Below are 57,671 nucleotides of genomic sequence, written 5' to 3' on the forward strand. Positions count from 1 at the left end.
TCGCCGACCCCACGTACTACGAGACCCCGGCCCGGCTCCCGGACGAGAAGACCCGCTATCCGCTGGACTCCGCCCCGCCCCCCGAGGGCTGGCGCCGGGTCCGGGGCGGACTGTGGACCTCGCTGCTGCCCGAGGGCCGTGAACTCGCCGAGCAGGGCTGGAAGATCCACGTCTCCACCGTCCCGGAGGAGGCCGAGGCGACCCTGCGCGACACCGCCCGGATCTGCCTCGCCCACGGGGTGCCGTTCAAGTTCCTCCGCAGCGAGCGGGCGCTCCTGCTGATGTCCGACAAGTACATGGCCCGCTCCGGCGCGGGGAAGTTCCTCACGCTCTACCCGCCGGACGAGACCGTCTTCCTGCGGGTGCTGGACGAGCTGACCCACGCCCTCGCCGGGCGCCGCGGCCCGTACATCCTCAGCGATCTGCGGATCGGCGACGCCCCCGTCTACGTACGGTACGGAGCGTTCACCGCCCGCTGGTGCCTGGACGCGGAGGGGGAGCGGGTGCACGCGCTGCGCCACCCCTCGGGCGAGCTGGTGCCCGACGAGCGGGGCGTCGTCTTCCGGGTGCCACGGTGGGTCACCGTCCCCGAGGTGCTGCGCCCGCACCTCGCGGTCCGCGCCGCCTCCGGGGACGCCACCTTCCCGTACACCATCACGGAGTCCCTCCAGTTCTCCAACGCGGGCGGGATCTACCTGGCCCGGCACCGCGAGACCGGCCGGCGGGTGGTGCTCCGCGAGGCCCGGCCGCACTGCGGTCTCGACGCGGTGGGCGACGACGCGGTGACCCGGCTGCACCGCGAGCACCGGGCGCTGACCGCTCTGGCCGGTCTCGACTGCGTGCCCGAGGTGTACGGCGTACGACGCGTGTGGGAGCACCACTTCCTGATCGAGGAGCACATCGAGGGCGCCACCCTCCTGGAGGAGATCGTCGGCCGCTTCGCCCTCCTCCATGGCTCGGGCACGGCCGCCGAACTCGCCACGTACACCGCCTGGGTGGACTCCGTGACCGAGCGGCTCACGCAGGCGCTGGCAGCGATCCACGCGCGGGGGCTGCGCTTCGGCGACCTCCACCCGTCCAACGTCATCATCCGCCCCGACGGCCGGGTGGTCCTCATCGACTTCGAGTACGCCACCGCCCTCGACGACCAGGCCACCCCGGTGGCGGGCGCGCCGGGCCTCCAGGCGCCCACGGGGACCCCCGGCGCCGAGGCCGACGCCTACGCGCTCTGGGCGACCTGGCTCTCCATGCTGATGCCGCTGATGGAGATGGCCGGGCACGACCGGGCCAAGGCCCTCACCCTGGAGCGGTGGGCCCGGCAGCGGTACGGCCTGGCGTCCGACGCGGGACCCCTGCGCCCCGCCGCGCTGGTGGCTGCGGAGAGCCGCTTCGGCGGCGAGAGCGAGATCGCCGCGCTGCTGGAGGGGCCCGCCCCCGACTGGGCGGAGCTGCGGGCCCGGCTGATCGCGGGCATCCACGCCGGGGCGGCCCCCGAGCGCACCGACCGCCTCTTCCCCGGCGACCCGGCCGCCTTCGCGACCGGCGGGATCGATGTCGCCCACGGTGCGGCCGGGGTGCTGTACGCCCTGCACCGCGTCGGGGCCCCCGTCGAGCCCGCCTGGACCGACTGGCTCGCCGAAGCCGCCCTGCGCCGCGACCCCGCCGCCCCCGGCGGCCTTTACGACGGGCTGCCGGGCACGGCGGTCGTGCTGTCCCTGCTGGGCCGGCGGGAGGAGGGCCGGGAACTCTTCGAACGGGCCGCCGCCACGCCCCCGTCCGCCTCGGCCGACCTGAGATCCGGCCGCGCGGGCATCGCGCTCGCCGCCCTGCGCCTGGCCCGGCCGGCCGGTGAGGGGGGCGCGGCGCCGGACCCCGACGCCAAGGTCGACCAGGACCTGGTGGAGATAGCCGTACGGACCGCCGACGACCTGGACCGCCTGGTGCGAGGCGATTCCGTACCGGGCCTGGCCGCCCCCGCGTCGGCGGGGCTGCTGCGCGGGCTGAGCGGTGCGGCCCTGCTCCACCTCGAACTGCACGCCCTTACCGGCGAGGGCCGGTTCCTGCGGGCGGCCGGCCGGGCCCTGGAGCGGGAGGCCGGGCACTGTGTGACGATGCCGGGCGGCACCGTCCAGGTGAAGGACGGGCGGCGCCACTTCCTCTACCTGGACCAGGGGAGCGGCGGCGTCGCGCTGGTGGCCCAGGCGTATCTGGCCCGCCGCCCCGCACCGGCGCTCTCCGCCCTGCTGCCCGGGGTGCGGCAGGGCTGCGTCCTCGAATTCGTCCGCGAGCCGGGCCTGTTCACCGGCCGCGCGGGACTCATGGCCACGGCGGGCCAGCTGTCGCCGAAGAGCCGTACGGAACCCGACGTCCTGGCCTCCGCCCGCAACTTGTCCTGGCACCTGATCGCCCAGGAGGACCGGCTGCTGGTCCCGGGATCACGGCTGCGCCGCTGCTCCGCCGACCTGGCGACGGGCGCGGCGGGACTGCTGCTGGCCCTGCACTTCCTGTCAGAGACCTCCGGCCCCGGCCTGCTGGAGCTGCTCACCCTGGGCTGAACCGGCCCTCCTCGCGCTCGCGCGCGTACAGACAGAGCAGCCGCGGCACTTCGTACAGCGCGGCGTGGGCGGTGACCTCCCCGGCCGGCGAGGTCACAGCCCCGGCGTCGATCAGCGACTCGACGGTACGGATCGCGGCCCGCTCCCCGCACCCCAGCGCCTCCATCGCCCCGTCCAGGGTGACGCCGCCCTCCTGCGCGGGCCCGGCCAGCCGCCCCAGCGCCCGCCGGTCGTCCGCCGACAGGTCCTGCCATCCGGACGCCATGCGCAGCCGTACGGAGATGTCCCCGGCGACCAGCTCGTCCAGGGCGGCCGACGGATCGCCGAGCCGGTCCGCGTACTCCGCCAGCGGCAGATGGCGCAGGACCGCCAGCCGCATCCCGCCCACCCCCACCGCCAACGGCAGCGCGCCGCAGGCCCGGACGATCCGCAGGGCCGCCGCCGGATCGGTCCGCAGCCGCCCGGGCCCGATCAGCTTGGCCAGCAGCTCCAGCGCCTCGCCGTCCGCCAGGGCGCCCAGAGCGATCCGGTGCACGGGGGCCAGCCCCGCCAGCTGCCCGCGCGCGGTGAGCACCACCGAGGACGGGCCGGACCGGGGCAGCAGCCCCCGTACGAAGGCCTCGTCCGGTACGTCGTCGAGGACGATCAGCGCCCGGTGCAGCGACAGCCACCGCTGCCAGGCGTCGGCCGCCCCCTGTGACACGGCGACGGCGGCCGGACCGCGCTCCGGCCCGACAGGCACCGTCGCATCAGCCGGCAACGCGGAGTCAGCCGCTACGGCCGACTCCGCCGTTACGGCCGACTCCGCCGTTACGGCCGACGCAGCCGTTACGGCCGACTCCGCCGGGACCCCCGAACCCCCCGGCGCCCGCACCCCGCACAACCGCCCCAGTTCGCCCAGGACTTCGGCCGGGGTACGGGCCGAGCCGTCCTCCCGCCGGACCTGGACGTGGAACCGCCCGTCCGGGAAGCCGTCGTCGAGCAGGTGGGCCGCCCGCAGGGCCAGCGCCGACTTTCCGGAGCCCACGGGCCCGGACACGACCACCACCCGCTCGTCCGGCGAGCCCAGCAGCGCCAGCAGCTCCCGCAGCTCCTCGCGGCGGCCGGTGAAGTCCCTCGGCGCGGCGGGCAGCGCCGTACCGTGCGCGGCCTCCCGGCCGGCCGCCGCGGGCCGGGCGGTACGGCCCCGGCCCAGCATCGCCCGGTACAGGGCCGCCATCGCCGGACTCGGCTCCAGGCCCAACTCCCGCGCCAGCAGCTGCCGGTAGTCGTCGTAGACTGCCAGCGCCTCGGCCTGCCGCCCGGACTGGTGCAGCGAGTTCATCCAGGCCACCCGCAACCGCTCCCGCAGCGGGTGGCGCTCCACCAGATCCCGCAGCCCGTCCACCGCGACGGCGGCCCGGCCGAGCTCGATCTCGGTCTCGGCCCAGTCCTCGTACACGGTGAGACAGCGGGCCTCCAGCCGCTCGGCTTCCTCCGCGACCCCGGTGGAGTCCCGCAGGTCGTTCAGCGGCGGCCCCTCCCACAGGTCGAGCGCCTCCCGCAGCAGCCGGGCCGCCGTCCGCAGGTCGCCGCGCTCACCGGCGGCCCGCCCGGCGCGGGCCAGCGAGCGGAAGCGCAGGGTGTCCAGCTCGCCCTCGCCGATGGTGAGCCGGTAGCCGCCGCAGCCGTGGACCACCCGGTCCCGGCCTTCGTCGCCGGTGGAGCCGAGCAGGGCGCGGGCGGCGCTCACGTACACCTGCAGGTTCTTGCGCGCGGTGCGGGGAGGGTCGTCGGGCCACACCGCGTCCGTCAAAACGTCGACGGGGACCGGGGTGTTGGGGCGGGCGAGCAGGGTGGCCAGGACCAGGCGCTGTTTGCGCGGGCCGAGCGGGAGCGGGCGGCCGTCCCGTACGGCGGTGAGCGGGCCGAGCAGCGAGAAGTACACCGTACCGGCGGGGGCCGGGCGGGCGGGAGGTCGGATCATCAGCGGGCCTCCGGAAGCGGGGACGGGCGGCAGACTGCCGTACGTTTCCGATCCTGCCGCCGTCACGCCCCGCGCACATCGGGGGACTGCCCGTATGTTCCGCCCGCACACCCGACCGAAAGCGCCCCGTGCCCCCATGTTGTAGGGCACGCCCGGGCCCCCGTTTCCAGGGGCCCGGCCCCCCGCCCCCTCAGGCCGGCTCCACCGCGCACTCCGCCGCGAACTCGCACAGCGCCGAGCGGTCCGCCCGGCCCGTCTTGCTGAGCAGGCTGGCCATGTGCTTCTCCACCGTGCGCGGCGATATCGACAGCCGCCGCGCGATCTGCTGGTTGCCCGGCCGCTCCGGGAGCAGCACGAACACCTCGTACTCGCGCGGGGTCACCCCGCTGGTCCGCAGCGGCAGCGGGATGCGGTCCCAGCCGCCCCGGTGCTGGGTGACGCTCGCCCCCGCCTGCCGCAGCGCCGCCCGGCACGCCGAGGCGACCGCCTGCGCCCCGACCCCGTAGAAGAACTCCTCGGACCGCCGCAGCCAGGAGACCGGCTCGCCCCACCCGTCGGCGCCGGCTGCGTCCGCGACCAGGCGCAGCCCGAGGTGGCGGGCGACCGGGAAGGGCACGGCCCGGGCGTCGAAGGAGGCCACCAGGCGGTCCGCTCCGGCCGGGTCGCCCTCCCGGCCCAGCAGCACCGCCTCCGCCAGCTCCAGGAACTGCCCGTTCCAGGCCAGTTGGGCCCCGGGGGAGGCGCGTACGGCGTCGAACTCCGCCCGGTCCGCTGCCCCCGCGAGCACCCGCAGGAAGGGGCGCAGCCCGTAACTCCCGCTCAGGTAGAAGTAGCTGGGGTGGTCCCGCTCCCAGGCCAGCACCGCGTCCAGCCCCGCGAGCGCCCGCTCCCGGTCCTCCTCCAGCAGCGCGCCGATCGCCTTGCACAGCCCCAACTGGTGCGGCACGAGCAGCGACGGCTCACCGCCCGCCCGCCGGAACGCGGCCAGCGCACGGTCCATGTCCCGCCGCCGCCCCCGGTGCGCGGCCATCGTGGCGGAGGAGAGGAGCAGATAGCGGTGGGCGGAGAGGTTGCCGACCCGGGCACTGGCCTCCAGCGAACGGTCGATGATCTCCTGCGCCTCGTCCCAACGGGCGCACAGCACCGCGTTCATGGCGAGCAGCCCGTCCACCGTCTGCGTCAGCAGCAGCGCACCGAGCTCGATGGCCGCGGCCCGCGCCGAGCGCAGCCGGGAGGCGTCCCCGGTCCGCATGAAGGCATTGGCGCCCAGCCGCACCAGCGCCTCCACCCGCCAGACGGGCAGCCCGTGATCGGTGGAGAGCGCGAGCATCCGCTCCAGGCAGGCGTCCGCCTCGTCGAACCCCTTCTCGCGGAGCAGCAGCGCCAGCAACTGCCAGGCCTGGCAGGCGACGACGGGCAGCCCCTCGGCCTCGGCGATCTCCGCGGCCTCGCGGGCGGCCCGCTCGGTCTCCCCGGGGCGCCGGTGCTCCTGCCCGGGCAGCAGGGCGAGATGGGCGTCGGCGACGGTGAGCGCGGCATGGCGGCCGGGCGCCGGATCCTGGCCCAGCAGGGTGCGGGCGGCCTCGATCTGGCGGGCCGCGTCGGCCGCCCGCTCGGCCATCACGGCCACCCAGGCGATCTTGATGTGGATTTCGCCGCGCCGCTCGGCGGCCTCGGTGCGTGCCGGAACCGGCGGCAGCGACTCGGCCAGCTCCAGCGCGGCGTCCAGGTCGCCGCCCTCGGCCCGGGCGACCGCCAGCGACTCGGAGATCGCGGCCCGGTCGGCGTCGGCGGCCAGCGGACAGGCCCGCTCCAGCAGCACCACGGCCGAACCGTGGGCCCCTGAGGCGAGCATCCGCCGTCCGGCCTCCGCGAACCGCAGGGCCGCGCCCGCACGGTTGCCCGCGGCCAGGTGCAGGGAGGCGACGAGCTGCTGTCCGTCCTCGTCGAGCGGGTGGCCGGAGTGCTCGATGGCCCCGGCGGCGCGGCGGGCGAGCGAGGCGCGCTCGGCCGGGGCGAGCGAGGAGATCAGGGCCTCGGCGGTGAGGGAGTGGCGGAAGGCGTACCGGTCGGGGGCGGCGCCGTCGGGGGCGATCACGCCCGCCTCGACGGCGGACCGCAGATGGGTGAAGAGGGCCCGGTCCTCGAAACCGGTGACGGTCTGGAGGACGGAGACCGAGAACTGGCCACCCAGGGTGGCCGCTGCGAGTAACAGGTCCCGGACCGGCTCGTCCAGCCGGTCGAGTCTTCGGGTCCAGGTCCGCACGATGCCCGAGGGGACCGGCCCGCCGGGCTGCTCGGCCGCCTCCCAGCCGCTCCCCGTCCGGCGCAACTGGCCGGTGTCCAGCAGATCCGCGAGCAGCACCTCGACCAAGTACGGGTTTCCACCCGCCCGTTCGGCCAGCCGGTGGTGCACCACCTGGGGTATCTCCTCGGGCGCCGCCTCCAGACAGGCTGCGGTCAGGGTCCGCATCTGCTCGTCGGCCAGCGGCTTCAACTCCCGTACGGAGGCGGCCTGGCGGCGCTCGGCGGACCGTACGAGATCGAGCGCGGCCCCCGCCTCCGGGCGCAGCGTGCCCAGGAGCAGGATCGGCAGGTCGGCGAGGTTGTCGATGACGTACTCGACCACCGCGACGGTCTCCGTGTCGCTGTCGTGGAGGTCCTCCAGCAGGATCGCGCAGCCGGACTCGCGGCCCAGCACGGACAGCAGCCGCAGCAGCGCCTCCGCCAGCTCGACGACCGTCTCCGGGTAGCCGGGGGAGGCCTCCTGGCGCCACTCGGGGACCAGCCGGGCCAGGGCGGGATGGTACGGGGCGAGCTCGGGATCGGTCGGGGTGCCGGCGGCCCGGAAGCGGGAGGAGAGCGCCTCCACGAGTGGCCGGAAAGGGACGACGAGCCCGGTCGAGGTGGCCCGGCCGCGCAGCACGGGCATGCCGAGGCCGTAGGCCCGGTAGGCGGCTTCACCCACCAGCCGGGATTTCCCGATCCCGGCCTCGCCGAGGAAGAACAAGGCGCGCCCTGAACGCCGTTGCACGGCGTCCAGGGCGCTGCTCAGCAGGCCGATCTCCTCGTCCCGCCCGACGATGACCGGCGATGTGGCTCGCATGGGCGCAGGCTACTTGAGTCGTAACTCATGCGGGAGTGGCCCAATGCGCCACAATGCGGGCCGAGGTGCGGTTAAAGGGGGATCATCGTGGTCCACGGCAGGTCGATCGTGTTGCCGGTCTCGCCCTCCGAGGCGCTGAGGAGTCTGCTGCGCATCCCCAGCCCGCCGCCGATGCCGAGGGAGATCTGCCCGGCCGGGTGGTCGTACGCGCCCTCGTGGGCGAGGTTGCCGGAGCCCTGGATCGCGGATTCGCTGATGTGCGTCATCTCTGCCTCATTCTCTGCTGGGTGCTGAATCCTGAATGGAATGAACGCTGGACCAAAGGTTTCTGACGGTAAATCGGCTAAGGGTGAGAAGGGTGAGGGGGCCCGCAGCCGGCTGCGGGAGGGCCTCTCATGCGACCCCTGATGAGGGGTTGAGGAGCGGCGCGGACGGGTTGAGGAGCAGCGCGGAGCCGATCCGGTCGGGGAATCCCGCCCGCAGCAGTCCGTGCCCGATCCCCGAGAGGCCGGTGAGCAGCCCCGGGTGCGGTACGTGGCCGGGGGTCCCGCAGCGCGGCCCCTCCCGGTCGGCGGCGGCCAGCAGCGTCCCGGCCCGGCGCACCCACGGGGTGCGGTCGCCGGTCAGGGCCGGGTGGCCGAGCAGCTCCAGCAGCCCGAGCTCGCCGTGGCAGAGGCTGTCGTCGGCGAGCGGGGCGCAGTCCGCCAGCTCACCGGCCCGCTCCGCCAGCCAGCCGGACAGGTCGGGGTCGACGAGGGCGTCCGGGCTGTCCGCGACCGCGAGGGCCACCCCGGCGGCCCCCTCGCACCAGGCCCGGCCCGCCGTCACCTCGACGGTCGCCCGGCGCAGGGCCCGCAGTCCCGCCGTACGGTACTGCTCACCGCCCCCCGCCGCGGCGAAGCGCAGCAGCGCCCAGCCGATGCCCGCGGCCCCCTCGGCGAAGCCCCCGGCCGCCGGGTGCGGCGCCACGGAGATCCGCTCGGCGCAGCGCTCGGCGCCCCGCCAGGCCTCGGCCCGGCCGGTGGTGCGGTGCACCGCGAGCAGGGAGACCAGCCCGCCGGCCGCCCCGCCGCGCACCCCGTACCCCTCCTCGGCAGCGCTCGCCGCGCAGGCCAGCCGGGTGGCCGGGCCCGCCAGGTCGAGCACCGTACGGTCGCCGAGCAGCGAACCCACCTCGGCCAGGGCGTACGCGATGCCGCCGAGGCCCGCGAAGGCCCCCGAGCCCAGCACCGCGAGGTCGTCGGCCCGGCCGTGCAGCGCGTCCAGCAGCCCGGGCACCGGGGTCAGCGCCTCACGGGCCGCCTCGGCGTACCGGTCGGCGCCGGTGAGGGCGGCCAGCTGGGCGAGGAAGAGCGCGGGACCGGTGTAGCCGCTCGCGAGGTCGGCCGCCATCGGCGCGAGCCGCCAGTAGCGTTCGCCGAGCAGTTCCAGGCCGATCCAGTTGGTGCGGGCCTCGTGCCGGTAGGCGAGCGAGACGAGCTGGTCGCCCACCGACCGTGCGGCGGACAGGAGTTGCTCCGGCTCGGGAGCCGTCGCGGCCATCCGGGGCCGCGCGCCGCCCTCCGCCCGGTGCGGGAGTTCGGGGGAGGTGGACACCATGGCGGCCCGGATGATCCGTTCCTGGTCCTGGCGGTCCACCGTGTCCATGGCCCGCACCTTCGCCTCGACCCGGGCCAGACCGGTGGGCCCCGGCGTGGGCGGTACCTCACGCCCGGTGCCGCTCCACAGGTCCGGGGAGCCGGGCCGGGTGAGGAAGACCGGCACGTCGCCCGCCCACAGCTCCTCGATCTCCTCGTCCTCCAGGCCCGGCAGCGCGGGCACGCCCAGGGCGGGGGTGCGCAGCAGGGAGAGGACCTGGTGGCGTTCGGCGGCGTCCCGCATCAGGTCGGGGTGGGTCGACTCGTCGAGCAGGGTGGTGTAGGTCCAGGTCGGCCGGGGCACGACCCGTACCTCGTCCTGCGCGAAGTCCGTCAACAGACCGCGCTTGCCGAGCAGATCGTCGCGATGGTCGCTGATGGCGGTGTATCCGGCGCGGAACCCCTCGCACAGAACGTCGGTGTACGCGGACGGATCGGCCGGGACCCCTTCCAGCCGGGGCCGGTTGGCGGACTCGGTGAACCGCGCGGAGCGCCGTACCAGCCGCATGGTGTCCGTGCCCGCGTCCGCCCAGTCGGCGGTCTCGATGGGGGAGGGGGCGGCCCGGCCGCCGCCGATGGCGGAGACGTCGAGCGCGGCGGCGTCGCCGACCAGCAGCTGGGGCAGCAGCCCGACCCGGTGGACCGAGGCGTGCAGGGCACGGGCGGCGGGGTCGGAGGAGTGCGCCTGGGAGAGCGGCGGGTGGAACAGGGTCTCCACATCGACCAGGACCGGGTGCGGCCCGCAGGCGATCAGGTTCTCCTGGTGCAGATCGGTCCCGTCCAGCAGGTGGAGCAGGGCCAGCAGCGCGCCCTGGCGCCGGTAGAAGAGATGGGTGTCCGAGGCGGACGAGCAGGGCCGCTCCTCCACGTACTCCACCCACCCGTACTCACCCCGGTCCAGCACCCGCAGCGCCCGCAGGGACGGCGTCCCGGGCAGCGAACCGAACCATTCCACGAGGGAGTTGAAGTGCCGGTGCGCCGCCGGCGGGCGCGGCTTGTAGACCAGCCGGCTCCCGTCGGTGAACCGCAGCAGCATCACCGAGCGGCCCCCGCGGTGACTGTCCCCCGCCCCGGCCTCGACCCCGGTCAGCGCCCCCGGCCCCCGCCCGGCGGCGAGCGTCCCCGGCGAGGCGCCGTGCCCCCGGTCGCCCAGCACACCGGAGGAGGCCAGCAGCTCCCGGTCGTCGGCGAGCCGCCCGAGCATCTCGGTGAAGGCGTCGGCGGCGGCCAGACTCGCCCGGGCCAGGATGCGGGCCAGTACGGGATAGGCGGTGAGGAAGGCTGCGAGCCCGTCCCGCCCCGCCGTCCGCCGCACGAAGTCCCGGAACCGCTCCTGCGGCCCCTCCCCGGCCAGCCGCCCCGCCCGCCGCGCCTTGTGCAGCTCCAGCACGAGCGTCCGCGCCGCGAGCCGGGCCAGCCGGCCGACCAGGTGGGACCGGAAGTCCTCCAGTACGGGGGCGAGCCCGACGGCGGTCCCGGCCCGTACGGCGTTGTTCGACGGCGAGGTCAGCAGCCGCCCGGCGGCCCGCTCGGCGAACGGGGCCACGACGAGGGCGAATCCGGAGAGCCCCGGGTACTCCCGCCCGGCGACGACAGCCTCGGCCGGCGCGTCGGCGATGACGGCCCGGACGAAGACGACCCAGTCGGGCTCCCCCATGGGCGGCTCCCCGACGACTCCGGGAAGCCACCAGGGGTTGGCGCGGGGGGTGGTGGGGGCGGGGGTGCTGCTGCCGGTGTTCGTACGCGGGTGGTTCGCGTTGGCGTGATCCGCGTACGGGTGGTCCATGTCGGCGTGGTCCATGTGCGCGTGGTCCGTGTTCGTGTGGTTCGTGTTGTTCGGGTGGCCCGTGTTCCGGTGGTCCGTGTTCGTGTGGTCCGTGCGAGCCGCTCCGGCGGTGGTGACCGCCGCTTGGGGGGACGCAGAGGGCGCGGCGGGCGCGGCGGACGTGGAGGTCCCGTTCGCGACGGCGGCCCCGACAGATCCGGCGGGCCGGGCGGACCCGTTCGCGCCGGCGGACCCGTGGGTGCCCGGGAGGGCGAGACGGGCAGCAGCCCCCGTACCGCCGCTGCCGATCAGTTCCTTCTCCACCGCACCTCCCAGGTCGGGAGCGGCCCACCGGACCGCTCACGAACCATCCTGGCGGGGGGACTCCCAGGGCGCATGGGGGAGTTGCCCCCATCTTTCGCCCCCGACCGGTGGGGTGGGTGGGTGCCGGGCTCACCCAGGGGGACCTCACCCCAGGTGACCTGGCCCTGGACGACCCCTCACCCCAGGGGCACCCAAGGGCGCCACCCCGGAGGCACCCCAAGGCCACCCCAGCGGCACCCCAAGGACATCCCGGCGGCACCTCAACAGCACCCCGGCGGCCTCACCCCACCCGGGGCGGAGCCGTAGACCCCCGGATCATCAACTCGGCGGCGATGGTGGCGATTCCGCCGGGCGGCGGGTTCTCCTTGCCCATGGCGAGCCGGCCCGCCCGCGCGCCCGCCTCGAAGAGCGGCAGCCGTACGGTCGTCAGAGCGGGTACGGCGTCCACCGAGAACGGCAGGTCGTCGAAGCCCGCCACCGAGATGTCCTGCGGGATGCGCAGCCCCTGGTCCCGTACGGCGGCGCAAGCGCCCAGCGCCACGGTGTCGTTGGCGGCGACGACGGCGGTCACGGCCGGGTCCCGGCGCAGTATTTCGAGGGTGGCCTCGTACCCGGAGCGCCGGTCGTAGGGCCCGTGCACGGTGAGCCGCTCCTCGTCCCCGGCCTCCGCGTCGCCGAGCCCGGCGCCCCGCAGGGCTTCACGGTGGCCTTCCAGCCGGTGCCGGGTGGTGGTGCGCTCGGGGGGCCCGGCGACGTAACCGATCCGGCGGTGGCCGAGCGAGATCAGGTGCTCGGTCAACCGCCGCCCGCCGCCCCGGTTGTCGAAGGCGAGCGCGGCGACGAGCGCGTCCCCCTCGGGGAGCGGGGGCCGCCCGCAGAAGACGATCCGGGTGCCGGCGTCCGCCATCTTGGCGAGCTTCGCGGCCATCGCGGCCTGGTGCTCCGGGTACTCGACCGCGCCTCCGGTGAGGACGACGGCGGCGGCGCGCTGGCGCTGGAGGAGGGTGAGGTAGGTGAGCTCGCGCTCGGGGGATCCGCCGGTGTTGCAGATGACGGCCAGCTTCTCGCCGCCCGCCCGCCCGGAGCCGTCCCCGGGCCCGCCGATCTGGGTCTGGGCGGCCCCCGCCATGATCCCGAAGAAGGGGTCGGCGATGTCGTTGACCAGGATTCCGACCAGGTCGGAGGTGGCGGCGGCCAGCGAGCTGGCGGGCCCGTTGAGCACGTAGTCCAGGTCGTCCACCGCACGCAGGACCCGCTCCCGGGTCGAGGCGGCGACCGGGTAGTTGCCGTTCAGCACACGGGAGACGGTGGCCGGGGACACCCGGGCGCGGGCCGCCACGTCCGCCAGGGTGACTGTCATCGCTTTCCTCCGTGAGGTCACGTGCGGCGCCCCTCTTGTCCGGCCGCTGTCCGCAGGCTAGCGTCCTCTCGTATAGAAAGCGCTTGCTACGGCTGTATGGAGGGAATTTCGTGACACGCAGGACAGTGCGCATCGCCATGAACGGCGTCACGGGTCGCATGGGATACCGGCAGCATCTGGTGCGTTCGATCCTCGCGATCCGCGAGCAGGGCGGCCTGGACCTGGGCGACGGCGAGGTGCTCTGGCCGGAGCCCGTCCTCGTCGGCCGCCGCACCCACGCCCTGGAGGAGCTGGCGGCCCGGCACGGGCTGACCGAGTGGTCGACGGACCTGGACGCGGTGCTCGCGGACGACACGATCGACATCTACTTCGACGCCCAGGTCACCTCGGCCCGGGTGGAGGCGATCAAGAAGGCCATCGCCGCCGGCAAGCACATCTATACGGAGAAGCCCACGGCCACGGACGTCGAGGGCGCCCTCGACCTGGCCCGCCTCGCCCGGGACGCGGGTATCAAGCACGGCGTGGTCCAGGACAAGATCTTCCTGCCGGGCCTGCTGAAGCTGAAGCGCCTGATCGACGGCGGCTTCTTCGGCGAAATCCTCTCCATCCGGGGGGAGTTCGGCTACTGGGTCTTCGAGGGCGACTGGCAGGAGGCCCAACGCCCCTCGTGGAACTACCGGACCGAGGACGGCGGCGGCATCGTCGTGGACATGTTCCCGCACTGGGAGTACGTGCTCCACGAGCTGTTCGGCCAGGTCACCTCCGTAACGGCCCATGTGCAGACGCACGTTCCGCAGCGCTGGGACGAGCACGGCAAGCCGTACGAGGCGACCGCCGACGACGCGGCGTACGGGATCTTCCAGCTGGCGGGCGGGGCGGTCGCGCAGATCAACTCCTCCTGGACGGTGCGGGTCAACCGGGACGAGCTGGTGGAGTTCCAGGTGGACGGTACGCACGGCTCAGCGGTGGCGGGCCTGCGCAACTGCCGCGTACAGCACCGCTCTTCGACCCCGAAGCCGGTCTGGAACCCGGACCTGCCGGTCACGGAACCGTTCCGCGACCAGTGGCAGGAGATCCCGGACAACCAGGAGTTCGCCAACGGCTTCAAGGCGCAGTGGGAGCTGTTCCTGCGCCATGTGGCGCTGGACGAGCCGTACACGTGGGACTTGCTGGCCGGCGCCCGGGGCGTCCAACTCGCCGAACTGGGCCTGAAGTCGTCGGCGGAGGGCCGCCGCTTCGAGGTCCCGGAGCTGACGCTGTGAGGACTCCGGTGCTTCTGCCCCAGGGCCCGTACACCCCGCGCGCGACCCCGCTGGACCTGCCACCCCCGACCGGGCTCCCGCCGACCTCCCGTACGGTCTTCTCGGCGGCCCACGTGGTCGCGGACCCGTACGCGGACATCAGCCCGGACGACCCGGCGGCCGTCGACTGGGAGTCCACGCTCGCCTTCCGCCGCCATCTCTGGTCGCACGGGCTGGGCGTCGCGGAGGCGATGGACACGGCCCAGCGCGGGATGGGCCTGGACTGGGCGGGAGCGGCCGAGCTGATCCGCCGCTCGGCGGCGGAGGCGAAGGCGGTGGGCGGGCGGATCGCCTGCGGAGTCGGCACGGACCAGCTACGGCCATCGGCCGAGCCGACGTTGGCGGAGGTCAGGTCGGCGTACGAGGAGCAACTGGCCCTGGCCGAGGCGAACGGCGTACAACCGATCCTGATGGCGTCCCGCGCCCTGGCGAAGGCGGCACGGGGCCCGGAGGACTACCTCGCCACGTACGCCCACCTCCTGCGCCAGTCGAGGGAGCCGGTGATCCTGCACTGGCTGGGCCCGATGTTCGACCCGGCGCTGGAGGGCTACTGGGGCAGCGCCGACCTGGACGAGGCCACGGACACGTTCCTGAAGGTGATCGCCGAACACCCGGACAAGGTCGACGGCATCAAGATCTCCCTCCTGGACGCGGCCCGCGAGATCGACGTACGCCGCCGCCTCCCCAGCGGGGTGCGCTGCTACACGGGCGACGACTTCAACTACCCGGAGCTGATCGCGGGGGACGAACGGGGCTTCAGCCACGCGCTGTTGGGCATCTTCGACCCGCTGGGCCCGCTGGCGGCACACGCGGTACGGGTGCTGGACACGGGGGACGTGGCAGGCTTCCGGACTTTCCTCGACCCGACGGTCGAACTCTCCCGCCACCTCTTCCGGCCCCCCACCCGCTTCTACAAGACGGGCGTGGTCTTCCTGGCCTGGCTGGCCGGCCACCAGGACCACTTCACGATGGTGGGCGGATCGCAGTCGGCGCGCTCGCTGCCGCACCTGGCGAAGGCGTACGAACTGGCGGACGGCTTGGGCCTGTTCCCTGACCCGGAGCTGGCGGCACACCGTATGCGGGCGCTGCTGGCGGTCAACGGAGGCGCACGATGAACGGCGAACGCCTGGCTCGCCTCTCGCTCAACCAGGAGACCATCAAGCAGTGGTCGCTGCCCGAGCTGGCGGAGGGGTGCGTCAAGGCGGGAATCGGCAAGGTCGGCCTGTGGCGGGCGCCGGTCCAGGCGTACGGCGTAGAGCGCACGGCAAGGCTTCTCGCGGACGCCGGGCTGACGGTCACCAGCCTCTGCCGGGGCGGCTTCCTCACCGCCCTGGACCCGGCGGACCGGGCCGCCGCCCTGGACGACAACCGCCGGGCGATCGACGAGGCGGCGGCCCTCTCCACGGACACCCTGGTCCTGGTCTCCGGCGGCCTACCGCCCGGCAGCCGGGACCTGTACGGGGCGCGGGAGCGGGTGGGCGACGCGCTGGCCGAACTCGCGCCGTACGCGGCGGGGCGCGGCGTACGCCTGGCGATCGAACCGCTGCACCCGATGTTCGCGTCGGACCGCTGCGTGGTCTCCACCCTCGCCCAGGCCTTGGACCTCGCGGAACGCTTCCCGGCCGAGCGGGTCGGGGTGGTCGTCGACACGTACCACGTCTGGTGGGACGACCGGGCGCCCGAGCAGATCGCTCGCGCCGGGGCGGGCGGCCGCATCCACTCCTTCCAGCTGGCCGACTGGATCACCCCGCTCCCGGCGGGTGTTCTGCTGGGCCGGGGCCAACTGGGCGACGGCACGGTGGACTTCCGCGCCCTCCGCGCGGAGGTGGAGGCGGCGGGCTTCGACGGCCCGATCGAGGTGGAGATCTTCAACGAGACGCTGTGGGCCCGGGACGGGTCCGAAGTCCTGGCCGAGGTCGCGAAGCGCTTCGTGCAACATGCCTGCTGAGAGCCCTGATCGAGGCCGAAGGTAAAGAGATCGTAAAGGGCTGCAACCTTTGCGTACCCTCCCGGGTCACACATGGCGTCGGGACTTCCGGGGAGGGGTCCGGGGGGAACGGGAAGGCCCGACGGGGGGAAAGCGAGGGGGGTCCGGCCGCAAGGCCGGGCCCCATTCTTGCTTTTCGGTGAGCGGACCGGAGGCTGGGGGCCGGGGACCGCACGGCGAACACCGGACGGCCCCCGATCACAGCACGGCCCCACGGCTCACAGCACGGCCCCACGGCCCACAGCACTGCCGCCCGGCTCACAGCGCGGCCCCACGGCTCACAGCGCGAGCATGACCCGCGACGCGGGGATACCGGCGTCCGCGAGCGGCCGCAGCGCCAGCCGTATCAGCGCCAGAGCGTTGTCGTCGCCCGCGATGCGGTTGGCGCTGAGTTCGTCGCAGGTCAGACAGAGGTGGATGAGCATCCACTCCCCGTCAGCCCGTACCGACAGGCTCAGCGCCGTCATCCGCCCGCCGCACCCCGCCGCCCGGTCACCCGGCACCCGCCGGTCCACGTGCAGGCTGACCAGGCAGGACGGGCAGTGGTTGCGATGGGCGGTGCCGGGCGCGACCAGCGAGACATCGAGCCGGCAGCCGACGCACCGGAACGCGTCACCGCGCGCCCCGACGGGCCCGTGAAGCACGTCCTTAGGACGCTGAGGACGACGCGCCCCGCCCGACCGGGCTCTGCGCCGCGTCACAGGTCACCGAACGCTTCGAGCGGGAACGGCGGCTGTGCCAGTGGACGTACGGCCATCCGCATCAGGATGAGCTGGTTGTCGTCCCCGCAGACGGGGTTCGAGGTCAGCTCGTCGCAGCGGACACAGCGGTGGACGACCATCCAGTCACCGGTACGGAGCACCGCGATGGAGATCGGGGTCATCCGGCCCTCGCAGTCGGAGGGCCCGCCCTCGACGTGGTCGACGAGGTGCTGGGAGTGCAGGCAACTGGGGCAGTGGTTGCGCCGGCTGCCGTCGGGCGCCAACGCGGCGACGGTCAGGCCGCAGCGGACGCAGGTGAAGGTGGAGAGGGAGGACATGGCTGAGCGGTGCTGGGGGTGGTCGTGTGACACCCGGATACTCCTTGCCGAAGGTGAGGAACAAAGCAGCAGGGAAGTACCGAGCACCCCTCGCGGCGGAGGGCCGGAGCTTCGGAGGCCGTGGGAGAAGGGCCGTAGGCCGTGGAGCGTCAGCAGACGGTGAACGTACGGCTGCGCAGGCGGTCAGGCCCGGTCACCCCGGCGTCGTGGGCGCGACGAGGGAGGCTCGGAGTCACTGACCGGGGCATACATCAACTGCTTTCCAGGGCACACGGCCCAGAGGTCACCTGCGGTCGGCACCGCGACAAGGCGGAAGCACCGTAACAACGGGAAAGGAAGCCGGACCACCGAATTACGGAACACAGAAACAGGAGTACGCCCATGCCACAGACCCCCACGACCTCCACGACCCCCACGGCCCCCGCCACCCCCAGGCGCTGGCTCACGCTCCTCCTGCTGCTGGTCCTCTGCTACGGCGTCGCGGCCGCCGGAGCGGTCGCGACAGGTGACGCGGGCAGCACGTATGCCGCCCTGGACCGGCCGGCCTGGGCGCCGCCCGGGTGGCTCTTCGGCCCGGTGTGGACGGTGCTGTACGGGATGATCGCGGTGGCGGGCTGGCTGGTCGCCCGCCGCCCCGGCCCGGGCCGCCGGCCGGCGCTGGTGGCGTGGGGCGTACAGCTGGCGCTGAACGCGCTGTGGACGCCGCTGTTCTTCGCGGCCGAGCAGTACGGGCTGGCCTTCCTGGACATCTCCCTCCTGCTGGCGGCGGTGGTGGCCACGGCGCTGCTCTGCGCCCGGGTGGACCGCCGCGCGGCTTGGCTGCTGGTGCCGTATCTGCTGTGGGTGGGCTACGCGGCGGCGCTGAACCTGGCGCTCTGGCTGACCAACTGACCAGCTGACCTCCATGGCCGGAAGAGGCTTAATACGTCGACAGAGCCCGGGGCGCCCGGCAGAGTGTCCGCCCGTGACGAGCAGCGAACGATGGACCCGCGACACGGCCGACCGCTACGACGCCGAAGAGACCGAGAACTCCTCGGCCGCCGTCCTCAACCCCACCCTCGACTTCCTCGCCGAGCTGGCCGGAGACGGCCGTGCCCTGGAGTTCGCCATCGGGACGGGCCGCGTGGGCGTCCCGCTCCGGGAACGCGGCGTACCGGTGGTGGGCATCGAACTGTCCGAGCCCATGGCGGCGGTGCTGCGCCGCAAGGTGGACGAGAGCACACTCCCGGTGACCATCGGGGACATGGCGACCACGATCGTCCCCGGCGGATTCACCCTGGTCTACCTCGTCTACAACACCATCTCGAACCTGCTCACACAGGAGGAGCAGGTCGAATGCTTCCGCAACGCGGCCCGCCACCTGGAACCCGGTGGCCGCTTCGTCATCGAGCTGGAGGTGCCGCCGCTACGGTCGCTTCCGCCGGGCCAGACGGCGGTGCCGTTCGATGTATCCGAGCGGCATCTCGGCTTCGACACATTCAACCTGGTCGACCAGATTCAGGTCTCGAACCACTTCACCCGCGAGGCCGACGGCCGCTACCGCCGGGGCAACTCCCGCCACCGGTATGCCTGGCCGGCGGAGCTGGACCTGATGGCGAGGATCGCCGGCCTCGAACGGGAACGCCGGGTAGCGGACTGGGACGGCGCACCGTTCACTCAGGACTCCACGAAACACATCTCGGTATGGCGCAAGCCGACCTGAAATTCCCCTTCCCCGGGACCAATCCGACCACCCTCGCCGCTCCGAACAACACCTTGAGGGCCACGGCACCGGCCCTCACCTGCACCGTTCGGGGGTGCGGCGGCCTGCACCCCCGAACGGCTGCCATCGCACCGACACACTCACCACCGAACCGCGGTATCGGCGGTGACTGGCTGGGCGCCCCCGGGGTATCCGGCGCACATGGCCTTCATCAAGCGTGTAGCCCTCGCCCCTCGCGCTGTACGCCAGCTGCGGCGCGTCCGCTCGGTGTACCTGGGCGGCATGGTGCTCTCCCTGCTGGGACTTTTCCTCCAACTGGACCGTGACGGGGGCGGCGGCCGCCAGATGGAAATCATGACGGTCATCCTCCTGGCGTTCACGGCCCTGTTCGGCCTGACGATCGTCCAGCTGTGGCGCCACACGAGGACCGCCCACTGCAGCACGGCGAAGAAGCTGACCCCGTCCGTCTGACCGGCGCCGCCGCCCAATGCCGTAGGCACGCCGGTGACCACTCAGCAGGTGAAGGGCCTGCCCCCCGCTGCGGATGAGCCCGGCAGACGCGGAGGACAGGCCCCCAGGTTCCTCAGACGCGGTCCTGGAAGACGATGTACCACGGGTACGTCCCCACCACGGTGCCGTCGGTCGTCACGGCCTCGAGCGTGTAGAAGTACGTGTCCCCCTTCGTCGCCGTGGCGTCCTCCCACGTCCGGGCGCCCGCCGGGAGCAGTCCGTCGTGCTGGGGTTCGTATGCCTTGGCCGTCGGGTTCCACCGGCTCACGCGGAAGCCCGTGACCGTGGCGCAGCGGGCCGTGTCGGTGCACTGCCAGTCGATGGATGGACGCGTGGCCGTCCGGTTGTGTCCCAGGCTGCCGAGGCTCCAGTCCCGGGTGACGGTCACGGACGGCCGGACGTCGCGTTCGGTGGCCTCGACCACGGTGACCTTCGGGTCGCTCGGGTGCAGCGTGTTGCCCCAGTGGTCCTTGGCCACCACCGCGTACACGTGCGTCTGGCCGTCAGGCAGGTTGCCGCAGAGGATCGCGAGCCAGTTGCTCGTGCCCTCCGAGCAGGTGTCGGGACCGAGCCACTTGACCGTGCCGTCGGCCTGCCGGGCGCCCTTCCACACCACGTACTCGTCGATGTCGTCCTCAGGCGAGGCGGCCCAGCTCACCAGCGTGCCGTCGTTGCGCGGGGTGACCTTCACTCCGGTGACCGGGCCGGGTGCCACGGTGTCGCCGGTGCGGACGACGAGCGGGGCGGAGTACGCCGACTCGTTGCCGTACGGGTCCACCGCCGTGACGGCGTACGTCACGTACGTGTTCGTGGGCATGTCCACGTCGTAGCAGTTGCCGCCGTTGCTGGCGTAGCCGCTCTCCTCCGCGGCGCAGGTCACCTGGGTGCGCGCTGCCGGGTCGAACGTCTTGCCGGGCGAGCGGTACACGCGGTAGTACCCGCCGTTGCCGTAGTCCTCGGTGAAACTGTCGGGCTGGTGCCAGTGCAGGTCGGTGTAGCCGGGACGGGCGACGACGTTGAGGTCGGTCGGGGACTTCGGTGGCATCCGGTCGACGCCGTCGCTGGTGACCACCGCGTACACACCCGGGTTGCCGACCGCATCAAGGGCCCGGACCCGGTAGTACGTGTTCTTGTTTACGGCGCCATTCGTCCGGTACGACGTCGTGGTCGTCGTACCGCGCAGCTCGAACGGTCCGGTGGGCGTGGGCGAGGCGTACACCTCGTACTTCGCCGCGTCGGCGGCCTTCTGCCAGTTCAAGGTGTCGTGCCACCCGTCGCCGGTGGTGACCACCAGTCCGGTGGGGGTGGCCGGCCCGGTGCGGTCGACGGTCGTCGCCGTCACGTCCGGGCTGCCGGTGGACTCGCGGCCCGCCTTGTCGACGGCGCGGACCTCGTACAGAAAGGTCTGGCCGGTGACGGGCGGGGCGTCGACGAAGGACCGGGTGGTCACTGCGGACGTCCCGCTGACCTTGGCCCAACTGGTGGTGCTCAGCCGTCGGTACACGCGGTACCCGGCGAGGTCCATCTCCTTGTTGGCGGCCCAGCGCAGGGTGGTCCTGGCTGTCGTCCGGTCGTACGCGGCGGTGAGCCCGGTCGGGGCGAGCGGCTTGACCGTGTCGACGGCGGCCTCGGTGCGCGGGGTGTAGGTGAAGGCGGCGTTGGCGACGCCGGTCCAGGCGACGAAGTCCACGCGGATCGTGTGCTTGCCTGCCGGAATGGTCAGGTCGACGGTCTTGCGGACGGTGGCGGAGACGTTCTTCCACAAGTTGATCTTCCGCACACCGTCGACGTAGACGCGCATGCCGTCCTGCGTGGCGGCGGAGAGCCGGAAGGGTCCGCCCGAGCCGAAGTCACGGGTGAGGGACCAACGGACGGAGAAGTTGTCCTTGGGCAGCGTGACGCCGGCCGGGTCGCCCTTCCCGTAGCTCTCGCTGATGGCGGTGTCACAGGCGGTGAGCTTCGGCGTGCCGCTGAAGGTGGAGTTGCCGAAGTACTGCGCCTTCCAGACGGGAGAGGCGCAGGTGACCGCCGCGGCGGCGGGGGCGGCGGCGGTCACCAGGCCACCGGTGGTGGCGAGCGCGGCCGTCGCGGCCAACGCGGACAGTCGGGTACGAGTCATCAAGAAAAAGGCCCCTTCCAAACCGAGCCAGATCATAAGAAGAGTCAGGCGCCTGTGTGACTCGTGAGTCGGGGGCAGGGTTGTCCGTACCCCCGCACATTTTCGGCAGCGACCGCCTCTCACCCGTGGCCGCGGCCGGCGTCCAGGGCTGCCTCGAGGGTGAACGGCCACTGTGCCGGGGGGCACCCCTCGATGCACGGGCGGTGCTAGGTGCTGCCTAAACCAGGGGACCTGCGGCCGCGGGGGCCTCTGGTTGGCCGGGGCGGCCGCAGTCGATGCACTCCACGAGGACGCGGCGAGTGGGGGAGGGAGGGGAGCTGAGGGAAGGGCTGTCGGCGGTGTTGGCAGGTGGAAGGCTTTTCCCAACCCCCTTACTCCAGCTACCGGTTACAGAAGGCGCTCGAACCCCGAACCTCGTATCCCGACACCCGAACCCCGAGCTTCGGGCCAGAACCCCACCCACGTACCCCCGCAAGGATGAACCGAGCGGCCCCGAAGCCCCGGTCCCCGAGCCCGAGCCTCGGATGAGCGCGGAGTGCTCCCGCATGCGAGCGCCCGGCACGACTAGCGGAACACCGCCGCACGCGCGGGGGACCACCGCGTGACGGCACCCCCCCTCGGCCCATCCGCCGGAACACCCCCGCCTGCGCGGGGACCACTCTTCCTGACCTGCAAGTCTATGGAGGCTTTGCCAATCCTTGACTCACTGGTGTGGCCCTCATCCCTACATGCTGACAGAACGCAACTGTCAGCACAGACACGAGCCTCCCGATGCCGAGTGAGTCGCCCTCATCGGCCACCGCAAGGAGCAACACAGGCGGCACGCCCCCCGGGCCAGGAGCCCACCGCTGACCACCCACTGCCCCCGCCCACCCACCCCAGGCCCGCCGCTAGCCAGCGTCAAGCCGTACGGCCGCCCAATCTGTACGGGTGAAGCCACAGTCAATCGCCGCCAAGAGCCCCAACACACCCACCACGATGGCCATCCGCGCCGCCGACCCAGGGACAGGGAGCCACCGTGCCGGATCACGCCCCGGACCATCCGCCGAAGACCCCGCCCCCGCCGAAGCGCCCGGTCTCCCCGCCGCGTCCGGAGACCAGCCTCACCGCTACCCCGCGTGCCCGGACGCTGGTTCGGAACCGAAGATCCGCGAACTGGCAACTCCCAAGCGCGCCTTGGACTCCGAAGAAGGCCTCAGGCCACGTGCTTCTCCGGCTGCGCGAGTGGGGCTTCCGGGAAGCGGGCCGTGCCGCAGCCGAGTTGACGGAGTTACTGGTGCGCACTGCCGTCGCGGACGGCGGCCGCAGGGTGTCCGTGCACCTCGCGGACCAAGGGCAGCAGGCCCTGATCGTCGCGCTCTCGCATCAACCGGCGCATGAGGCCGCGAACGGCACGGTGCTCCCAGACCTCACCCGCCTTGGTGCAGTGTCGTGCGGCACTGACACCGCAGAAGACGGCCGACGGGTGTGGGCGGTGCTCGACCTGTAAGCGACTTGACCCCGCAGTGGCGCGCTGGGTCTGCACCCGCCGCCCTTCTCTGCCGCGCGCGAGCCTGATAGAGCTTGCTACGGGCAACCGCAGCCGGTGCGGGCGCCGTTGACGGCTAGGAGTGGCTCGTGCACGGTAGGGCGCATCACCCGGACCACGGCGAGGCGTCGCCCACCAGGCCGCCCGCCGGCAGAAGTGTGCGCGTCGCGGCCCTGGCCGATCAGGAGATTCGCCCCGATGCGCCCCTGCCCCCGGCAACCGCCGATTTCCTCCAGCGCTCCATCGGCAACGCCGCGCTCGCCCAGATGATCGAGGATCAGCGGCACGTCCACGACCCCTCCCGCAGCCACCACCCGGGCACCGCAGCGGCAACGGAGTCCGAGACCAACACGCCCGTACAGCGCTCCAGCGTGCACGACGTCCTGCGCTCGCCCGGGCGGCCGCTCGCCGAACCGGTGCGTACGGAGATGGAGTTACGCCTCGGCGAAGACTTCGAGTCCGTACGCATCCACGACGGCGCCTCCGCCGCCCGCTCCGCGTCCGAGATCGGCGCCCGCGCCTACACCTCCGGCGACCACGTCGTGCTCGGCCAAGGCGGCACGGACAAGCACACCCTCGCCCACGAACTCACCCACGTCATCCAGCAGCGCCAGGGCCCGGTGACCGGCACCGATACCGGTTCCGGGCTGCGCGTATCGGACCCCTCGGATCACTTCGAGCGCGCGGCCGAAGCGAACGCCACAGCTGCCCTGGCCCGCCCCCTGCCCGCCCCGGCGGCGGTCCGGGACCGCCTCTCCCCGGGCTCCGGCCCCGTACCGCTCGGCGGGGCGAACACCGCAGGCCACTCCTCTCCATCGCCCATCCAACGTGCTCCCTCCACGGGGAGCACGGCCACCGGCACCGGTACCGCCGCCCCCGTCGCGTCGCAGGCCGCGCTCACCAACCTGCCGGCGGACGAGCTGGAAGGTGAGTGCGGCTACTTCGAACGCAGGCGGCAGCTGAGCGTCAACCCGCCTCAGCAAGGACTGATCATCCAGGAGATCAACCGGGTCTTCGCGGTGGAGCAGTGGGACGGCTCGGCGTGGACGGCCCTGCCCGCCGCAAACATCGACGCCTACGTCACAGCCAAGCGATCCAACGTGTTCGCCTCCGTCGGACGCTACTGGGAGCTGTGGATCGTCGACGCGCAGGGCAACGTGTCCGACGGAGGGGAGGACACCTTCTCTCTCGCCTCCATCATCCCGGGGAAGAAGCGCAAGGACACCACCCGGGGCACGTACACGATCACCGGTGACGCGGCCTTCTATCCCACCACCGTGGCGCCGGGCGCGCTGGGATTCACCCAGGGCGGGGCCGGGCCCGCCGGGGGCCTGTTCAGTACGCTGACCGATCCGTCGGGCGCCATCGCGGCGAGCGGACTCGTCGCCACCGGCCAGCCGGTCCACTGCCAGGTCCACGTGGCGTGGGACAGCTCCGCGCCGGACAGGTACTCGACCGTCACCATGACCTGAGCCTTCGGAGGTTGGCCGGGCAGACACCGTGGGCAGCGGTCAACTTTTGAAATAGCTACTAGGTCATGACCGCCATGCCCGCTGAAGCAAACTTCTCGGAGCTCATTCAAAAGCCCAAGGACACTGTCGCGCGTATGCAGGTCAACGCCCGCCGCGGTCTCCTGCTGCGCCGCCGCGACGAAGAGGACCTGTACCTCACCACTGCCGCCGCGCTGCATGCCACCTTCACCCAGGATCACGGAGAGAGTGACTTCGGAGACGTACCGATGCCTCCGTGGGAGGGCGAGTGAGCTTGAAGAGTCTTTCATCCTCTTCTGCGCGTTTACTCCCAACGTGTGCTCCGTGGTATTGGATGACAGCGTCGCTCTGGTTCGGAAGGAGGCTCTCGGAGCGTGAGGGGAGCGATGAGAGGATGCGGGGATGGGGATGATCGATAGCGACAGCAAGGCCGTCCAGTACGTGCGGTTTCAATCTCCGCACCGGAACACCCGAGGGCACTTCACCGGCGTTTTCGGGCTCGTCAACAATCTGGCGAGGGAGGGAAGACTCTCGGACGAACAGGAGTCGTTCCGCCGTCGAACAACAGCTGGTACAACGGCGCGTACACCGACCCTTCGACTGTTGACCCTCATGTCTACGACGACAAGATCAACCCTGGCGCGGCAGCATGGTTCAAGCCGTCAGCCGCTCATCTCCTCGCTCCTGTTCCCGGTTATCTGGAGATTCTGTCTGCGCACGGTATCGACTGCCAGACACTTCGCTCCGTAGACCCGGGGCGGGTCATTTACGAGGACGACGTACAGGTCGTGGTGGTGCCGTACGCGCTGGACGCGACCGCCATTTACGAGAGCGCCGAGGCCCATAAGTGATGCGGTAAGCAGCCGGATTGGATGTCAAGAGCCGCGCCGGTTTGGAGTGGCCCGGAATCACCTTGAAGCCCTTCTGGGCGGGGTCGCGACGGGTGACTTCGACGTCGATGCCCAGGCGGGCGCCGTGCTCGACGACCTTGGTGCGGTAGCCGGTGCCGGCCCAAGCTTTGGTGATGCGGGGGTGACCTTCGGTGAGGTAAGGGGCGCGACTGCCTGCACGGTCCAAGGTCTGCCTCGCCCCCGCTGTTCACCCCCGAAGATCACTGAGCCGGGCAAGGGCATCATGCGCCGTCTCCCGCTCCTCGGCGCTGAGTTGGACTGATGCCGCCTCCTCCAGCCAACCCCGAGCCCCCTCCTCATCTCCCAACCGCTGTGCGATGTCCCCGCGCAGGACAAGCAGCCGCACCCTCTGTACCGGCGTCGGCTGCTCGTCCTCCAGCTTCAGTACACGGTCGATGATCTTGGCGGCCCCCGGATAGTCCTGCTTGGAGTCCGCGAACAGGTCCGCCATGTGCAAGGCGCGGGCGAAGGTCTCCTTCGGTGCGGTGGCCGGCTCCTCCTCGCCGCCTCCGCTGATCACCTGGCCCACCCGGATCGTGTTGCCGGTCGGGTCGGTCGCCAGGAACTGCCGTACCCCGTACGACATGTCCTTCAGTGGACCGATGCGCGGCAGCCCGCGCGTCGGAATGCGCCCGTAGGCTGCCTTGAGGCCGGACCGGAAGGCCGCGTGCAGGCCGTCGACATCCTCGGTGAGGATGTAGCAAGTCGAATGCGACGTTCCCGGGTCGTAGTCCTTCATGCCGTACAGCTGGAGCTCGACGGCTCCCCGCTCGACCACCGCGTATGCGTACGGGCTCTTCTGTAGTTGCGTCGTCTCGAAGCCCAGGGCTGTGTAGAAGTCGACCACGGACTGGATCAGTTCCGTCCGGCAAGGCAGCAGCGGAATGGTCTTCTCAGTCATGGCGCTGACCCTAGTCAAGTTTGAGTAGCTCGGCAACGGGTCATGACAACGGCCCCGTCAGGTCGATGACCGTGACGGGGCCGCTGGTGAGTCGTCGTCGTGCGTCAGGCGGAGAGCTCGCCATCCTTGACGGCGCTGACGAACTGGGTCCAGCCCTGGGGGGAGAAGGCGAGCGCGGGGCCTGTGGGGGTCTTGCTGTCGCGTACGGGGACGGTGGCCTGGCCGTCCGCGACTTCAAGGCAATCGCCGTTGGCCCCACCGCTGTAGCTGGACTTGCGCCATCGGTACACCTCGGCCAGGCGGCGGCGGGGTGCGGGCTCGTGCGGGTAGGAGGAGACCAGGCCGCGCAGGCGCTGCCTCGCCACCGGTATGCGTCCGGCGGCGAGGTCCGCGTCCACGCGGGCCAGGGTGTCGTTCAGGGCCACGCGCTCATGATGGGGGCGGGGGAGGGGGACGTACGAGTGAGTTGTTCAGCGGGTCGGGCCGCTCACCCCTTGACTGTTCAGCGGGTCGGTCCGCCCACCTCTTGACTGTTCAGCGGGTCGGGCCGCCCACCACTCCCTGCCGTCCGCCCCGCTTCTCCTCCGCCCGCGCGTCCGTACGCGCCTTCGGCGACATGAACAGCGTCGCCGCCAGCGCCAACAGCAGCAGCCCCGCGCAGACGTACCCGGAGACCTGCACCCCCACCGCCATCGCCTCGCGTGCCGCCTCCGCCGCCGTCGCCGTACGCGGGTCCTCCGCGAACGCGCCGATCACCGAGCCCGCGCTCTCCGTGACGACGTCGCCCAGCCGGTCCGCCTCACCGGCGGCCACCCCGTCCCGCGTGAGGCGGTCCGCCATGCCGGAGGCCAGGGTGCTGAAGAAGAGGGTCGTCAGGAGCGCGATGCCCAGCGCCGAGCCGAGTTCGCGCGCCGCGCTCTGGATGCCCGAGCCCTGACCGGCGCTTCGCGGCGGTACGTCGACCAGCACGATGTTGGTGACCTGCGCCGTGGCGAAGCCGACCCCGACCCCGTACACGAACAACGCGATCGCGATCAGCCACCAGGCGCTGTCCGTCGAGGCGATCAGCGCCAGCATCGCCAGTCCCGCCGCCTCCAGCACCAGGCCGATCCGGACCTGGGTGAGGGCGGAGACCGTCGCCGACATGGGGAAGCTCGCTCCGGAGGCCGCGAAGCTGCCTGCCGCCAGGGCGACCAGCGCCGAACCCGCCTGGAACGCGCTGTAGCCGAGGGCGAATTGCAACCAGAGCGGCAGTACCGCGATGATGCCGAACTCGCCGAGCCCGACCATCAGCGTCACGAAGTTGCCGTTGCGGAACGAGCGGATGGAGAAGAGCCCGACGTCCATCAGCGGCTCGCCGCCCGACCGGCCGAGCACCGCCTGCCGCCGCCAGAACGCCCCCAGGGCCAGGGCGGAGGCGAGGAAGGCGACCAGAACGGGGGAGGGGCCGCCGCTCCAGGTGAAGCCGCCGGCCTCCAGCGGCTTCGTCGTCATCAGCCAGCCGTGCGTGCGGCCCTCGATCAGGGCGTACGCGAGCAGGCCCAGGCCGGCCGCCGACAGGACGGCTCCGACGCCGTCGATACGGCCCCGGGTGCGCGGCGACACGTCCAGGTACAGCAGGCCCCCCGCCACGATCAGGGCGACGAGCGGGATGTTGATGCCGAAGGCCCAGCGCCAGGAGATGTCCGCGAGCCAGCCGCCCAGCAGCGGTCCCACGGCCGCCGCCGCTCCGATCGTGGAGCCCCAGATCGCGAACGCCTGGCCCCGGGCGCGGCCGGAGAAGGTGGCGTTCAGCAGGGCCAGTGAGGTGGGCAGGATCATCGCTCCGCCGACGCCCTGGACGAACCGGGCGAGGATCAGCAGCCCGCCGCTGGGCGCGAGGGCGGCCAGCATGCTCGTCGCGCCGAACACGACGAGGCCCAGCAGGAAGATCCGGCGCGCTCCGTAGAGGTCGCTGAGGCGGCCGGTGACCAGGAGGAGGGCCGCGAAAGTGATCGCGTACGACTCCTGGATCCACTGGGCCTCGGACGAGCCGATGGACAGGTCCTCGATGATCGGCGCGAGGATCACGTTGACGATGGTGATGTCCACGACGATCAGCGCGACGCCCAGGGCCACGGCGAGGAGGCCGAGCCACTGACGTACTGAGGGAGGGGTTTCCGCAGGCCGGGAAGGTTCGGGCATGGTGCTTCGACTCCCATGATTGCTTTGCCGTAAAGATAGATAGCTTTGTGGCAAAGGTAAATGGGGCGCGGTAGGTTGTCAAAGCGCGAACGGGAGCGGGAGACCGCGGGAGCGGGAGAGCGCGAACGGGAGCGGGAGCGCGAGAGAGGGTGGCGAGAGAAGGTGGACAGAGCGATGGCCGACGCCGATGCGGCAGCCGACCAGAACAGCGGCGGCGGCGGTGACGACGACGAGACCCGCGTCGACCACGAGACCCGCGTCGACCACGAGACCCGCGTCGACCACGAGACCCGCGTCGACCACCTCATGGACGGCCTGCGTGCCTTCGGCGCCAACTACACCGAGTTCACCCGCCGTTTCGCGAGCTGGCTCGGGCTGCACTCCACCGATGCCGCCGCCCTGGTGGAGATCCTGTACGCCGAGGACCAGGGCGCGCCCCTCTCGCCCGCCCGCCTCAGCGAGCGCGTCTCGCTCTCCTCCGGCGCGACGGCCATCCTCCTCAAGCGGCTCGAACAGGCCGGGCACATCGTCCGCACCCGCGAGAGCACCGACCGCCGGGTCGTCACCCTGCGCAGCAGCCCGGACATCCGGCCGCGCGCCGAGGCGTTCTTCGGGCCGTACGCGGAACGGATGGCCGAGGCGATGTCCGCGTACTCGCCGCAGGAGATCCAGCGGTTCGAGGACTTCATCGGGCGGCTGCGGTCCACCATGGACGCCCTGCTCGCGGACGAGTACCGGGACGGCGGGCCCACGGCGTAGGAAGAGCCCCGTCCCGCGAACCGCACTGTCAGTGGCGGGCGGTAGCGTCGGGTCATGTCCAACATGGCCGTCATCGAAGGGGTCCTGGAGCGGATCACGTACGCCAACGAGGAGAACGGGTACACGGTCGCCCGCGTCGACACCGGGCGCGGGGCCGGGGATCTCCTCACGGTGGTCGGTGCGCTGCTCGGCGCGCAGGTCGGTGAGTCGCTGCGGATGGAGGGCCGTTGGGGCTCGCACTCCCAGTACGGCAAGCAGTTCACCGTGGAGAACTACACCACCGTGCTGCCCGCCACCATCCAGGGCATCCGCCGCTATCTAGGCTCCGGGCTGATCAAGGGCATCGGGCCGGTGATGGCCGACCGGATCACCACCCATTTCGGCGTCGACACCCTCGACATCATCGAGAACGCACCGAAGCGGCTCGTCGAAGTTCCCGGCCTCGGCCCCAAGCGCACGAAGATGATCGCGGCGGCGTGGGAGGAGCAGAAGGCGATCAAGGAGGTCATGGTCTTCCTCCAGGGCGTCGGCGTCTCCACCTCGATCGCCGTCCGCATCTACAAGAAGTACGAGGACGCCTCGATCTCCGTCGTGAAGAACCAGCCCTACCGGCTGGCCGCCGATGTGTGGGGCATCGGGTTCCTCACCGCCGACAGGATCGCCCAGGCGGTCGGCATTCCGCACGACAGCCCCGAGCGGGTCAAGGCCGGTCTGCAGTACGCCCTCTCCCAGTCCTCCGACCAGGGGCACTGCTACCTCCCCGAGGAGCGGCTCATCGCGGACGGGGTCAAGCTCCTCCAGGTCGACACGGGGCTCGTCATCGAGTGCCTGGCCGAGCTGGCGGCCGATCCGGAGGGTGTCGTACGGGAGAAGGTGCCGTCGCCCGAGGGGGGTGAGCCGATCACCGCGGTCTATCTGGTGCCTTTCCATCGGGCCGAGCTGTCCCTCGCCGGGCAGGTGCGGCGGCTGCTGCGGACCGAGGAGGACCGGATGCCGGCCTTCCAGGACGTGGACTGGGACAAGGCGCTGGCCTGGCTCGCGACGCGGACGGGGGCCTCGCTCGCGCCCGAGCAGGAGGAGGCCGTACGGCTGGCGCTCAGCCGGAAGGTGGCCGTCCTGACCGGCGGGCCCGGCTGCGGGAAGTCGTTCACCGTACGGTCCATCGTCGAGCTGGCGCGGGCCAAGCGGGCGAAGGTGGTGCTGGCCGCGCCCACGGGGCGGGCCGCCAAGCGGCTGGCCGAGCTGACGGGGGCCGAGGCCTCCACCGTGCACCGGCTGCTGGAGCTGAAGCCGGGCGGGGACGCCGCGTACGACCGGGACCGGCCGCTCGACGCGGATCTGGTCGTCGTCGACGAGGCCTCGATGCTCGATCTGCTGCTCGCCAACAAGCTCGTGAAGGCCGTGGCACCCGGTGCCCACCTCCTCCTCGTGGGCGATGTCGACCAGCTGCCCTCGGTCGGGGCGGGGGAGGTGCTCAGCGACCTGCTCGCGGAGGGCAGTCCCGTCCCCGCCGTCCGGCTGACCAGGATCTTCCGGCAGGCCCAGCGGTCGGGGGTGGTCACCAACGCGCACCGGATCAACGCCGGGCAGCCGCCGCTCACCGAAGGGCTGAGCGACTTCTTCCTCTTCGTGGAGGACGAGACGGCGGACGCGGGCAAGCTTGCCGTCGATGTGGCGGCTCGCCGCATTCCGGCCAAGTTCGGTCTCGATCCGCGCCGCGACGTGCAGGTTCTCGCGCCGATGCACCGGGGGCCGGCGGGTGCGGGCGAGCTGAACGGGCTGCTCCAGCAGTCCATCACCCCCGGCCGCCCCGACCTCCCCGAGAAGCGGTTCGGCGGCCGCGTCTTCCGGGTCGGCGACAAGGTCACCCAGATCCGCAACAACTACGACAAGGGCGAGAACGGCGTCTTCAACGGCACGGTCGGCGTCGTCACCGGCCTTGAACTGGACGAACAGCGGCTCACCGTCCGCACCGACGAGGACGAGGAGATCGGCTACGACTTCGACGAGCTGGACGAGCTGGCCCACGCGTACGCCATGACGATCCACCGCTCCCAGGGCAGCGAGTATCCGGCCGTCGTCATCCCCGTCACCAACAGCGCCTGGATGATGCTCCAGCGCAACCTGCTCTACACGGCCGTGACGCGGGCCAAGAAGCTCGTCGTCCTCGTCGGGTCCCGTAAGGCGATCGGCCAGGCCGTTCGCACGGTTTCCGCAGGCAGACGGTGTACGGCACTGGATTTCCGGCTCCGGGGCGGCTCAGGAGAAGACTTCTCGTGACCCCTGCACAAAAATGATCGATCAAATCGGTGGGAAACATCACGGAGGTCTTCCGGAACCGCAGTCAAGGGGGCAGGATGAGTAAGTTGGCGGCACTCAGTGCCGCCAGTAGGTCCAATGGACGACCCCGAGTGCACTCTCCTGAGCCGAATGGGGGAGGGTGGAGACAGTCAGGGCACCTCGAAGAAGAGGCACTACGTCGGTGAGGGATGACGTGAGCGACAACTCTGTAGTACTGCGGTACGGCGATGACGAGTACACCTACCCGGTGATCGACAGCACCGTCGGCGACAAGGGCTTCGACATCGGGAAGCTCCGGGCCAATACCGGCCTGGTGACGCTGGACAGCGGATACGGCAACACCGCCGCCTATAAATCCGCCATCACGTACCTCGACGGTGAGCAGGGCATTCTGCGCTACCGCGGATACCCGATCGAGCAGCTCGCCGAGCGCTCGTCGTTCCTCGAGGTCGCGTACACGCTGATCAACGGCGACCTTCCGAAGGTCGACGAGCTGGCGACCTTCAAGAACGAGATCACCCAGCACACGCTGCTGCACGAGGACGTCAAGCGGTTCTTCGACGGCTTCCCGCGTGACGCCCACCCGATGGCCATGCTGTCCTCGGTGGTCAGCGCGCTGTCCACGTTCTACCAGGACAGCCACAACCCGTTCGACGAGGAGCAGCGCCACCTCTCGACGATCCGCCTGCTGGCGAAGCTGCCGACGATCGCGGCGTACGCGTACAAGAAGTCGATCGGGCACCCCTTCGTCTACCCGCGCAACGACCTCGGGTACGTCGAGAACTTCCTGCGCATGACCTTCTCGGTCCCCGCCCAGGAGTACGAGCTGGACCCGGTCGTCGTCTCGGCGCTGGACAAGCTGCTCATCCTGCACGCGGACCACGAGCAGAACTGTTCGACCTCCACCGTGCGTCTGGTCGGCTCCTCGCAGGCGAACATGTTCGCCTCGATCTCCGCCGGCATCTCGGCGCTGTGGGGCCCCCTGCACGGTGGCGCCAACCAGTCGGTGCTGGAGATGCTGGAAGGCATCCAGGCCAACGGCGGCGATGTCGACTCCTTCATCCGCAAGGTGAAGAACAAGGAGGACGGCGTCCGCCTGATGGGCTTCGGCCACCGGGTGTACAAGTCGTTCGACCCGCGCGCCAAGATCATCAAGGCCGCCGCGCACGACGTGCTGTCCGCGCTCGGCAAGTCCGACGAGCTGCTCGACATCGCGCTCAAGCTGGAGGAGCACGCGCTCTCCGACGAGTACTTCGTCTCGCGCAACCTCTACCCCAACGTGGACTTCTACACCGGTCTGATCTACCGGGCCATGGGCTTCCCGACCGAGATGTTCACCGTGCTCTTCGCGCTCGGCCGCCTTCCGGGCTGGATCGCGCAGTGGCACGAGATGATCAAGGAGCCGGGTTCGCGCATCGGCCGCCCGCGCCAGATCTACACCGGCGAGGTCCTCCGCGACTTCGTCCCGGTCGAGGGTCGCTGACCCCGCCTCGTACCGCCCTGTAGTACCCCGGCCTCTTCGGCCGACTGCCTTCGCCCCGCGTACCGCGCTTCGCACAGAGCGCGGTGTCCGGGGCGATTCGGCTTTCCGGAGCCCCTGAGCCCCTGGGCGTCATGCCCGGAGCGGTAGGCCGTCCTGGGCGCCCCTGGACGGCGGGAGTGGCAGGTCCTGTCCTGGGCGCCCCTGAACGCGAGAAACGCCCTGCCGCCGATCCCCCCACGGGTCGACGGTCAGGGCGCTTCCCATATCCCGGAGCGGATTCCCCCCACGGGATCCGGCCGGGCGTCTGAAGGGAGCCGAAGCTCCCGTTGTTGTGCCGTGCTGCGCTCTGCCGGGGTACGTACGCACGGGAGGGCCGCTCAAAGCTCCCCGGTGCACGTGCCCCGGCTCAACGCTTGCCACAGGAGCGTCCCCCAAGACACTCCATCGGACGTCCCCCAAGACATCCTTGGCATCGCACTCTAAGACTCATGAACCCACCGGATGGTTACCCTGAGAACGGTGTGATCTAAATCTCTTTGTGGAAGTTACGTGAAGGCACGCAACCGAAGGCTGTTCGTGAAGACGAACACGGACGAAAACGCCATGGCGGCTCCCGCGATCATAGGGTTGAGCAGGCCACTTGCAGCCAGGGGCAGTGCCGCGACGTTGTACCCGAAGGCCCAGAAGAGGTTGCCCCTGATGGTGGAAAGAGTACGCCTGGAAAGGCGGATTGCGTCAGCGGTCACCGCGAGATCTCCACGAACCAACGTGAGGTCGCTCGCCTCGATCGCCGCATCCGTCCCTGTACCCATCGCCAGCCCCAGATCTGCCGTGGCCAGAGCCGCCGCGTCGTTGACCCCGTCGCCGACCATCGCGACGCTCCGGCCCTCCGCCTGAAGGCGCTTGACGACGTCCACCTTCTCCTCGGGGAGCACCTCGGCATGGACCTCGTCGATGCCCACCTCGCGGGCCACGGCCTCGGCCACCGCCCGGTTGTCGCCGGTCAGGAGGACGGGCCGCAGCCCCAGGGCCCGTAGCTGGGCCACGGCGGCCGCGCTGCCGTCCTTGACGGCGTCGGCCACCCCGAGTACGCCCCGGGCCGCCCCGTCCCAGGCGACGGCCACCGCTGTACGTCCCTGCTCCCCGGCCTTCGTCAGGGCGGCGGCCAGTTCGGGAGGGAGGGCGATGCCCGCTTCGGCGAGGAGGCGGGGGCGGCCGACGAGGACGGTGTGGCCGTCGACGACGCCTCGGACGCCGAGTCCGGGGAGGTTGGTGAAGTCTTCGGGGGTGGGGAGGGTGGCGCCACTGCCGAGACGCTCGACGGCGCCTGCCGCTACCGCCTGCGCGATGGGGTGCTCGGAGGAGTGCTCCACCGCACCGGCCAGGCGCAGGACGTCGTTCTCGTCCGTGCCCTCGGCGGTGTGGACGGCGAGGAGGGTCATCTTGCCGGTGGTGACCGTGCCGGTCTTGTCGAGGACGATGGTGTCGACGCGGCGGGTGGTTTCGAGGACTTCGGGGCCCTTGATGAGGATGCCGAGCTGGGCTCCACGTCCCGTGCCGACCATGAGCGCGGTCGGGGTCGCGAGGCCGAGGGCGCAGGGGCAGGCGATGATCAGGACGGCGACGGCGGCGGTGAAGGCCGCTGCGGGTCCGGCGCCGCTGCCGAGCCAGAAGCCGAGGGTGCCGAGTGCCAGGGCGATGACGATGGGGACGAAGACGGCGGAGATGCGGTCGGCGAGGCGCTGGGCTGCCGCCTTGCCGTTCTGGGCGTCTTCGACGAGGCGGGCCATGCGGGCGAGTTGGGTGTCGGAGCCGATGCGGGTGGCTTCGACGACGAGGCGGCCGCCGGCGTTGATGGTGGCTCCGGTGACGGAGTCGCCGGTGGTGACTTCCACGGGGACGGATTCGCCGGTCAGCATCGAGGCGTCGACGGCCGAGCTGCCCTCGACGACCTTCCCGTCCGTCGCGATCTTCTCCCCGGGGCGGACCACGAAGCGGTCGCCGATGACGAGCCGGTCGGCCGGGACGCGTACCTCCGTACCGCCTCTGAGGACGGCGACGTCCTTGGCGCCCAGGTGCATCAGCGCCCGCAGCGCGGCGCCGGACCTCCGCTTCGCGCGGGCCTCCAGGTAGCGGCCCAGCAGGATGAAGGTGATGACCCCGGCTGCCACCTCCAGGTAGATCGTGGAGCTCGCGTCGGCGCGCGAGACGGTGAGGTCGAACCCGTGCCGCATGCCCGGCATCCCCGCGTCGCCGAGGAACAGGGCCCACAGAGACCAGCCGAAGGCGGCGAGGGTGCCCATCGAGACGAGGGTGTCCATGGTGGCCGCGCCGTGCCGGAGGTTGGTCCAGGTGGCGCGGTGGAAGGGCAGGCCGCCCCAGACGACGACGGGGGCGGCGAGGGTCAGGGAGAGCCACTGCCAGTTGTCGAACTGGAGCGCCGGGACCATGGCGAGCAGGACGACGGGGACGCTGAGGACGGCGGAGACGACGACCCGCTGCCGGAGCGCGGCGAGGGAGGCGGCCTGTTCCGCTTCGGCGGCGTCGGTTGATGTGGCGGGTAGGGCGGGCGCGTCGGGTGGGGCGGGTGCCGGGTCCGCGTCCGGTTCCTGCTCCGGTTCGAGCGTCGGTTCCGGTTCCGGTTCCGGTTCGGGTTCGGGCTTCGGGGGTGCGAGGGGGCGGGCCGTGTAGCCGGTCCGCTCGACCGTCGCGACGAGGTCCGACAGTTCCAGGCCCTCCGTGAACGTGACGCGGGCCTTCTCGGTCGCGTAGTTCACCGTGGCGGTGACGCCGTCCATCCGGTTGAGCTTCTTCTCGACGCGGGCGGCGCACGAGGCGCACGTCATCCCGCCGATCATGAGCTCGGCCTCGGAGGCGTCCGCGGCCGGAGCCCCGGCTGCTGCTGTGCTGGCCATGTCCGAACTCCTGGGTAACGCAGGTCGGGCCGTACCCCACCAGTATCTGCTGGCGGGCCGGCCCGACGGGAAGAAGGTGGTGCGGCGGGCGCTCAGGCGGCCCGGCCGACGAGCTCGTAACCGGCCTCGTCGACGGCGGCGCGGACGGCGTCCTCGGCCAGCGGGGCCTTGGAGGAGACGGTGACGCGGCCGGTGGCGGCGACGGCCTCGACGGACGTCACGCCGCCGAGCGCGGAGATCTCCTCCGACACGGCGCCTTCGCAGTGGCCGCAGGTCATGCCCTTCACCTCGTACACCGTGGTGACCGAGTCCGTCGGCTCGATCTGCACGTCGGCGGCGCCACCGCCGTGGCAGGAACCGCTGGGCGAGCAGCAGGAGCCGGTGGACTGGGTGGTGGGCTCGGTCTCGGCGGTCATGACGTTCTCCTCTTCGGCGTACGAGTGTGGCGCGGGGGGCCACAGGGGTGCCCGGGGCGCCTCGCTCACTCCATACTATACCCCTAGGGGGTATGAATGAGGCGCGGGCGCGCGGCGCGTCGACCCGGGCTCCGGCTCTAGGGAGTGTGGTCCTGGCGGGCGTGCGGGGCCAGGTGAGGGGAGTCGTCGCCGATCAGGGGGTCCAGGTAGCGGTACATGGCCGCCTTCATCTCCTGGATGTACGCCTCGCGCTCCTCGCCCTCGTGGGCCATGACCAGGTCGAGTCCGGCCTTGAACACCATGAAGGCCATCTCGGCGACCCGGTGGAGCTGGGCGGCGGGGACGTCCGGGAGGTAGTCGGCGAGGATCCCTTCGACCCGGCTCAGCATGGTGGTGTGCAGGGTGTCGTGCTCCTCGGTGATCCGGCCGGGGATCTCCGAGCCGTGCATCAGCACGAAGAACGCCGGATTCTCGCAGTTGAACGCGATCAGCGGGTCGAGGACGGCGTCCAGCATCCGGTCGAGCGGCAGTTCGAGGTGGGTCTGGTCGAAGGCGGCGCCGTACGTGTCGCGCCAGCGGTGGAGCAGCTGGTCGCCGAGCTCGACGGCGATGGCCTCCTTGTTCGGGAAGAACTGGTACAGCGTGCCCGGGGAGACGCCGGCCTCGCGGGCGATGGCGTTGGTGCTGGACGCGGTGTAGCCGCTGGTGCAGAAGACGCTGGCCGCGGCCTGGAGCAGCTGGGCGATACGCGCCTCGCCCCGGGCCTGGCGGCGGCGCGGGCGGGTCGCCCCGGTGGCGTCTCCCGTCCCCGTGGTGCCTCCCGCCCCCTCGCGCGCTACGGGTTTCCCGGCTGCGCCGTCCCCTGCGGCGCCCTTCTTGGCTCTGGCCTCCGGCACGGCAATCCCCAGCTTTCGTGATGCGTTTGACAAACGCGAGTGCTCGCTCGCATTCTTATGAAACGCGAGCGACTACTCGTGTTTGCCAGTGTAAGTGGCAACGACTGACCCATGCTGCCCTGTGCCGCCCGGGTCTCGGTGAAGGGGACACCGCACCATGTCCGAAGTCAACGGTCCACCCGGTTCGTCCGGTCCGCAGCGTGTCGAGCCCGGTCCGCAGCGCGTCGGAGGCTGGACCCGGTTCGTCACCGCCAGGCCGCGGATCGCCCTGCTGGCCGCCCTGGTGATCACTGCTCTGGCCGTGTTCGCCGGGAGCGGTGTGGCCGACCGGATGGGCAGCGGTGGCTGGCAGGCCCCCGACGCCGAGTCGTCCTACGCCACCGAGGCGCTGGAGCGGGAGTTCCCCGCCTCGCAGCCCAACCTGCTCCTGCTGGTGGACAGCGGCAGCGCCTCCGTCGACGATCCGGCGGTGGCCGCCGAGGCCGCACGGCTCACCGAGCGGCTCGCCGCCGAGCAGGGCATATCGGGGGTCACCTCGTACTGGCAGACCAAGGCGCCCGCCCTGCGCGCCGAGGACGGCCGGGAAGCGCTCATCGCGGCCCGGATAGGGGGCGACGAGACGGAGGCGGGGGAGACGCTCGAACGGATCGCTCCCGCGTTCGCCGGGGAGAGCGGCCCGGTGAAGGTCTCGGTCGGCGGGCCCGTCGCCGTCCAGCACGAGATGCAGACGATCATCCAGGAGGACCTGCTGCGGGCCGAGCTCATCGCCCTGCCGGTGACGCTGATCCTGCTGGTCATGGTCTTCGGCAGTGCGATCGCCGCCATGCTGCCGCTTCTCGTCGGCATCGTCGCGATCCTCGGCACCAACGCCGTGCTGCGCGGACTGACCGAGTTCACCGACGTCTCGGTCTTCGCCATGAACCTCACCACGGCCCTCGGCCTCGGACTGGCCATCGACTACGCCCTGTTCATCGTCCGCCGCTTCCGTGAGGAGCTGGACGCCGGGGCCGACACCCGGACGGCGGTCGGCACCACACTGCGCACGGCCGGACGCACGGTGCTCTTCTCCGCGCTGACGGTCGCCGTGTCCCTGTCGGCGATGCTCGTCTTCCCGCAGTACTTCCTGCGGTCCTTCGCCTACGCCGGGATCGCCGTGGTCCTGCTGGCCGCGGCCGCCGCACTGATCCTGCTGCCCGCCGCGCTCATGCTGCTGGGCCCCCGGGTCAACGCGCTGGACCTGCGCCGGCTGCTGCGCCGCGGAAAGAAGAAGGAAGCCACCACTGGAGAGACCGGCAGGGGATGGGCGCGCTTCGCCGAGCTGGTGATGCGCCGGGCGCCGGTCTTCGCCATCGTCACCACGGTGGGCCTCGTTCTCCTCGGACTGCCTTTCCTCGGCGTCAAGTTCGGTACGGCGGACGACCGCCAGCTGCCCGCCGGTGCCGAGTCCCGGGTGGTCCAGGAGCACATACGGGACGGCTTCCCCGGCAGCCCGAGCGGCGGCCTGGAGATGCTGGTCGAGGGGGAGGGGACGCCGGCGGCGTACGCGGCCCTGAAGGACCGGATCGAGAAGGTCCCGGGCGTGGAGCGCGTCGAGGGCCCGGTCACGGCGGACGCGGCCGCGTACTTCAGCGTGCAGTCGGAGGGCGAGGCGGTCGGGCAGGAGACCCAGCAGCTCGTACGGGACCTGCGCGCGATGCCCGCCGACTCCTTCGACACCTCGGTGACGGGCACGGCGGCGGTCCTGGTCGACTCCAAGGACGCCATCGCGGACCGGCTGCCGTGGGCGATCGCCATCATCGTCGTGGTGACGCTGCTCCTGGTCTTCCTGCTCACCGGCAGCGTGCTCATCCCGATCCAGGCGGTCGTGCTCAACGCCCTCAGCCTGACGGCGATGTTCGGTGCGGTGGTCTGGGTCTTCCAGGACGGGAACCTCTCCGGGATCCTCGCCTTCACCAGTACGGGGGACATCGAGACGACCCTGCCCGTCCTGATGTTCTGCGTGGCCTTCGGCCTCTCCATGGACTACGGGGTCTTCCTGCTCTCCCGTATCAAGGAGGAGTACGACCGGACCGGCGACCACGAACGCTCCGTCACCTTCGGCCTGTCCCGCACCGGCGGCCTGATCACCGCCGCCGCCGTGATCCTCGCGGTCGTGATGGTCGCCATCGGCACCTCACGGGTCACCAACACCAAGATGCTGGGGCTCGGTATCGCCCTCGCCGTCCTGATGGACGCCATGGTGGTCCGCAGCCTGCTGGTCCCCGCCGTGATGAAGCTGACGGGCCACGCCACCTGGTGGGCGCCCAAGCCGCTGCGCGCCTTCCACCAGAGGTTCGGCCTCAGCGAAGGGGAGTCTGCCCCGGCCGGCTCGTCCGGTACGAAGGGTGAGCCGGGCGGCCCGGGGGAGCCCACGACCGAGGGGGAGATACCCGAGGCGGGGACCCGGGACGGGGAGAAGGTCACCGCAGGGGCATAGGGGGAGCCCTCGTGCGCGGCCGCTCCGGAATCCGTTCAGAAACGGCTCCCGGGGCGGCCGCGCAAGTCCTTCTGACGGTCCGTGGCCGGGGGCCGGGGTCAGCGGCCCCGGTTGCGCGGGCGGGAGGCGACCCAGGCGCGGACGGTGTCGCCGTACCAGTAGGGCTTTCCGTTCTTCACCTGGTCGGGCTGGGGAAGGAGGCCGTGTTTGCGATAGGAGCGGACGGTGTCCGGCTGGACCTGGATGTGCGCGGCAATGTCCTTGTAGGACCAGAGTGTTCTGTCCGTCATCCGTGACACCTCTCTGCGCTGCTCTGTTCTGAGGACCGGTTCTGCCCTCGTGATCACGCAGCCTGCGCCCGGTTGAACGCCCGCGGACGGCAGGCGGGGTGGGGCTGTGGTGCGCCTGTTACGGAAAACCCGCGTAACGGAGACATGTGTCGCGAAACAGTTACTGGTGTGACAGAAGGGGTGAACGGTTGGCTGTGGTGCGGAAGCCGGGCGATGTCAGACCCGGATGCCACGATGATGACCATGAACATTTCCGAGCGTTCGATGCCCCCGTTGGTCGCCGACGAGCGCACCACCCTGGAGAGCTGGCTCGACTTCTACCGCGCCACCCTCGTCCAGAAGTGCGCGGAGCTGCCCGAGGAGCGGCTCCGTGAGGCGGCCGTGGCGCCCTCGTCGGTCACCCTGCTCGGGCTGGTCCAGCACGCGGCGGCCGTCGAGCGGAACTGGTTCCGGCGGGTCCTCGTGCAGGAGGACGTTCCGCGCCTGTACGCCCCGGCCGACGAGAGTGGGAGCGGAGGCGGCGGCGGAGGCCATGACGGTGGGTTCGAGCTCGCCGAGGACGCCACGTACGAGAGCGCGGTGGCGGTGTGGGAAGAGGAGGTGCGGCGGGGCCGGGAGAACTCCGCGGGCCGGAAGCTCGACGACACCAGCCCGTTCATGGGCGGTGAGGTGACGCTGCGGTGGATCTACACGCACATGATCGGCGAGTACGCGCGCCACTGCGGGCACGCCGACCTGATCCGCGAGCGCATCGACGGGTCTACGGGGGTGTGACCCGGCGGATTCAGCTCGCCGGGCCGGGCGGTCAGGGCCGTCCGCAGGAGCGCAGGAACTCGCGGGTGCGGCGCGCGATCGGGAGCGGCTTGTCCGGGTCGCACGGGTACATGTCCTGCTCCACGATCGCGAACAGGTCGACGTCCAGGGCGCGCGCCGCGTCCAGGACCGGCTCCAGGGCGGGCACCCCACCGGGCGGTTCGCACATCACGCCCCGCGCCACGGCCGGGCCGAACGGGACCTCGTCCGCCACCACCGCCGCCAGGATCTCGGGGTCGACCTGCTTGAGGTGGAGGTAGCCGATGCGCTCCCCGTACGTCTCGATGAGCTTGACGCTGTCGCCGCCGCAGTAGGCGTAGTGCCCGGTGTCCAGACAGAGCGAGACCAGGGCGGGATCGGTGGCGTCGAGGAAGCGGCTGACGTTCTCCTCGCTGTCGATGTGGGTGTCCGCGTGCGGGTGGACGACGATCCGGAGCCCGTAGCGCTCCCGGACCTCCCGCCCCAGCCGCTCCGTCTGCGTGGTCAGGTCACGCCACTGCGCGGGCGTGAGCGTGCGGTCCTCCAGCACCTCGCCCGTCTTGTCGTCACGCCAGAACGAGGGGATGACGACCAGGTGTTCGGCGCCCATGGCCCGGGTCAGCTCGGCGATGTCCGCGACATGCGCCCAGGTCCGGTCCCAGACGTCGGGCCCGTGGTGCAATCCGGTGAAGACGGTGCCGGCGGAGACGGTCAGCCCCCGGCTGCGGGTCTCGTCCGTCAGCCGGGCCGGGTCGGTGGGCAGATAGCCGTACGGACCGAGCTCGATCCACGCGTACCCGGCCTCGGCCACCTCGTCGAGGAAGCGCCGCCAGGGCACCTGCTGCGGGTCGTCCGGGAACCACACCCCCCACGAGTCGGGTGCCGAGCCGATGCGGATGCGGGCCGAAGAGGGTGCGGAGGGGGTCATATCGCACAGCGTCGCGGCCCGTACGGATGAGTGTCAAGAGTTCGTCCGAATGTCCGGACAAAATGTTGACAGGGTTCCGGGGAGGGGGCTAGACCTGACCTGGGATCAGCCGGCCACCGGTGGGCCGCGTCGGTGAGTCGCGTTGGTGAGTCGCGCGCCGGTGGGTCGCGCCGGTAGGTCGAAGGGATGCGTATGCCTGAGCCGTACGACGTGATCACCATGGGGCGGATCGGGGTGGACCTCTATCCCCTGGACATCGGTGTGCCGCTCGCCCGGGTCGAGACGTTCGGCAAGTTCCTCGGCGGCTCTCCGACCAACGTCGCGGTGGCGGCGGCGCGGCTGGGGCGGCGGACGGCGGTGATCACCCGGACCGGCCGGGACGCCTTCGGGGAGTACCTCCACCAGGAGCTCCGGGGCTTCGGGGTGGACGACCGGTGGGTGACGGAGGTCGAGGAGTACCCGACGCCGGTCACCTTCTGCGAGATCTTCCCGCCGGACGACTTCCCCCTCCACTTCTACCGGCAGCCCAAGGCGCCCGATCTGGAGATCCACCCGCCCGAACTCGACCTGGACGCGGTGCGCGACGCCCGGATCTTCTGGATGACCGGGACCGGGCTCAGCGCCGAGCCCAGCCGCGCCGCGACGCTGGCGGCGCTCCAAGCCCGTAGCGAGAGTGCCCGTAGCGAGAGCCCGGCCCCGGAGTTTCGTACCGCGACCGTCTTCGACCTCGACTGGCGGCCCATGTTCTGGGACGGCGGGGACCACAGCTCGGTGGCGCCCGCCCGCTATCGGGAAGCGCTCGCCCACGCCACCGTCGCCGTCGGCAACATCGACGAGTGCGAGATCGCGACCGGCGAGCGCGAACCGCACGCCGCCGCCCGCGCCCTGCTCGCGGCCGGGGTGGAGCTCGCCGTGGTCAAGCAGGGGCCGAAGGGCGTCCTCGCCGTCCACCGCGACGGCTCCACCGCCGATGTGGAGCCGCTGCCGGTGGAGGTGGTCAACGGGCTCGGCGCCGGGGACGGGTTCGGCGGGGCGCTCTGCCACGGGCTGCTCGCCGGCTGGGACATCGCCCGGATCATGCGGTACGCGAACGCCGCCGGGGCCATCGTCGCCTCCCGCATCGCCTGCTCCTCCGCGATGCCCTTCCCGGACGAGGTGGAGCGGGCGCTCGCGGAGGGGGCGGTCACGGAGTCCATCGCCGCCGGGCCCTCCGGAGCGGCCTCATGACCCCCGCCGCAGCCTCCCTCCGCGACCTGGTCCGGCTCCGCGCCGAGCGCCCCGAAGCGGTGGCCGAAGCCGCCGCGCGACGGAAGCGGCGCCCCTTGCTCCGTACCGACGACATCGCCTCGGACCGAGCGCGCCCGCCCCACCCCGGCCGCCTCATGATCATCGCCGCCGACCACCCCGCACGCGGCGCCCTCGCCGTCGGGGACCGGGCGCTCGCCATGGCCAACCGGTTCGAACTGCTGGAACGGCTCCGCCTCGCCCTCTCCCGCCCCGGCGTCGACGGTGTCCTCGCCTCCGCCGACGTCCTGGACGACCTGCTCCTCCTCGGCGCCCTGGAGGACAAGGTGGTCATGGGCTCCATGAACCGGGGCGGGCTCGCGGGCGCCGCCTTCGAGCTCGACGACCGGTTCACCGGGCACCGCCCCGATGACCTGGTCCGCCACGGGTTCGACGCGGGGAAGCTGCTGCTCCGCATCGACCACGAAGACCCCGGCTCCCTGGACACCCTGCACACCGCCGCCCGCACCATCGACGCGATGGCCGCGCACCGGCTGCCGGTCTTCGTCGAACCGTTCCTCTGCCGCCGCGTCGACGGCCGCCTCCGCAACGACCTGGGCGCCGCCGCCGTCGCCACGTCCATCGCCATCGCGTCGGGCCTGGCCGGGACGTCCGCGTACACCTGGCTCAAGGTCCCCGTCACCGAGCACCCGGACGACATGGCGCAGGTCATGGAGACCTCCACGCTCCCCGCCGTGCTGCTCGGCGGCGAGGTGGGCGACGACCTGGACGGGGCGTACGGGAAGTGGCGCGAGGCGCTGCGGCTGCCGACCGTACGGGGGCTGGTCGTGGGGCGTTCGCTGCTCTACCCGGTCGACGGGGACGTGGCGGGCGCCGTCGACACGGCCGTATCGCTGCTGTAGCCGGGGAAGCTCGGAGGAAGGACGGGTAAGGAGGGGCCATGGAAACGCACCACGAACACCACGGGCACCACGGGCACCACACCGGAGGCGCTCCGCCCGCCGCGCCGCGTCACCATCTGCCCGCCGGCACCGCCGCGCGCGGCCCCTATGTCCTGGACATCGATCCGGAAATGGCCGGATGGGACCGGTCCTATCTCCGCGTTCTGGAGCTGGAGCCGGGCGGAGTTCATACGCTCGTCACCGGGGAGTGCGAATGGATCGTCCTCCCGTTGGCCGGTGGCTGTACGGTGCATACGGCAGGTGAGACCTTTGAACTGCTGGGCCGGGAAAGCGTGTTCAGCGGGGTGAGTGATTTCGCCTACGTGCCGCGCGACGACCGAGCGCAGATCGCCTCCGGCGCAGGAGGCCGCTTCGCCCTGGCAGGAGCGAAGTGCGAGCGACGACTCCCCGCTCGCTACGGCCCCGCGCCGGAGGTACCCGTCGAACTGCGCGGCACCGGCACCTGCTCGCGCCAGGTCAACAACTTCGCCGCCGCCGACACCTTCGACTGCGACCGCCTGATCGCCGTCGAGGTCCTCACGCCCGGCTCCAACTGGTCCTCCTACCCGCCCCACAAGCACGACGAGCACGTGCCGGGCGAGGAGTGCGAGCTGGAGGAGATCTACTACTTCGAGGTGGAGGGCGGCGGCCTCGGCTACCACCGGGTCTCGCCGTCGCGCGAGGGCGGTACGGATGTGCTCGCCGAGGTCGGCAGCGGTGACGCGGTCCTCATCCCCGACGGCTGGCACGGCCCGTCCATCGCCCCGCCCGCCCGCACGCTGTACTACCTGAACGTCATGGCCGGGCCGGGGGAGGAGCGGGCCTGGCTGATCCGCGACCATCCGGACCACGGATGGATCCGCGACACCTGGCGGGACGAGCCGGTCGACGCCAGACTGCCGCTGTACACGGCGCATCCGCAGACGGCCCGCCCGGACACGGCGCATCCGTCGCCCGGCCCGGAGGTAACAGGTTGAGCCCGACGAGTCCCGCGAGCCCCCCGAGCACCACGCGTACGCGCTCCACCCGCCGCCTGACCACCGCTCAGGCCCTGGTCACCTTCCTCGCCCGCCAGTACACCGAGCGCGACGGCCGCCGCCACCGCCTGATCAGCGCCACCTGGGGCATCTTCGGCCACGGCAACGTCGCGGGCATCGGCCAGGCACTCGTGGAGGCGGGCCACGGAGGGAACGGCACCGCGTACCGCATGCCCTACCTCCAAGGCCGCAACGAACAGGCCATGGTGCACGCGGCCGTGGGATACGCCCGCCAGTCCGGCCGGCTCTCCGCGCACGCCGTGACCACCTCCATCGGCCCCGGCGCCACCAACCTCGTCACCGGCGCCGCCCTCGCCACCATCAACCACCTCCCCGTCCTCCTCCTCCCCGGCGACACCTTCGCGACCCGGCCCGCCGACCCCGTACTGCAGCAACTCGAAGTCCCGTACGCCGGTGACGTGTCGGTCAACGACTGCCTGCGCCCCGTCTCGCGCTACTTCAACCGGGTCACCCGCCCCGAAGCGCTGATCCCGGCGGCCCTCCAGGCGATGCGGGTCCTGGCCGACCCCGCCGAGACGGGCGCGGTCACGCTGGCGCTGCCGCAGGACGTGCAGGCGGAGGCGTACGACTGGCCGGAGGAGTTCTTCGCCGAGCGGGTCTGGCGGGTCCGCAGGCCGGCGCCCGACACGGCCGAACTGGAAGCGGCGGTACGGGCGGTGCGCTCCGCCCGGCGCCCCCTGATCGTCGCGGGCGGCGGGGTCCGCCACAGCGCGGCCGAGGAGACGTTGGCCGCCTTCACCGCCGCCACCCGCATCCCGGTCGCCTCCACCCAGGCGGGCAAGGGGGCCCTGCGCCACGACCACCCGGCGGACGTGGGAGGCATCGGCCACACCGGCACCGCCACCGCCGACGAGCTGGCCCGCACCGCCGACCTGGTGATCGGCGTCGGCACCCGGTACACGGACTTCACCACCGCCTCCGGCACCCTCTTCGAGAACCCGGCCGTCCGCTTCCTCAACCTCAACATCACCGGCTTCGACGCCCACAAGCTGGCCGCCCTCCCCCTGGTCGCCGACGCCCGCACCGGCCTGGAGGCGCTCACCAGCGCACTCGCCGGACGGGGATACCGGATCGACCCGGCGTACGAGACGGAGTACACCGGCGCTAAGGAGGCGTGGGAGGAACAGGTCGAGGCGTCCTTCACCACCCCCGACCCCACCGCGCGCCCCACCCAGACCCAGGTCCTCGGCCTCCTCGACACCCTGGTCACCGAGGAGGACATCCTCATCAACGCCGCCGGTTCGCTCCCCGGCGACCTGCACAAGCTCTGGCGCACCCGCTCCCGCGACCAGTACCACGTCGAGTACGGCTACTCCTGCATGGGCTACGAGATCCCGGCCGCGATCGGCGTCCTCCTCGCCACCGAAGCTCAAGGACACGGAGGCCGTCCCGTCTGGGCGCTCGTCGGCGACGGCACGTACCTGATGAACCCCACCGAGATCGTCACCGCCGTCCAGGAGAACCTCCCCCTCAGACTGCTGATCCTCCAGAACCACGGTTACGCCTCCATCGGCGGTCTCTCCGAGGCGGTCGGCGGCGAGCGCTTCGGCACGGCCTATCGCCACCGCGACCCCGACGGCGGCTTCACCGGCCCGCCGCTCCCCGTCGACCTCGCCGCCAACGCGGCCTCCCTCGGGATGCGGGTCCTGCGCGCCACCACCGTCGACGACCTGCGCAAAGCCCTCGCGGAGGCCCGCAGCGCGGAGGGCCCCACTTGTGTCTACGTCGAGACCGAAACGCCCGACACAGTGTCGGGCCCCCCTCCGGCACAGGCGTGGTGGGATGTTCCTGTGGCCGAAACCGCGAGCCGTCCGGCGGCGGTCACGGCCCGGGAAGAGTACGACCGGCGGGTCGCCGCCCGACGCCACCACCTGTGAGACCGGCCCCCACGCCTGCCTGAAGCATGAAGGAGTACGTCATGACGAAGACCGTCAACCACTGGATCGGCGGCAAGACAGTGGAGGGCACGTCGGGCCAGTACGGTCCGGTCACGGACCCGGCCACCGGCCAGGTCACCACGCGGGTGGCGCTGGCCTCGGTGGAGGAGGTCGACGCGGCGGTGGCGGCCGCGAAGGCCGCGTACGCGACCTGGGGCACCTCCTCCCTCGCCCAGCGCACCGCCGTCCTCTTCCGCTACCGCGCGCTGCTGGACGCCCACCGCGACGACATCGCCGCGCTGATCACCGCCGAGCACGGCAAGGTGCACTCGGACGCGCTGGGCGAGGTCGCCCGTGGTCTGGAGATCGTCGAGCTGGCGTGTGGCATCACCACGCAGCTCAAGGGCGAGCTCTCCACCCAGGTCTCCAACCGGGTCGACGTCTCCTCGATCCGCCAGTCGCTCGGCGTGGTCGCGGGCATCACCCCGTTCAACTTCCCGGCCATGGTGCCGATGTGGATGTTCCCGCTCGCCATCGCGTGCGGCAACACGTTCGTGCTGAAGCCGAGCGAGAAGGACCCGTCGGCGGCCAACCTGCTGGCCGAGCTGGCGGCGGAGGCGGGCCTCCCGGACGGCGTCCTCAACGTCCTGCACGGTGACAAGGTGGCGGTCGACGGCCTGCTCAACCACCCCGACGTGGCGGCGGTCTCCTTCGTCGGCTCCACCCCCATCGCCCGCTACATCCACGCCACGGCCTCCGCCAACGGCAAGCGCGTCCAGGCCCTCGGCGGCGCGAAGAACCACATGCTCGTCCTCCCGGACGCCGACCTGGACGCGGCGGCCGACGCGGCGGTCTCGGCGGCGTACGGCTCCGCCGGTGAACGCTGCATGGCGATCTCGGCGGTCGTCGCGGTCGGCGCGATCGGTGACGAGCTGGTCGCCAAGATCCGCGAGCGCGCCGAGAAGATCACGATCGGCCCCGGCAACGACCCCGCCTCCGAGATGGGCCCCCTGATCACCGCCGCCCACCGCGACAAGGTCGCCTCGTACGTCACGGGCGCCGCCGCCCAGGGCGCCGAGGTCGTCCTCGACGGCACGGGCCACACGGTGGAGGGCTTCGAGGACGGCCACTGGATCGGCCTCTCCCTCCTGGACAAGGTCTCCACCGACTCCGACGCCTACAAGGACGAGATCTTCGGACCGGTCCTGTGCGTGCTCCGCGTGGAGACGTACGAGGACGGCGTCGCCCTCATGAACGCCTCGCCGTTCGGCAACGGCACCGCGATCTTCACCCGCGACGGCGGCGCGGCCCGCCGCTTCCAGCTGGAGATCGAGGCCGGCATGGTCGGCGTCAACGTGCCGATCCCGGTCCCGGTGGGCTACCACTCCTTCGGCGGCTGGAAGGACTCCCTCTTCGGGGACCACCACATCTACGGCAACGACGGCGTGCACTTCTACACCCGCGGCAAGGTCACCACCACCCGCTGGCCGGACCCGGCGGACGCCCCGGCCGGCGTCGACCTGGGCTTCCCGCGCAACCACTGACCGACGCACCCCCCGGCCGTGCCCGGGCCTCCGGTGAAATCCGGATGCCCGGGCACGGCCGTGTCCCGCACCATGGGACGCATGAACACCCCACCCCTCCCGCCCCGTTACGAGATCCGCGCGCTGCACACCGCCACCACGGTCACCGTCTACCAGGCGTACCGCCCCGCCATCGGGCTCCCCGCCGCGCGCGACGGGCGGTTCCCCGCCGAGTGGAAGCGGGACCGGATGACGTGGATCAAGCCCAGCTTCCTGTGGATGATGTACCGCTGCGGCTGGGGCACCAAGGAGGGCCAGGAGGTCGTCCTCGCCGTCGAGATCGACCGGAGCGGCCTGGAGTGGGCGCTCGCGCATGCCGAACTCTCCCATTACGTACGCGATGTGCACCCGGACGAGGCGTCCTGGAAGCAGAGCCTCCGCACCGCCCCCGCCCGGGTGCAGTGGGACCCCGAGCGCGACCTGGACCTGAACCCGCTCCCGTACCGCTCCCTCCAGCTGGGGCTGAGCGGGGAGGCCTCCCGGCGGTACGCGGACGAGTGGACCGTCTCCGTACGCGATGTCACCCCGCTCGCCCGCGAGGTGCACGCGGCGGTGCGTGCGGGGGAGCGGGAGCGGGCCGTCGCGCTGCTGCCGGTGGAGACGCCGCTCGACCTTGCCGCGCCGCGACCGGTGCCGGCCGGGCTGTAGTCAGGATGTCGGGCTGTAGCCGCGAGCCCGGGGCCCGTCGCGGCCGCTGCGGGCGTTGCGCGGCCAATGTCCGCAATGGCCTTCGGCCGGGATAAGTCCCGTACCGCATCCGGAGTACGGGAAGGGCGCACCGTACCTCTCAGGGAGGCTGCCCACCTCCCCCTGGCGGCAGGCAAGGGGGTTGCGTCCTCCGTTTAGGGTCGAGGGATGGAGACCCCTACTGTTCGATGGCGGCGCCTGCTGCCCCGCACCCCTGGCCGGTGGGCCGCGGTCGTGGCCGCGCTCGCCGTGCTCGTGGGCGGCGGCACCTGGACCGCCGTCGCCGACGACGGCCCGCCCGCCGTGCAGCGCGAGGACCGGATGCTGCGGCCGGGCGGAGTGCCGATCGACACCTCGTACTTCACCGCCGGAGGTTCCGGTAAGCGGCCCGCCGTCCTCATCGGCCACGGCTTCGGCGGCAGCAAGAACGACGTACGGGCCCAGGCCGAGAAGCTGGCGGCCGACGGATACGCGGTGCTGACCTGGTCGGCGCGCGGGTTCGGCAAGTCGGGCGGGGCGATCTCGCTCAACGACCCCGACGGCGAGGTCAAGGACGTCTCCGGGCTCATCGACTGGCTGGCGAAGCGCCCCGAGGTCCAGCTGGACAAGAAGGGTGACCCCCGGGTCGGCCTCACCGGCGCCTCCTACGGCGGGGCCGTCTCCCTGCTCGCCGCCGGGCACGACCAGCGGGTCGACGCCATCGCACCCGTGATCACGTACTGGAACCTGGCCGACGCCCTCTTCCCCGACGGGGTCTTCAAGAAGCTCTGGGCCGGCATCTTCATCACCACCGGCGGCGGCTGCGAGAAGTTCGAGAAGAAGCTCTGCGAGATGTACGAGCGGGTCGCCGTCAGCGGCAAGCCCGACGCGGCCGCGACGAAGCTGCTCACCGAGCGCTCGCCCTCCGCCGTCGCCGACCGCATCAAGGTGCCCTCGCTCCTCCTCCAGGGACAGTCCGACTCCCTCTTCCCGCTCGGCCACGCCGACGCCATGCAGAAGGCGATCAGCGCCAACGGCGCACCCGTCTCCGTCGACTGGATCTCCGGCGGCCACGACGGCGGCGACAACGAGACACCCCGGGTCGAGGGGCGCGTCGGGGCCTGGTTCGACCGGTACCTGAAGGAGGAGACCGGCACCGACACCGGACCCGCCTTCCGCGTCACCCGCACCGGAGGCATCGACTCCACCGACGGCGCAGCCCTCAAGCGCGGCGCGAGCAGCGACACCTACCCGGGGCTGCGCAGCGGCGGCCGCGAGATCCCGCTCGGGGAGGGGACGAAGACGTTCCGCAACCCCGCCGGCTCCGCCCCGCCCGCCATCTCCGCCGTACCGGGCGTCGGCGGCGGGCTCTCCCAGCTCTCCTCGCTCGGCGTCGGGCTCTCGCTCGACTTCCCCGGGCAGTTCGGCCGCTTCGAGTCGGCCCCGCTGGCCACCTCCGTACACGTCACCGGCACGCCGACCGCCCGCGTGACCGTCAAGGCGACCGAGGGCCGCGACGCGGTGCTCTTCGGCAAGGTGTACGACGTGTCGCCGGACGGCCGGCAGCAGGTGCTGCCCTCCCAGCTCGTCGCCCCCTACCGGATCACCCCCGACCAGCAGGGCAAGCCGATCGAGCTGGCGCTGCCCGCCGTGGACCACGAGTTCGACGCCGGGCACCGGATGCGGCTCGTCTTCTCCGCGACCGACCTCGGGTACGCCTCCCCGGCCGAGCCCGCCACGTACACCGTGACCGCCGACGGACCGCTGACCGTCCCCACCGCACCCGCCGTGAAGACCGCGGCCGCCGCCCTCCCCTGGTGGACCTGGGGCCTCCCGGCCGCCGCCCTCGTCATCGCGGCCGCCCTCCTCATCACCGCGCGCCGCCGCACCGCCACCCCGGCGCCGGACCCCGAACTCACCGACGTACCGCTCCAGATCACCGGGCTCTCGAAGAAGTACGCGAAGTCCGTCGACCGGTACGCCGTGCGCGAGCTCTCCTTCCGCGTCGAGAAGGGCCAGGTCCTCGGACTCCTCGGCCCCAACGGGGCGGGCAAGACGACCACCCTGCGCATGCTCATGGGGCTCATCACCCCCGACGAGGGCGAGATCCGCGTCTTCGGGCAGGCCATCCGCCCCGGAGCCCCGGTCCTCTCCCGCGTGGGCGCCTTCGTCGAGGGCGCGGGCTTCCTGCCGCACCTCTCCGGGCGCGCCAACCTGGACCTGTACTGGCAGGCCACCGGCCGCCCCGCCGAGGACGCTTACATCGACGAGGCCCTGGAGATCGCGGGCCTCGGCGACGCGCTCGCCCGAGCCGTACGGACGTACTCCCAGGGCATGCGGCAGCGGCTCGCCATCGCGCAGGCCATGCTCGGCATGCCGGACCTGCTCATCCTCGACGAGCCGACCAACGGGCTGGACCCGCCGCAGATCCGCGAGATGCGGGACGTGATGATCCGTTACGCGGCCGGGGGCCGGACCGTCATCGTCTCCAGCCACCTCCTCTCCGAGGTGGAGCAGTCCTGCACCCACCTGGTCGTCATGGACCGGGGCCGGCTCGTGCAGGCCGGACCGGTCGCCGAGATCACCGGATCCGGCGACATGATCCTGGTGACCACGGCCGAGGAGGTGTCCGAGCCGCTCGCCGAGAAGGTCGCGTCCCTGCCCGGCATCGGCTCCGCCGTCCGCCTCGACGACGGGCGCAGTCTCCTCGTCCGCCTCGACGGCGCCACCACCTCGCGGCTCGTCGCCGACCTGGTCCGGCTCGACGTCCCGGTCACCGGCGTCGGCCCGCACCGCCGCCTGGAGGACGCCTTCCTCACCCTGATCTCCGGAGGAGCAGCATGAGCGCCCCCGTACAGCCCCCCGAGGCCCGGGTGGAGGCCGAGCACCCGGAAGCCGCCGGCTACCGCGCCGGGCGCACGCTCCCCCTCCGCGTCGAGGCCATGCGGCAGCTGCGGCGCCGCCGCACCCTGCTCATGGCCGGAATCCTCACCGCCCTCCCGTTCATCCTGATCGCCGCCTTCGCGATCGGCGGCACCCCGGACGGCGAGGACGGCGGCGGGGGAGGCCGGGGCGGCAGCCGGATCAACCTGATGGACGTGGCGACGGAGTCCGCCGCGAACTTCGCCGCCACCTCCCTCTTCGTTTCGGCCGGCTTCCTGCTGGTGATCCCGGTGGCCCTGTTCTGCGGGGACACCGTGGCCTCCGAGGCGAGCTGGTCCTCGCTGCGCTACCTGCTGGCCGCACCCGTGCCCCGCGTACGGCTGCTCTGGTCCAAGCTCGTCGTCGCGCTCGGCTTCAGCCTCGCCGCGATGGTGCTCCTGCCGGTCGTCGCGCTGGCGGCGGGCACGGCGGCGTACGGGTGGGGGCCGTTGAAACTGCCCACCGGGGGAGCGCTGGCCGCCGGGGACACCATCCCGCGCCTCGCCATCGCCGTGGCGTTCATCTTCGTCTCCCAACTGGTCACGGCGGGCCTGGCGTTCTGGCTGTCGACAAAGACGGACGCCCCGCTCGGCGCGGTCGGCGGCGCGGTCTTCCTCACCATCGTCGGCAATGTGCTCGACGCGGTCACCGCGCTCGGCTCCTGGCGCGACTTCCTGCCCGCGCACTGGCAGTTCGCGTGGGCCGACGCGCTCCAGCCGGAGCTGGAGTGGGGCGGCATGATCAAGGGGGCGGCGATCTCGGTGACGTACGCCCTGATCCTGTTCGCTCTGGCGTTCCGCGGGTTCAGTCGTAAGGACATCGTGTCCTGAACCTGATGTTCCGCGGTTTCGGCGGCCGCGAAGGCGTCCCGCCCGGCCCCGTATGACCCCCGCCCGGCCTCTGTTGCCGCATCGAGATGGTTCCGCAACGCTTTCGTCGACTCCGGTCGGCGGCCCCGTACGTCACATTCACAGGTGTCGGAGACAGGAACGCGACACCGTGATGACGTGGGGGGTTACGGATGGACCAGCGAAACGGCAAGCGATCAGGGGTACGGGCGGGGGGCCGGGCAGGGGCCCGGCCCGGGGCGGTGGCGCTTCTGCTCGCGGGCGGAATGATGCTCACCGCGTGCAGCGCCGGCGGGTCGTCGGACGGCACTGCCGCCGACAAGCGCTCCGGCGCACGCCCGGCGCAGGGCGCGACCGGCGGCGACCGGTCCGCACCCGATGCGGCGGCACCGGAGAAGGGCAGGCAGTCCGAGGAGAGCGGGGACACGGCCGAGCCGGACCTCGCCGCCCCGGACTACCTCTCCACCTTCGCCCTGGACGTCGACACCGCCAGCTACGGCTACGCACGCTCCACCCTCGGCGACGGCAGGCTGCCCGACCCGGTGAACGTACGGCCCGAGGAGTTCGTCAACAGCTTCAAACAGGGGTACGAGCGTCCGAAGGGCAACGGCTTCTCCGTCACGGTCGACGGAGCCCGGATCCTTAACGGCTCCGGATCCGGCTCCGGCCCCTCCGACTGGTCGCTGCTCCGCGTCGGACTGGCCACCAAGGCCGCCCCGCCGAGCAGCGAACGCCCGCCGGCTTCGCTGACGTTCGTCGTCGACATCTCCGGTTCCATGGCCGGCCCGGGCCGCCTGGGACTGGTCCAGAAGTCCCTGAACATCCTCACCGACGAGCTGCGCGACGACGACTCCGTCTCCCTCGTCACCTTCAGCGACGAGGCCGAGACCCGGCTCCCGATGACCCGCCTCCAGGGCAACCGGAACAAGATCCGGGACGCGGTGGAAGCCATGGAGCCCGCGCAGTCCACCAATGTGGAGGCGGGGATCATGCGCGGTTACGAGCAGTCCGTCAAGGGTCACCGCAAGGGCGTGAACAACCGGGTGGTGCTGCTCTCCGACGCCCTCGCCAACACCGGCGACACCAACGCCGACAGCATTCTGGAACGGATCGACTCCGCCCGCCGCGAGTACGGCATCACCCTCTTCGGGGTCGGCGTCGGCAGCGACTACGGCGACGCGTTCATGGAGCGGCTCACCAACCGGGGCGACGGCCACACCACGTACGTCGGTGACGAGGAGCAGGCCCGCAAGGTCTTCGTCGACCAGCTGCCCGCCCACATCGAACTCCGGGCGCGCGACGCCAAGGCCCAGGTCGCCTTCGACCGCCGCAACGTGAAGCAGTTCCGGCTGATCGGCTACGAGAACCGCAAGGTCGCCGACGAGGACTTCCGCGACGACAGCGTCGACGGCGGCGAGGTCGGCCCCGGCCACACGGTGACCGCGCTCTACGCCGTACGGCTGCGCGAGGGCGCCTCCGGCGAGGTGGCGAAGGCGACCGTGCGCTGGCTCGACCCCAAGACCCGCAAGGCGTCCGAGGAGAGCGGCTCGGCGCGGACCGGCACGATCGACGGCAGGCTGTGGGGCGGGGAGTCGCAGCGGCTCCAGGTGGCGGCCGTGGCGGCGTACTTCGCGGACACCCTGCGCGGCGGTGACCTGCCCGGCACGCCCACGCTGCGCGAACTGGCCTCCCGGGCCGGGAAGCTGGCGACCGATACCGAGGACGAATCCGTACGGAAGCTGGCGACGGCGATCGGCCAGGCGGAGGCGCTCAGGAACGGGACCGAGCCGGAGGACGGGGGCGACGAGGGCGAGGGGGAGATCGGCTGAGCCGCTCGGCACCGTGACGGGCGTTCGCACAGTCAGGCGCAACGATGACGGCGGGTCGGCGTTCGCACGGCCAGGCGCAACCATGACGGCGGGACCGCCTTCGCACAGTCAGGCGAAATGCGGCTGTGCGAACGGCGGTCACCGGTCATGATGACCGCCATGACCTCCCTCTTCCTGGTGCTCTCCGTGATCGTCACCGGCCTCTACGCGGGCTTCATGCTGACGTTCCTGATCGCGATCATGCCCGGCCTCGCGGAACTGACGGACGAGCAGTTCACCGCGGCGATGCGCCGCTTCAACGAGAAGGTCCCCGGCCCTCTCTTCCTCGTCCTCTTCCTCGGCGTGGTCGCCCTGCCCGCCGCCGCGCTCTTCACCGGGCTCGGCGAGCACGACGAGGTGGCGGGCCCCGCGCTGGTGGGGGCGCTCGTCTGCGTGGTCGCCGGTCACCTGGTCACGATCGCCGGGAACATCCCGCTCAACAACGCGCTCGCGAAGTCGGAGGGCGGCGACGACAGCGCCGCCCGTCAGGCCTTCGAACCCCGCTGGAACACCTTCCACCAGGTTCGCACCGCCTTCGTGCTGGCGGCGTGCGTCCTGCTGGCCATCGCGCTGTGACCGACTCGCTCGCGGGGCTCACACGTTGGGCACCTTGAGCCGGTCCCAGCTGCTCTTCCCCGGGATGCCGTCCGCGGCGGTGCCCGTGTAGCCCAGCTTGCGCTGCCAGGCGGCGTACGAGTTGCGGTCCGCCGTGGACCAGGCCGGGCCGGGTCCCACTGTGTACCGCCCGCAGCCCTCGGCCACCAGGCGCTTGCCCATCGCCGTGACGATCGGGCTCTTACGGCCGGCCGTGAAGAAGGACGCCCCGGGGAACGGCTCGTACGTCGGTTTCGGAGGCGGCTGGGAGGGCCCGTCCGGCGAACCGTCCAGCCGCTTGCCGATCCGGGTGCGCATCGAGCTCATGGTGAAGCCGCGCGGGTCGACCTTGCCCGGCTGCCACTCCAGGTGCCCGATCACCGACCGCTCGCCCCAGCCGTGCGCACGGCAGACGGCGGCGGCGGCCCGCTCGATCGCCAGCAGCTGGGCGGCGGGCCAGGGATCCTTCCCATCCCCGAGGTTGACGCACTCGAAGCCGTAGAAGTACCGGTTGCCGTCGGTGTTGGCCTCGTTGTCCGGCGGCAGGGCCTTCTCCGCGATGACGGCACGCAGGACGTCGTCGTCGCCGAGCCCGGCGTGGTTGGCGCGCCCGTTCCCCACGAGGTGGACGGTCCCGTCCTTGGCGATGACCCCGTGGCAGAGGGGGCCGGGGAGGGCGGAGTGGCCGTTGTAGCAGAGCTCGACGGAGGAGGCGGTGCCGGATGTGACGGTGTGGTGGATCATGACACCGTGCGTCGGGCCCCAGGGCCCCTTGTGATTCCGGTTGTTCGTACGCCAGCTCCGGTGTTCGACGACGTGGAGGCCTTCGTCGCGGAGGGCTTTGAGCAGCTTGTCGGCGGACAGCGGCGTCGCCATCGTGGCGCTCCTTTCCAGGTGGTGCGTGGGTTCGCAGGGGTGTTCGGCGGGTGGAGGGCAGGCTCGGATACCGGACGGCACAACGAAGTTGCGCTCGCCCGAACGGGTTTGCGGAGAGGTGGGGGGCGCCCAGCGACGGGATTCCGCCTACGGGCCGTACAGGATCGATTTGCCCGTTCTTGCGCTGCCCTGAACGTCATCCCGTACCGAACGTTTCGTCGGCCCTCCACTCTTCTGCTGCGGATTGCGCTTAGGGGGAGGGGAGGGGCGGATGGGGCGGGAGTTCCCCTCCCGTCGTCATGCCGGCATCACCCCTGCCGTACTCCCGCCGTACTCCCGTCGTCGTATGCGCCCGGCGCCCCCGGCTCCTACGGTGAGGGGGTGATGACCTTCGACCGCCTCGCCGCCCGCGTGCGCGCCCTGCCGCCGCTCGTCGCGGATCTGGCGGTGGTGGCGGTGGTGGGCCTGTTCACCGCGTCCGACGTGGCGGTGAACGACCCCGGCTACCGGCAGGACGACGCGCTCACCTGGGTCCTGCTCGTGGTCTCGCTCGCGGCACTGGTCTTCCGCCGCCGTCGGCCCGTCACGGTGGCGTGCGTGACCGGGGCGGCGTGCGCCGGATGGGCGAAGGAGGCGGTACGGGAGCTGCGCGCCACGCTCTCCGTCCTGCGCGAGACGGAGTCCACCGCCCCGGCGCCCCGCCTGGACCAGCTGGCCGAGCTGGTGGAGGGGGTCGAGGCGGGCGGCGTACGGGTGGCTCTGCGCCGGACCCCGTCGGGCGCCGCCTACCCGGCGGTCGTCGAGGCGACCGCGTACCGCATCGTGCAGGAGGCACTGACCAACGTGATCAAGCACTCGGGGGCCGGGCGGGTCGCGGCGTCGCTGACCGGCACGGACACCGCCCTGCACATCGAGATCGTGGACGACGGCCCCCCGCGCTCGGAGCCCTCCGCTCCCGATGCCGCCGACGGCTTCGGTCTGATCGGCATGCGGGAGCGGGTGCTCGCGTCGCCGAGGGCCGGAGCCTGCTCGCCCCGGCCGTGACCCGCAGGGTGATCGAGGAGTTCGCGCGGCTGAAGGCCCCGGAGGCGGCGGGCGCGGAACGGCTCGACGTCCTCACCGGCCGGGAGCGCGAGGTGATGGCGCTGGTCGCCGGGGGCCTCAGCAACGAGGAGATCGGCAGGGAGCTGGTCATGAGCCCGCTGACGGCGAAGACCCACGTCAGCCGGACCATGACGAAGCTGGGCGCCCGCGACCGGGCCCAGCTGGTGGTGCTGGCGTACGAGACGGGCCTGGTCAGACCGGGTGACCACTGAGGGAGCCGGGCCTACTCCACAGGAAGTAGTCGCGGACTCCCACCGAGGGATTCGCATCCCCCGCCCCGCTCGTAGGCTCGCTGCTCGACGCCAAGGGCGTCCACGGCGGCCGCTCCGCCTACCACCACCTGGCCGGCCTCGCCGCGAGCAACGGCATCCCGCGCCGCCGCGTCGACGAGGTGCTCGACCTGGTCGGCCTGCCCGCCGCGACGGCCCGCCGGCGCGCCAAGGGCTTC

General features: G+C 71.9%; 43 protein-coding genes and 4 pseudogenes (2 of these 47 cut by a window edge). 29 read left to right on the top strand and 18 right to left on the bottom strand.

Annotation, left to right across the window (positions count from 1 at the left end):
• Positions 1–2,555 carry the 3' portion of a class III lanthionine synthetase LanKC gene (lanKC, locus tag R2B67_RS24365; protein WP_317821043.1) on the top strand. It extends 40 nt beyond the left edge of the window, so the window shows 2,555 of its 2,595 coding nt (coding positions 41–2,595); its start codon lies off the left edge, out of view; its stop codon occupies positions 2,553–2,555.
• Here the strand turns inward: lanKC and R2B67_RS24370 are convergent.
• The 5 genes from R2B67_RS24370 to R2B67_RS24390 all read right to left on the bottom strand — a co-directional run bounded on the left by R2B67_RS24370 (position 2,542) and on the right by R2B67_RS24390 (position 12,713).
• Complete coding sequence (locus R2B67_RS24370; protein WP_317821044.1) at positions 2,542–4,521, bottom strand: AfsR/SARP family transcriptional regulator; 1,980 nt, start codon at positions 4,519–4,521, stop codon at positions 2,542–2,544. The two genes, lanKC and R2B67_RS24370, sit on opposite strands and share 14 nt — an antisense overlap.
• 190 nt (positions 4,522–4,711) lie before the next feature.
• Entirely contained in the window at positions 4,712–7,627 is a 2,916-nt protein-coding gene (locus R2B67_RS24375) for a helix-turn-helix transcriptional regulator (RefSeq protein WP_317821045.1), read from the bottom strand.
• Between the two features lie 71 nt (positions 7,628–7,698).
• Positions 7,699–7,893 (bottom strand): hypothetical protein, encoded by a 195-nt coding sequence (locus R2B67_RS24380; RefSeq protein WP_018511314.1) that lies wholly within the window; start codon positions 7,891–7,893, stop codon positions 7,699–7,701.
• A gap of 127 nt (positions 7,894–8,020) precedes the next feature.
• Positions 8,021–11,353 carry a type 2 lanthipeptide synthetase LanM family protein gene (locus R2B67_RS24385; RefSeq protein WP_317821046.1) on the bottom strand — a complete coding sequence of 1,111 codons (3,333 nt, stop codon included), beginning with the start codon at positions 11,351–11,353 and terminating at the stop codon, positions 8,021–8,023.
• Between the two features lie 280 nt (positions 11,354–11,633).
• Positions 11,634–12,713 (bottom strand): LacI family DNA-binding transcriptional regulator, encoded by a 1,080-nt coding sequence (locus tag R2B67_RS24390; protein ID WP_317821047.1) that lies wholly within the window; start codon positions 12,711–12,713, stop codon positions 11,634–11,636.
• Positions 12,714–12,823: 110 nt separating this feature from the next.
• Here R2B67_RS24390 and R2B67_RS24395 point away from each other — a divergent pair, with 110 nt between their 5' ends.
• The 3 genes from R2B67_RS24395 to R2B67_RS24405 are packed head-to-tail and all read left to right on the top strand — an operon-like array spanning position 12,824 to position 15,962.
• Complete coding sequence (locus R2B67_RS24395; protein ID WP_109977774.1) at positions 12,824–13,975, top strand: Gfo/Idh/MocA family protein; 1,152 nt, start codon at positions 12,824–12,826, stop codon at positions 13,973–13,975.
• 8 nt (positions 13,976–13,983) lie between these two features.
• Entirely contained in the window at positions 13,984–15,129 is a 1,146-nt protein-coding gene (locus tag R2B67_RS24400) for a dihydrodipicolinate synthase family protein (protein ID WP_317821050.1), read from the top strand.
• Complete coding sequence (locus tag R2B67_RS24405) at positions 15,126–15,962, top strand: sugar phosphate isomerase/epimerase family protein (protein WP_317821052.1); 837 nt, start codon at positions 15,126–15,128, stop codon at positions 15,960–15,962. The genes R2B67_RS24400 and R2B67_RS24405 overlap by 4 nt, the downstream gene beginning before the upstream one ends.
• Before the next feature lie 317 nt (positions 15,963–16,279).
• On the opposite strand, the gene R2B67_RS24410 is transcribed toward R2B67_RS24405, so the two are convergent.
• Positions 16,280–16,702 carry an RNHCP domain-containing protein gene (locus R2B67_RS24410; protein ID WP_317821054.1) on the bottom strand — a complete coding sequence of 141 codons (423 nt, stop codon included), beginning with the start codon at positions 16,700–16,702 and terminating at the stop codon, positions 16,280–16,282.
• Complete coding sequence (locus R2B67_RS24415) at positions 16,699–17,040, bottom strand: RNHCP domain-containing protein (RefSeq protein WP_237329422.1); 342 nt, start codon at positions 17,038–17,040, stop codon at positions 16,699–16,701. The genes R2B67_RS24410 and R2B67_RS24415 overlap by 4 nt, the downstream gene beginning before the upstream one ends.
• Positions 17,041–17,421: 381 nt before the next feature.
• Here R2B67_RS24415 and R2B67_RS24420 point away from each other — a divergent pair, with 381 nt between their 5' ends.
• From R2B67_RS24420 to R2B67_RS24430, 3 genes are all read left to right on the top strand, one after another.
• Positions 17,422–17,931, top strand: a complete 510-nt coding sequence (locus R2B67_RS24420; RefSeq protein WP_317821056.1) for a TspO/MBR family protein — start codon at positions 17,422–17,424, stop codon at positions 17,929–17,931.
• 73 nt (positions 17,932–18,004) lie between these two features.
• The gene (locus R2B67_RS24425) at positions 18,005–18,742 is read left to right on the top strand and encodes a class I SAM-dependent DNA methyltransferase (RefSeq protein ID WP_317821058.1); all 738 of its coding nucleotides are present in this window, start codon (positions 18,005–18,007) and stop codon (positions 18,740–18,742) included.
• A 201-nt stretch (positions 18,743–18,943) separates the two neighbouring features.
• The gene (locus R2B67_RS24430; protein ID WP_317821059.1) at positions 18,944–19,213 is read left to right on the top strand and encodes a hypothetical protein; all 270 of its coding nucleotides are present in this window, start codon (positions 18,944–18,946) and stop codon (positions 19,211–19,213) included.
• Between the two features lie 112 nt (positions 19,214–19,325).
• Here R2B67_RS24430 and R2B67_RS24435 read toward each other — a convergent pair whose 3' ends face one another.
• The gene (locus tag R2B67_RS24435) at positions 19,326–21,371 is read right to left on the bottom strand and encodes a PA14 domain-containing protein (protein ID WP_317821061.1); all 2,046 of its coding nucleotides are present in this window, start codon (positions 21,369–21,371) and stop codon (positions 19,326–19,328) included.
• Between the two features lie 1,204 nt (positions 21,372–22,575).
• Here R2B67_RS24435 and R2B67_RS24440 point away from each other — a divergent pair.
• From R2B67_RS24440 to R2B67_RS24455, 4 genes and pseudogenes are all read left to right on the top strand, one after another.
• Positions 22,576–22,860 (top strand): hypothetical protein, encoded by a 285-nt coding sequence (locus tag R2B67_RS24440; protein ID WP_317821063.1) that lies wholly within the window; start codon positions 22,576–22,578, stop codon positions 22,858–22,860.
• 128 nt (positions 22,861–22,988) lie between these two features.
• A complete protein-coding gene (locus R2B67_RS24445) occupies positions 22,989–24,371 on the top strand; it encodes an eCIS core domain-containing protein (RefSeq protein WP_381074214.1) in 1,383 nt (460 codons plus the stop codon).
• Positions 24,372–24,436: 65 nt separating this feature from the next.
• A complete protein-coding gene (locus tag R2B67_RS24450) occupies positions 24,437–24,661 on the top strand; it encodes a hypothetical protein (protein ID WP_317821064.1) in 225 nt (74 codons plus the stop codon).
• Between the two features lie 130 nt (positions 24,662–24,791).
• Positions 24,792–25,240, top strand: a pseudogene (locus R2B67_RS24455) (hypothetical protein).
• Between the two features lie 52 nt (positions 25,241–25,292).
• On the opposite strand, the pseudogene R2B67_RS24460 reads toward R2B67_RS24455, so the two are convergent.
• The 4 genes and pseudogenes from R2B67_RS24460 to R2B67_RS24475 all read right to left on the bottom strand — a co-directional run.
• Positions 25,293–25,424: pseudogene (locus tag R2B67_RS24460) on the bottom strand (IS5 family transposase); the annotation flags it as partial.
• Positions 25,425–25,487: 63 nt separating this feature from the next.
• On the bottom strand, positions 25,488–26,201 hold the full coding sequence (locus R2B67_RS24465) for a VOC family protein (RefSeq protein WP_317821066.1): 714 nt from the start codon (positions 26,199–26,201) through the stop codon (positions 25,488–25,490).
• 104 nt (positions 26,202–26,305) lie between these two features.
• Complete coding sequence (locus R2B67_RS24470) at positions 26,306–26,626, bottom strand: DUF6584 family protein (RefSeq protein ID WP_317821067.1); 321 nt, start codon at positions 26,624–26,626, stop codon at positions 26,306–26,308.
• A 109-nt stretch (positions 26,627–26,735) separates the two neighbouring features.
• Positions 26,736–28,385 carry an MFS transporter gene (locus tag R2B67_RS24475; protein ID WP_317821068.1) on the bottom strand — a complete coding sequence of 550 codons (1,650 nt, stop codon included), beginning with the start codon at positions 28,383–28,385 and terminating at the stop codon, positions 26,736–26,738.
• Positions 28,386–28,691: 306 nt separating this feature from the next.
• On the opposite strand from R2B67_RS24475, the gene R2B67_RS24480 reads away from it, so the two are divergent.
• The 3 genes from R2B67_RS24480 to R2B67_RS24490 all read left to right on the top strand — a co-directional run bounded on the left by R2B67_RS24480 (position 28,692) and on the right by R2B67_RS24490 (position 32,928).
• Positions 28,692–29,144 carry a MarR family winged helix-turn-helix transcriptional regulator gene (locus tag R2B67_RS24480; RefSeq protein ID WP_381074234.1) on the top strand — a complete coding sequence of 151 codons (453 nt, stop codon included), beginning with the start codon at positions 28,692–28,694 and terminating at the stop codon, positions 29,142–29,144.
• A 54-nt stretch (positions 29,145–29,198) separates the two neighbouring features.
• Positions 29,199–31,424, top strand: a complete 2,226-nt coding sequence (recD2, locus tag R2B67_RS24485; RefSeq protein ID WP_317821072.1) for an SF1B family DNA helicase RecD2 — start codon at positions 29,199–29,201, stop codon at positions 31,422–31,424.
• A 214-nt stretch (positions 31,425–31,638) separates the two neighbouring features.
• Positions 31,639–32,928: a citrate synthase gene (locus tag R2B67_RS24490; protein WP_018511343.1), complete on the top strand. Its 1,290-nt coding sequence runs from the start codon at positions 31,639–31,641 to the stop codon at positions 32,926–32,928.
• Positions 32,929–33,473: 545 nt separating this feature from the next.
• On the opposite strand, the gene R2B67_RS24495 is transcribed toward R2B67_RS24490, so the two are convergent.
• From R2B67_RS24495 to R2B67_RS24505, 3 genes are all read right to left on the bottom strand, one after another.
• The gene (locus tag R2B67_RS24495) at positions 33,474–35,843 is read right to left on the bottom strand and encodes a heavy metal translocating P-type ATPase (RefSeq protein ID WP_317821074.1); all 2,370 of its coding nucleotides are present in this window, start codon (positions 35,841–35,843) and stop codon (positions 33,474–33,476) included.
• Positions 35,844–35,935: 92 nt separating this feature from the next.
• The gene (locus R2B67_RS24500; protein WP_076966209.1) at positions 35,936–36,259 is read right to left on the bottom strand and encodes a heavy-metal-associated domain-containing protein; all 324 of its coding nucleotides are present in this window, start codon (positions 36,257–36,259) and stop codon (positions 35,936–35,938) included.
• Between the two features lie 137 nt (positions 36,260–36,396).
• Complete coding sequence (locus tag R2B67_RS24505; RefSeq protein WP_317821076.1) at positions 36,397–37,155, bottom strand: TetR/AcrR family transcriptional regulator; 759 nt, start codon at positions 37,153–37,155, stop codon at positions 36,397–36,399.
• A 157-nt stretch (positions 37,156–37,312) separates the two neighbouring features.
• Between R2B67_RS24505 and R2B67_RS24510 the strand changes: the two genes are divergently transcribed.
• Positions 37,313–39,631: an MMPL family transporter gene (locus R2B67_RS24510; RefSeq protein WP_317821077.1), complete on the top strand. Its 2,319-nt coding sequence runs from the start codon at positions 37,313–37,315 to the stop codon at positions 39,629–39,631.
• Between the two features lie 98 nt (positions 39,632–39,729).
• Here R2B67_RS24510 and R2B67_RS24515 read toward each other — a convergent pair whose 3' ends face one another.
• Complete coding sequence (locus R2B67_RS24515; RefSeq protein WP_018511348.1) at positions 39,730–39,921, bottom strand: helix-turn-helix transcriptional regulator; 192 nt, start codon at positions 39,919–39,921, stop codon at positions 39,730–39,732.
• Between the two features lie 243 nt (positions 39,922–40,164).
• On the opposite strand from R2B67_RS24515, the gene R2B67_RS24520 reads away from it, so the two are divergent.
• Positions 40,165–40,695, top strand: a complete 531-nt coding sequence (locus R2B67_RS24520; protein ID WP_317821079.1) for a DinB family protein — start codon at positions 40,165–40,167, stop codon at positions 40,693–40,695.
• A 31-nt stretch (positions 40,696–40,726) separates the two neighbouring features.
• On the opposite strand, the gene R2B67_RS24525 is transcribed toward R2B67_RS24520, so the two are convergent.
• The gene (locus R2B67_RS24525) at positions 40,727–41,641 is read right to left on the bottom strand and encodes a sugar phosphate isomerase/epimerase family protein (RefSeq protein ID WP_317821080.1); all 915 of its coding nucleotides are present in this window, start codon (positions 41,639–41,641) and stop codon (positions 40,727–40,729) included.
• Positions 41,642–41,833: 192 nt separating this feature from the next.
• Here R2B67_RS24525 and iolC point away from each other — a divergent pair, with 192 nt between their 5' ends.
• The 10 genes from iolC to R2B67_RS24575 all read left to right on the top strand — a co-directional run bounded on the left by iolC (position 41,834) and on the right by R2B67_RS24575 (position 55,225).
• Positions 41,834–42,868 (top strand): 5-dehydro-2-deoxygluconokinase, encoded by a 1,035-nt coding sequence (gene iolC / locus R2B67_RS24530; RefSeq protein ID WP_317821082.1) that lies wholly within the window; start codon positions 41,834–41,836, stop codon positions 42,866–42,868.
• The gene (locus R2B67_RS24535; protein ID WP_317821084.1) at positions 42,865–43,788 is read left to right on the top strand and encodes a Cgl0159 family (beta/alpha)8-fold protein; all 924 of its coding nucleotides are present in this window, start codon (positions 42,865–42,867) and stop codon (positions 43,786–43,788) included. Before iolC ends, R2B67_RS24535 begins: the two co-directional genes overlap by 4 nt.
• A 38-nt stretch (positions 43,789–43,826) precedes the next feature.
• Positions 43,827–44,804, top strand: a complete 978-nt coding sequence (gene iolB, locus R2B67_RS24540; RefSeq protein WP_317821085.1) for a 5-deoxy-glucuronate isomerase — start codon at positions 43,827–43,829, stop codon at positions 44,802–44,804.
• Positions 44,801–46,762, top strand: coding sequence for a 3D-(3,5/4)-trihydroxycyclohexane-1,2-dione acylhydrolase (decyclizing) (gene iolD, locus R2B67_RS24545; protein WP_317821086.1), 1,962 nt, complete (start codon positions 44,801–44,803; stop codon positions 46,760–46,762). The genes iolB and iolD overlap by 4 nt, the downstream gene beginning before the upstream one ends.
• A gap of 41 nt (positions 46,763–46,803) precedes the next feature.
• Positions 46,804–48,306 carry a CoA-acylating methylmalonate-semialdehyde dehydrogenase gene (mmsA, locus tag R2B67_RS24550; protein WP_317821087.1) on the top strand — a complete coding sequence of 501 codons (1,503 nt, stop codon included), beginning with the start codon at positions 46,804–46,806 and terminating at the stop codon, positions 48,304–48,306.
• An 81-nt stretch (positions 48,307–48,387) separates the two neighbouring features.
• Positions 48,388–48,993, top strand: coding sequence for a DUF4291 domain-containing protein (locus R2B67_RS24555; RefSeq protein WP_317821089.1), 606 nt, complete (start codon positions 48,388–48,390; stop codon positions 48,991–48,993).
• A gap of 207 nt (positions 48,994–49,200) precedes the next feature.
• Positions 49,201–51,855, top strand: coding sequence for an alpha/beta fold hydrolase (locus R2B67_RS24560; RefSeq protein WP_317821091.1), 2,655 nt, complete (start codon positions 49,201–49,203; stop codon positions 51,853–51,855).
• Complete coding sequence (locus R2B67_RS24565) at positions 51,852–52,763, top strand: ABC transporter permease (protein WP_109977751.1); 912 nt, start codon at positions 51,852–51,854, stop codon at positions 52,761–52,763. The genes R2B67_RS24560 and R2B67_RS24565 overlap by 4 nt, the downstream gene beginning before the upstream one ends.
• Positions 52,764–53,047: 284 nt before the next feature.
• On the top strand, positions 53,048–54,610 hold the full coding sequence (locus tag R2B67_RS24570) for a vWA domain-containing protein (RefSeq protein WP_317824953.1): 1,563 nt from the start codon (positions 53,048–53,050) through the stop codon (positions 54,608–54,610).
• A 147-nt stretch (positions 54,611–54,757) separates the two neighbouring features.
• A complete protein-coding gene (locus tag R2B67_RS24575; RefSeq protein ID WP_128846160.1) occupies positions 54,758–55,225 on the top strand; it encodes an anthrone oxygenase family protein in 468 nt (155 codons plus the stop codon).
• Between the two features lie 18 nt (positions 55,226–55,243).
• Here R2B67_RS24575 and R2B67_RS24580 read toward each other — a convergent pair whose 3' ends face one another.
• On the bottom strand, positions 55,244–56,119 hold the full coding sequence (locus R2B67_RS24580; protein WP_317821094.1) for a peptidoglycan-binding protein: 876 nt from the start codon (positions 56,117–56,119) through the stop codon (positions 55,244–55,246).
• A gap of 384 nt (positions 56,120–56,503) precedes the next feature.
• Between R2B67_RS24580 and R2B67_RS24585 the strand changes: the two genes are divergently transcribed.
• The 3 genes and pseudogenes from R2B67_RS24585 to R2B67_RS24595 form a co-directional block, all read left to right on the top strand.
• Entirely contained in the window at positions 56,504–57,163 is a 660-nt protein-coding gene (locus R2B67_RS24585; protein ID WP_317821096.1) for a sensor histidine kinase, read from the top strand.
• Positions 57,127–57,435 (top strand): annotated as a pseudogene (locus R2B67_RS24590) (response regulator transcription factor); the annotation flags it as partial. The gene R2B67_RS24585 and the pseudogene R2B67_RS24590, both read left to right, overlap by 37 nt.
• 59 nt (positions 57,436–57,494) lie before the next feature.
• Positions 57,495–57,671, top strand: a pseudogene (locus R2B67_RS24595) (ATP-binding cassette domain-containing protein); its annotated part runs 546 nt beyond the window's last position; the annotation flags it as partial.

It is taken from the genome of Streptomyces cyaneofuscatus, assembly GCF_033109485.1.
Classification (GTDB): Bacteria; Actinomycetota; Actinomycetes; order Streptomycetales; family Streptomycetaceae; genus Streptomyces; species Streptomyces cyaneofuscatus.

Bases quoted from the DNA above. Each gene is read 5' to 3' on its own strand.
- R2B67_RS24370 (WP_317821044.1), bottom strand. From the start codon at position 4,521: ATGATCCGACCTCCCGCCCGCCCGGCCCCCGCCGGTACGGTGTACTTC.
- R2B67_RS24375 (WP_317821045.1), bottom strand. From the start codon at position 7,627: ATGCGAGCCACATCGCCGGTCATCGTCGGGCGGGACGAGGAGATCGGC.
- R2B67_RS24380 (WP_018511314.1), bottom strand. From the start codon at position 7,893: ATGACGCACATCAGCGAATCCGCGATCCAGGGCTCCGGCAACCTCGCC.
- R2B67_RS24390 (WP_317821047.1), bottom strand. From the start codon at position 12,713: ATGACAGTCACCCTGGCGGACGTGGCGGCCCGCGCCCGGGTGTCCCCG.
- R2B67_RS24405 (WP_317821052.1), top strand. From the start codon at position 15,126: ATGAACGGCGAACGCCTGGCTCGCCTCTCGCTCAACCAGGAGACCATC.
- R2B67_RS24415 (WP_237329422.1), bottom strand. From the start codon at position 17,040: ATGTCCTCCCTCTCCACCTTCACCTGCGTCCGCTGCGGCCTGACCGTC.
- R2B67_RS24420 (WP_317821056.1), top strand. From the start codon at position 17,422: ATGCCACAGACCCCCACGACCTCCACGACCCCCACGGCCCCCGCCACC.
- R2B67_RS24430 (WP_317821059.1), top strand. From the start codon at position 18,944: ATGGCCTTCATCAAGCGTGTAGCCCTCGCCCCTCGCGCTGTACGCCAG.
- R2B67_RS24435 (WP_317821061.1), bottom strand. From the start codon at position 21,371: ATGACTCGTACCCGACTGTCCGCGTTGGCCGCGACGGCCGCGCTCGCC.
- R2B67_RS24450 (WP_317821064.1), top strand. From the start codon at position 24,437: ATGACCGCCATGCCCGCTGAAGCAAACTTCTCGGAGCTCATTCAAAAG.
- R2B67_RS24465 (WP_317821066.1), bottom strand. From the start codon at position 26,201: ATGACTGAGAAGACCATTCCGCTGCTGCCTTGCCGGACGGAACTGATC.
- R2B67_RS24475 (WP_317821068.1), bottom strand. From the start codon at position 28,385: ATGCCCGAACCTTCCCGGCCTGCGGAAACCCCTCCCTCAGTACGTCAG.
- R2B67_RS24480 (WP_381074234.1), top strand. From the start codon at position 28,692: ATGGACGGCCTGCGTGCCTTCGGCGCCAACTACACCGAGTTCACCCGC.
- recD2 (WP_317821072.1), top strand. From the start codon at position 29,199: ATGTCCAACATGGCCGTCATCGAAGGGGTCCTGGAGCGGATCACGTAC.
- R2B67_RS24495 (WP_317821074.1), bottom strand. From the start codon at position 35,843: ATGGCCAGCACAGCAGCAGCCGGGGCTCCGGCCGCGGACGCCTCCGAG.
- R2B67_RS24500 (WP_076966209.1), bottom strand. From the start codon at position 36,259: ATGACCGCCGAGACCGAGCCCACCACCCAGTCCACCGGCTCCTGCTGC.
- R2B67_RS24510 (WP_317821077.1), top strand. From the start codon at position 37,313: ATGTCCGAAGTCAACGGTCCACCCGGTTCGTCCGGTCCGCAGCGTGTC.
- R2B67_RS24515 (WP_018511348.1), bottom strand. From the start codon at position 39,921: ATGACGGACAGAACACTCTGGTCCTACAAGGACATTGCCGCGCACATC.
- R2B67_RS24520 (WP_317821079.1), top strand. From the start codon at position 40,165: ATGAACATTTCCGAGCGTTCGATGCCCCCGTTGGTCGCCGACGAGCGC.
- R2B67_RS24525 (WP_317821080.1), bottom strand. From the start codon at position 41,641: ATGACCCCCTCCGCACCCTCTTCGGCCCGCATCCGCATCGGCTCGGCA.
- iolC (WP_317821082.1), top strand. From the start codon at position 41,834: ATGCCTGAGCCGTACGACGTGATCACCATGGGGCGGATCGGGGTGGAC.
- R2B67_RS24535 (WP_317821084.1), top strand. From the start codon at position 42,865: ATGACCCCCGCCGCAGCCTCCCTCCGCGACCTGGTCCGGCTCCGCGCC.
- iolB (WP_317821085.1), top strand. From the start codon at position 43,827: ATGGAAACGCACCACGAACACCACGGGCACCACGGGCACCACACCGGA.
- mmsA (WP_317821087.1), top strand. From the start codon at position 46,804: ATGACGAAGACCGTCAACCACTGGATCGGCGGCAAGACAGTGGAGGGC.
- R2B67_RS24555 (WP_317821089.1), top strand. From the start codon at position 48,388: ATGAACACCCCACCCCTCCCGCCCCGTTACGAGATCCGCGCGCTGCAC.
- R2B67_RS24560 (WP_317821091.1), top strand. From the start codon at position 49,201: ATGGAGACCCCTACTGTTCGATGGCGGCGCCTGCTGCCCCGCACCCCT.
- R2B67_RS24565 (WP_109977751.1), top strand. From the start codon at position 51,852: ATGAGCGCCCCCGTACAGCCCCCCGAGGCCCGGGTGGAGGCCGAGCAC.
- R2B67_RS24570 (WP_317824953.1), top strand. From the start codon at position 53,048: ATGATGCTCACCGCGTGCAGCGCCGGCGGGTCGTCGGACGGCACTGCC.
- R2B67_RS24575 (WP_128846160.1), top strand. From the start codon at position 54,758: ATGATGACCGCCATGACCTCCCTCTTCCTGGTGCTCTCCGTGATCGTC.
- R2B67_RS24580 (WP_317821094.1), bottom strand. From the start codon at position 56,119: ATGGCGACGCCGCTGTCCGCCGACAAGCTGCTCAAAGCCCTCCGCGAC.
- R2B67_RS24585 (WP_317821096.1), top strand. From the start codon at position 56,504: ATGACCTTCGACCGCCTCGCCGCCCGCGTGCGCGCCCTGCCGCCGCTC.